Source organism: Corynebacterium hansenii (assembly GCF_030408795.1).
GTDB lineage: Bacteria > Actinomycetota > Actinomycetes > Mycobacteriales > Mycobacteriaceae > Corynebacterium > Corynebacterium hansenii.
Genome location: NZ_CP047211.1, coordinates 1,721,789 through 1,779,459, shown reverse-complemented (window position 1 = coordinate 1,779,459; position 57,671 = coordinate 1,721,789). Strand labels below are relative to the sequence as shown.

At 69.3% G+C, this 57,671-nt stretch carries 43 protein-coding genes, 3 rRNA genes and 2 pseudogenes (1 of these 48 cut by a window edge); 44 read left to right on the top strand and 4 right to left on the bottom strand.

Going from position 1 to position 57,671, the window contains the following annotated elements; translation table 11 throughout:
• Window positions 1–256: 256 nt before the first annotated feature.
• The 37 genes and pseudogenes from infC to CHAN_RS07580 all read left to right on the top strand — a co-directional run bounded on the left by infC (window position 257) and on the right by CHAN_RS07580 (window position 43,925).
• Window positions 257–808 carry a translation initiation factor IF-3 gene (gene infC, locus CHAN_RS07760; protein WP_048744273.1) on the top strand — a complete coding sequence of 184 codons (552 nt, stop codon included), beginning with the start codon at window positions 257–259 and terminating at the stop codon, window positions 806–808.
• A 124-nt stretch (window positions 809–932) separates the two neighbouring features.
• Window positions 933–1,127: a 50S ribosomal protein L35 gene (gene rpmI, locus CHAN_RS07755; protein ID WP_035119589.1), complete on the top strand. Its 195-nt coding sequence runs from the start codon at window positions 933–935 to the stop codon at window positions 1,125–1,127.
• A gap of 87 nt (window positions 1,128–1,214) precedes the next feature.
• Window positions 1,215–1,598 carry a 50S ribosomal protein L20 gene (rplT, locus tag CHAN_RS07750; RefSeq protein ID WP_048744271.1) on the top strand — a complete coding sequence of 128 codons (384 nt, stop codon included), beginning with the start codon at window positions 1,215–1,217 and terminating at the stop codon, window positions 1,596–1,598.
• 27 nt (window positions 1,599–1,625) lie between these two features.
• On the top strand, window positions 1,626–2,447 hold the full coding sequence (locus CHAN_RS07745; protein WP_290288266.1) for a TrmH family RNA methyltransferase: 822 nt from the start codon (window positions 1,626–1,628) through the stop codon (window positions 2,445–2,447).
• Between the two features lie 102 nt (window positions 2,448–2,549).
• Window positions 2,550–3,599, top strand: a complete 1,050-nt coding sequence (gene pheS / locus CHAN_RS07740) for a phenylalanine--tRNA ligase subunit alpha (protein ID WP_048744269.1) — start codon at window positions 2,550–2,552, stop codon at window positions 3,597–3,599.
• Window positions 3,600–3,633: 34 nt separating this feature from the next.
• Entirely contained in the window at window positions 3,634–6,120 is a 2,487-nt protein-coding gene (gene pheT / locus CHAN_RS07735; RefSeq protein WP_290288263.1) for a phenylalanine--tRNA ligase subunit beta, read from the top strand.
• A gap of 353 nt (window positions 6,121–6,473) precedes the next feature.
• On the top strand, window positions 6,474–7,517 hold the full coding sequence (gene argC, locus CHAN_RS07730) for an N-acetyl-gamma-glutamyl-phosphate reductase (RefSeq protein ID WP_290288258.1): 1,044 nt from the start codon (window positions 6,474–6,476) through the stop codon (window positions 7,515–7,517).
• Window positions 7,518–7,549: 32 nt separating this feature from the next.
• Window positions 7,550–8,743: a bifunctional glutamate N-acetyltransferase/amino-acid acetyltransferase ArgJ gene (gene argJ / locus CHAN_RS07725; protein ID WP_290293420.1), complete on the top strand. Its 1,194-nt coding sequence runs from the start codon at window positions 7,550–7,552 to the stop codon at window positions 8,741–8,743.
• A gap of 16 nt (window positions 8,744–8,759) precedes the next feature.
• Window positions 8,760–9,653, top strand: a pseudogene (gene argB, locus CHAN_RS07720) (acetylglutamate kinase); the annotation flags it as partial.
• Window positions 9,654–9,904: 251 nt separating this feature from the next.
• On the top strand, window positions 9,905–11,107 hold the full coding sequence (locus tag CHAN_RS07715; RefSeq protein WP_048744263.1) for an acetylornithine transaminase: 1,203 nt from the start codon (window positions 9,905–9,907) through the stop codon (window positions 11,105–11,107).
• 101 nt (window positions 11,108–11,208) lie between these two features.
• On the top strand, window positions 11,209–12,222 hold the full coding sequence (gene argF, locus CHAN_RS07710; protein ID WP_290288253.1) for an ornithine carbamoyltransferase: 1,014 nt from the start codon (window positions 11,209–11,211) through the stop codon (window positions 12,220–12,222).
• A 9-nt stretch (window positions 12,223–12,231) separates the two neighbouring features.
• Window positions 12,232–12,711, top strand: coding sequence for an arginine repressor (locus CHAN_RS07705; RefSeq protein ID WP_048744260.1), 480 nt, complete (start codon window positions 12,232–12,234; stop codon window positions 12,709–12,711).
• Between the two features lie 41 nt (window positions 12,712–12,752).
• Window positions 12,753–13,952, top strand: a complete 1,200-nt coding sequence (locus tag CHAN_RS07700; RefSeq protein WP_048744258.1) for an argininosuccinate synthase — start codon at window positions 12,753–12,755, stop codon at window positions 13,950–13,952.
• Between the two features lie 150 nt (window positions 13,953–14,102).
• Complete coding sequence (gene argH, locus CHAN_RS07695; RefSeq protein ID WP_290288239.1) at window positions 14,103–15,563, top strand: argininosuccinate lyase; 1,461 nt, start codon at window positions 14,103–14,105, stop codon at window positions 15,561–15,563.
• Window positions 15,564–15,686: 123 nt separating this feature from the next.
• On the top strand, window positions 15,687–16,886 hold the full coding sequence (locus CHAN_RS07690; RefSeq protein ID WP_065421580.1) for a hypothetical protein: 1,200 nt from the start codon (window positions 15,687–15,689) through the stop codon (window positions 16,884–16,886).
• Window positions 16,883–18,484: a VWA domain-containing protein gene (locus tag CHAN_RS07685; RefSeq protein ID WP_290288229.1), complete on the top strand. Its 1,602-nt coding sequence runs from the start codon at window positions 16,883–16,885 to the stop codon at window positions 18,482–18,484. Before CHAN_RS07690 ends, CHAN_RS07685 begins: the two co-directional genes overlap by 4 nt.
• Window positions 18,471–19,496 carry a hypothetical protein gene (locus CHAN_RS07680; RefSeq protein WP_290288226.1) on the top strand — a complete coding sequence of 342 codons (1,026 nt, stop codon included), beginning with the start codon at window positions 18,471–18,473 and terminating at the stop codon, window positions 19,494–19,496. Before CHAN_RS07685 ends, CHAN_RS07680 begins: the two co-directional genes overlap by 14 nt.
• 24 nt (window positions 19,497–19,520) lie before the next feature.
• Window positions 19,521–19,694, top strand: coding sequence for a Trm112 family protein (locus CHAN_RS07675; protein ID WP_046650655.1), 174 nt, complete (start codon window positions 19,521–19,523; stop codon window positions 19,692–19,694).
• 32 nt (window positions 19,695–19,726) lie between these two features.
• Complete coding sequence (locus tag CHAN_RS07670; protein ID WP_290293417.1) at window positions 19,727–20,386, top strand: DNA-3-methyladenine glycosylase; 660 nt, start codon at window positions 19,727–19,729, stop codon at window positions 20,384–20,386.
• A gap of 9 nt (window positions 20,387–20,395) precedes the next feature.
• Window positions 20,396–21,688: a tyrosine--tRNA ligase gene (tyrS, locus tag CHAN_RS07665; protein ID WP_290288219.1), complete on the top strand. Its 1,293-nt coding sequence runs from the start codon at window positions 20,396–20,398 to the stop codon at window positions 21,686–21,688.
• A gap of 554 nt (window positions 21,689–22,242) precedes the next feature.
• A 16S ribosomal RNA gene (locus tag CHAN_RS07660) occupies window positions 22,243–23,763 on the top strand.
• Between the two features lie 354 nt (window positions 23,764–24,117).
• Window positions 24,118–27,206 (top strand): 23S ribosomal RNA (locus tag CHAN_RS07655).
• A gap of 154 nt (window positions 27,207–27,360) precedes the next feature.
• A 5S ribosomal RNA gene (rrf, locus tag CHAN_RS07650) occupies window positions 27,361–27,477 on the top strand.
• The 16S, 23S and 5S rRNA genes sit together here, the layout of an rRNA operon.
• 335 nt (window positions 27,478–27,812) lie before the next feature.
• Window positions 27,813–28,823: an Rv0361 family membrane protein gene (locus CHAN_RS07645; protein ID WP_435384058.1), complete on the top strand. Its 1,011-nt coding sequence runs from the start codon at window positions 27,813–27,815 to the stop codon at window positions 28,821–28,823.
• 72 nt (window positions 28,824–28,895) lie between these two features.
• On the top strand, window positions 28,896–29,837 hold the full coding sequence (locus tag CHAN_RS07640) for an RNase H family protein (RefSeq protein WP_290288213.1): 942 nt from the start codon (window positions 28,896–28,898) through the stop codon (window positions 29,835–29,837).
• 187 nt (window positions 29,838–30,024) lie between these two features.
• Entirely contained in the window at window positions 30,025–31,230 is a 1,206-nt protein-coding gene (locus CHAN_RS07635; RefSeq protein ID WP_290288210.1) for a tetratricopeptide repeat protein, read from the top strand.
• 114 nt (window positions 31,231–31,344) lie between these two features.
• The gene (locus CHAN_RS07630; RefSeq protein ID WP_290288207.1) at window positions 31,345–32,388 is read left to right on the top strand and encodes an HAD-IIA family hydrolase; all 1,044 of its coding nucleotides are present in this window, start codon (window positions 31,345–31,347) and stop codon (window positions 32,386–32,388) included.
• A 318-nt stretch (window positions 32,389–32,706) separates the two neighbouring features.
• Window positions 32,707–33,543, top strand: coding sequence for a TlyA family RNA methyltransferase (locus CHAN_RS07625; protein ID WP_290288204.1), 837 nt, complete (start codon window positions 32,707–32,709; stop codon window positions 33,541–33,543).
• Window positions 33,540–34,493 (top strand): NAD kinase, encoded by a 954-nt coding sequence (locus tag CHAN_RS07620; protein WP_048743063.1) that lies wholly within the window; start codon window positions 33,540–33,542, stop codon window positions 34,491–34,493. The genes CHAN_RS07625 and CHAN_RS07620 overlap by 4 nt, the downstream gene beginning before the upstream one ends.
• 7 nt (window positions 34,494–34,500) lie before the next feature.
• Window positions 34,501–36,252 carry a DNA repair protein RecN gene (gene recN, locus CHAN_RS07615; protein WP_290288198.1) on the top strand — a complete coding sequence of 584 codons (1,752 nt, stop codon included), beginning with the start codon at window positions 34,501–34,503 and terminating at the stop codon, window positions 36,250–36,252.
• A gap of 68 nt (window positions 36,253–36,320) precedes the next feature.
• Window positions 36,321–37,505, top strand: coding sequence for a putative cytokinetic ring protein SteA (steA, locus tag CHAN_RS07610; protein ID WP_290288195.1), 1,185 nt, complete (start codon window positions 36,321–36,323; stop codon window positions 37,503–37,505).
• Window positions 37,506–37,520: 15 nt separating this feature from the next.
• Window positions 37,521–38,432, top strand: a complete 912-nt coding sequence (locus tag CHAN_RS07605) for a copper transporter (protein WP_290288192.1) — start codon at window positions 37,521–37,523, stop codon at window positions 38,430–38,432.
• Between the two features lie 290 nt (window positions 38,433–38,722).
• Window positions 38,723–40,390: a CTP synthase gene (pyrG, locus tag CHAN_RS07600; RefSeq protein WP_290288189.1), complete on the top strand. Its 1,668-nt coding sequence runs from the start codon at window positions 38,723–38,725 to the stop codon at window positions 40,388–40,390.
• Window positions 40,391–40,400: 10 nt separating this feature from the next.
• Window positions 40,401–41,072 (top strand): annotated as a pseudogene (locus CHAN_RS07595) (NUDIX domain-containing protein); the annotation flags it as partial.
• A 94-nt stretch (window positions 41,073–41,166) separates the two neighbouring features.
• A complete protein-coding gene (locus tag CHAN_RS07590; protein ID WP_290288187.1) occupies window positions 41,167–42,132 on the top strand; it encodes a site-specific tyrosine recombinase XerD in 966 nt (321 codons plus the stop codon).
• Window positions 42,133–42,229: 97 nt separating this feature from the next.
• On the top strand, window positions 42,230–43,102 hold the full coding sequence (locus CHAN_RS07585) for a ParA family protein (RefSeq protein ID WP_048743131.1): 873 nt from the start codon (window positions 42,230–42,232) through the stop codon (window positions 43,100–43,102).
• A gap of 10 nt (window positions 43,103–43,112) precedes the next feature.
• On the top strand, window positions 43,113–43,925 hold the full coding sequence (locus tag CHAN_RS07580) for a segregation and condensation protein A (RefSeq protein WP_193388847.1): 813 nt from the start codon (window positions 43,113–43,115) through the stop codon (window positions 43,923–43,925).
• A 96-nt stretch (window positions 43,926–44,021) separates the two neighbouring features.
• Here the strand turns inward: CHAN_RS07580 and CHAN_RS07575 are convergent, their stop codons facing one another.
• Window positions 44,022–45,545 carry an MFS transporter gene (locus tag CHAN_RS07575; protein ID WP_290288178.1) on the bottom strand — a complete coding sequence of 508 codons (1,524 nt, stop codon included), beginning with the start codon at window positions 45,543–45,545 and terminating at the stop codon, window positions 44,022–44,024.
• 379 nt (window positions 45,546–45,924) lie between these two features.
• Between CHAN_RS07575 and CHAN_RS07570 the strand changes: the two genes are divergently transcribed.
• The 5 genes from CHAN_RS07570 to CHAN_RS07550 all read left to right on the top strand — a co-directional run bounded on the left by CHAN_RS07570 (window position 45,925) and on the right by CHAN_RS07550 (window position 52,323).
• Window positions 45,925–47,712 carry an ABC transporter ATP-binding protein gene (locus CHAN_RS07570; protein WP_290288175.1) on the top strand — a complete coding sequence of 596 codons (1,788 nt, stop codon included), beginning with the start codon at window positions 45,925–45,927 and terminating at the stop codon, window positions 47,710–47,712.
• Entirely contained in the window at window positions 47,709–49,454 is a 1,746-nt protein-coding gene (locus tag CHAN_RS07565; RefSeq protein WP_290288169.1) for an ABC transporter ATP-binding protein, read from the top strand. Before CHAN_RS07570 ends, CHAN_RS07565 begins: the two co-directional genes overlap by 4 nt.
• 75 nt (window positions 49,455–49,529) lie before the next feature.
• Complete coding sequence (locus CHAN_RS07560; RefSeq protein ID WP_290288166.1) at window positions 49,530–50,156, top strand: MptD family putative ECF transporter S component; 627 nt, start codon at window positions 49,530–49,532, stop codon at window positions 50,154–50,156.
• Window positions 50,153–50,869, top strand: a complete 717-nt coding sequence (locus CHAN_RS07555; RefSeq protein ID WP_290288163.1) for an energy-coupling factor transporter transmembrane component T family protein — start codon at window positions 50,153–50,155, stop codon at window positions 50,867–50,869. Before CHAN_RS07560 ends, CHAN_RS07555 begins: the two co-directional genes overlap by 4 nt.
• A complete protein-coding gene (locus tag CHAN_RS07550; RefSeq protein WP_290288160.1) occupies window positions 50,866–52,323 on the top strand; it encodes an ATP-binding cassette domain-containing protein in 1,458 nt (485 codons plus the stop codon). The genes CHAN_RS07555 and CHAN_RS07550 overlap by 4 nt, the downstream gene beginning before the upstream one ends.
• 82 nt (window positions 52,324–52,405) lie before the next feature.
• Here the strand turns inward: CHAN_RS07550 and CHAN_RS07545 are convergent, their stop codons facing one another.
• Window positions 52,406–54,043 carry an aspartate:alanine exchanger family transporter gene (locus CHAN_RS07545; protein WP_290288156.1) on the bottom strand — a complete coding sequence of 546 codons (1,638 nt, stop codon included), beginning with the start codon at window positions 54,041–54,043 and terminating at the stop codon, window positions 52,406–52,408.
• Between the two features lie 39 nt (window positions 54,044–54,082).
• On the opposite strand from CHAN_RS07545, the gene scpB reads away from it, so the two are divergent.
• Entirely contained in the window at window positions 54,083–54,640 is a 558-nt protein-coding gene (scpB, locus tag CHAN_RS07540) for an SMC-Scp complex subunit ScpB (RefSeq protein WP_290288153.1), read from the top strand.
• Between the two features lie 211 nt (window positions 54,641–54,851).
• On the top strand, window positions 54,852–55,529 hold the full coding sequence (bioD, locus tag CHAN_RS07535) for an ATP-dependent dethiobiotin synthetase BioD (RefSeq protein WP_290288150.1): 678 nt from the start codon (window positions 54,852–54,854) through the stop codon (window positions 55,527–55,529).
• Here the strand turns inward: bioD and CHAN_RS07530 are convergent.
• The gene (locus tag CHAN_RS07530; RefSeq protein ID WP_290288147.1) at window positions 55,507–57,102 is read right to left on the bottom strand and encodes a peptide MFS transporter; all 1,596 of its coding nucleotides are present in this window, start codon (window positions 57,100–57,102) and stop codon (window positions 55,507–55,509) included. The two genes, bioD and CHAN_RS07530, sit on opposite strands and share 23 nt — an antisense overlap.
• On the bottom strand, window positions 57,095–57,671 hold the final stretch of the coding sequence (locus CHAN_RS07525; RefSeq protein WP_290288143.1) for a peptide MFS transporter. 1,040 nt of this gene lie beyond the right edge of the window; the window shows 577 of its 1,617 coding nt (coding positions 1,041–1,617); its start codon lies off the right edge, out of view — the gene reads right to left on this strand; the stop codon is at window positions 57,095–57,097. The genes CHAN_RS07530 and CHAN_RS07525 overlap by 8 nt, the downstream gene beginning before the upstream one ends.

Genomic DNA, 57,671 nt, shown 5'->3' with positions numbered 1-57,671 from the left:
GGGTGCCCGTGCTAGCGTCATTCACACGACCGCCAAGCGGCGGCGCTTCACCGCGCCTTCGCCTTGGTAGCGAAGAGGAGAGAATCCCACCCTGGGTGCGCCGAAGAATCATGGTTGCGCCGGGGTCGACCCGATGGGGCGAAGAAGGCCTTTGCCGGCCCGCGCGCCCACCCACATCGGAAGGCGTCGTGGCCCGGCAACGGGCCGCCTCGCGTGGCTTCCCTCGTACATTTGCTTCCGGCGGTTCGGCAACGAAATGTACAGGCACTACCTAGGAGGCCACATCAGCGCTGAAGCTCGCATCAACGAGCGAATCCGAGTTCCCGAAGTCCGACTCGTCGGACCCGGTGGTGAGCAGGTCGGCATCGTTCGCACGGATGACGCCCGCAAGCTCGCGTACGAAGCCGATCTCGACCTCGTCGAGGTCGCCCCCAACGCGAAGCCGCCGGTCTGCAAGATCATGGACTACGGAAAGTTCAAGTACGAGCAGGCCCAGAAGGCCCGGGAAGCTCGCAAGAACCAGCAGCAGACTGTGGTCAAGGAACAGAAGTTCCGGCCGAAGATCGACGATCACGACTACGAGACGAAGAAGGCCAACGTGGTCCGCTTCCTCGACAAGGGGTCGAAGGTCAAGGTCACCATCATGTTCCGCGGCCGCGAGCAGTCGCGCCCGGAACTCGGTTTCCGACTCTTGGAGCGCCTCGCCGACGACGTCAAGGAACACGGCATCGTCGAGACCCGCGCCAAGCAGGACGGCCGCAACATGACGATGGTCCTGGGGCCGGTCCGCAAGGGCAACAAGAAGTAGCCGGCCAACGGCCGGGACGACGCGAACCGGGATGCGGCAGGCATCCCGGGCGGTTCGCCGCACCCCGAAACGGGGACCACCGCAGAGTTCCGGACAACGAGATTTCGAAAAGGACGCGAAAAACATGAAGCAGAAGACCCACAAGGGCACCGCCAAGCGCATCAAGGTCACCGGCGCCGGCAAGCTCCGCCGCGAGCAGGCCAACCGCCGCCACCTCCTCGAGGGCAAGCCCTCGACCCGCACCCGCCGCCTGAAGGGCACGACCGACGTCGCCAAGGCCGACGAGAAGCGCATCAAGCGCCTCCTGGGCAAGGCGTAACAGCCTCCCACTGCCCGTGATCCCCGCCGAAGACCGGGGACCGGATAACGAACACAACATCCGTCAGACAAGTAAGGAAGTACCAACGTGGCACGTGTGAAGCGGTCCGTCAACGCCAAGAAGAAGCGTCGCGAAGTCCTGGATTCCGCCAAGGGCTACCGCGGCCAGCGCTCCCGCCTGTACCGCAAGGCGAAGGAGCAGATGCTCCACTCGAAGACCTACGAGTTCCGCGATCGCCGTCACCGCAAGGGCCAGTTCCGCAAGCTGTGGATCCAGCGCATCAACGCCGCCGCCCGCGCCAACGGCATGACCTACAACCGCTTCATCCAGGGCCTGGCCCTGGCGGGCGTCGAGGTCGACCGCAAGAACCTGGCCGAGCTCGCCGTCAACGACGCCGCGACCTTCGCCGCCCTGGTCGAGACCGCCAAGGCCGCCCTGCCCGAGGACGTCAACGCCCCGGCCGCCGAGTAATCGACCGGTTCGCGTACCCTCGTCGGCATGGCTGACGACTTCCGGCGACCCGCGGAGACCTTCACTGCAAGGACTCCGCGGGTCGTTTCGGCTTCCAAGCTCCACAGGGCCGCCGCGCGCCGCAAGGCGGGGCGGTTCCTGGTCGAGGGCTTCAATTCCGTCGACGCGGCGGCGCGGGCGGGCGCGATCGTCGAGGCGTTCGCCACCGACTCGGCGCTCGACAGGCACGGGGGCCTGATCGGGGAGATCGCCGCCGCGGGGCGGCCGGTGTCGATGATCGACGTGTCGGCCGCCGCGGCGCTGGCCGAGACCGTGACCACCGTCGGCCTGTTCGCCGTGTGCGATTCCGCGGCGGTGCTGTCGCCGCTCGAGCTGGCCGTCGCCGCCGGCCGCGACGCCGGAGTGCTCGTCGTCCCCGTCGAATGCGGCGACCCCGGCAATGCCGGCACCATCATCCGCATGGCCGATGCGCTGGGCGCCGGGGGAGTCGTGCTCGCAGGCGACTCCGTCGATCCGCTCGGCGGCAAGGTCGTGCGCTCGTCCGCGGGCTCGGTCTTCAACGTGCCGGTCGCCCGCGAGCGCGACGTCGATGCGGTCCTGCGGTCCCTGGCGGAGGCGGGCTTCACGACGCTCGCGACCACCATGGACGCCGAGGTGACCCTGGGCCGCGATGATTTGCCCGCCGGGCCCGTGGCGTGGCTGTTCGGCAACGAGGCCCATGGGCTGGCGCCGGAGGTGCTTGCCGGCGCGGGCGCCCGCGTGTCCATCCCCATCCGCGGGGGCGCCGAATCGCTCAACTTGGCCACCGCCGCGGCGATGTGCCTGTGGGAGACCGCGCGCGGCAAGTGATCGCGGAACCGCTATGATTGCCCGTTGTCAAGAACGGGGTCGGTGCGCGGCATGCCCGCCGCCGCCCCGTCGTCCCCGCCGACGAAGAAATGGGCATCTGACGTGAGCGACACCCCCACCTCCATCGACCTGTCCGAGGAAGCGCTGAACGCCGCCGCCGACGCGGCGGTCGCCGCGTTCGCCGGAGCCGCCGATCTGGCGCAGCTGGCCGACGCGCGCCGCGCGCATCTCGGCGACGATGCCCCGATCCCGCAGGCCCGCCGCGCCCTGGGGTCGATCCCGAAGGCCGAGCGCAAGGACGCCGGCCGCCGCGTCAATGTGGTGCGCGGGAAGGTGGAGAAGGAGTTCGCGCAGCGCCAGGCCGTGCTCGAGGAGGAGGACGCCGCCCGCCGTCTCGCGGAGGAGCGCATCGACGTCACCGTTGACACGACCCGCGGCCAGCGCGGCGGCATGCACCCCATCACCATCCTGTCGGAGCAGATCGGCGACATCTTCCTGGGCATGGGCTGGGAGATCGCCGAGGGGCCCGAGGTCGAGGCGGAGTACTTCAACTTCGACGCCCTGAACTTCCTTCCGGACCATCCGGCGCGCACGCTGCAGGACACCTTCCACATCGCCCCGGAGGGTTCGCTGCAGGTGCTGCGCACGCACACGTCGCCGGTGCAGGTGCGCACCATGCAGGAGCGCGACCTGCCCATCTACGTCATCTGCCCCGGGCGCACGTTCCGCACCGACGAGCTCGACGCCACCCACACCCCGGTGTTCCACCAGGTCGAGGGACTGGCCATCGACAAGGGCCTGACCATGGGCCACCTGCGCGGCACGCTGGACCACATGGCCAAGGAGCTGTTCGGCCCCGAGACCCGCACCCGCATGCGCGCCAACTACTTCCCGTTCACCGAGCCGTCGGCCGAGGTCGACGTCTGGTTCCCGAACAAGAAGGGCGGCGCCGGCTGGATCGAGTGGGGCGGCTGCGGCATGGTCAACCCCAACGTCCTGCGGGCCTCCGGCATCGACCCGGAGGAGTACTCGGGCTTCGCGTTCGGCATGGGCCTGGAGCGCACCCTGCAGTTCCGCAACGGCCTGTCCGACATGCGCGACATGGTCGAGGGCGATGTCCGCTTCACCCAGCCGTTCGGCATCCGCGGCTAACCGGCAACCCATCACTCGAAGGAGAATCACCTCAATGTTCGTCCCGCAGTCCTGGGTCACCGACGTCGTCGCCGCCGCCAATCCCGGATGGTCCGTCACGCCCGATGAGCTCGACGCCGGTTTCGTCCGCGTCGGCTTCGAAACGGAGGGCCACGAGCCCCTGCCGCCCGTCACCGGCCCGCTGGTGTTCGGCGTCGTCGACTCCATCGAGGAGCTGACGGAATTCAAGAAGCCCATCCGCTACTGCAAGGTCAACGTCGGCGACGCCAACGGCACCGGTGAACCGCAGGGCATCATCTGCGGCGCCACCAATTTCGCCGAGGGCGACACCGTGGTCGTGGCCCTGCCGGGCACCGTCCTGCCGGGCGATTTCGAAATCGGCGCGCGCAAGACCTACGGCCGGATGTCCGAGGGCATGATCTGCTCGGAGTCGGAGCTGGGCCTCACCGCGTCGTCGTCGGGCATCCTCACCCTGCCGGCGGAGTCCGGCGCCCCGGGCGAGGACGCCCGGGCTTTCCTCGGGCTCGACGACGAGATCTTCGAGGTCAACATCACCCCGGACCGCGGTTACGCTCTGTCGCTGCGCGGCCTGGGCCGCGAGATCGCTTCGGCCTTCGACCTGAAGTTCGCCGACCCCGCCGACGTCGAGGAGATCCCCGTCGAGGGTGCGACGATCCCCGTCGATCTGCGCGCGGAAACCGACGCGGTGCGTTTCGGGCTGCGCCGCGTCACCGGCGTCGACCCGGCGGCCGAGACCCCGTGGTTCATCCGCCGCCGCCTGCTGCTGGCGGGCCAGCGCGCCGTGAACCTGCCGACGGACATCACCAACTACGTGATGCTGCTGCTCGGCCAGCCGATGCACGCCTTCGACGGCTCGGCGATCTCGGGCGGGCTCGTGGTCCGCAACGCCGAGGCGGGGGAGACCCTGACCACGCTGGACCACGTCGAGCGCAAGCTCGACCCCGAGGACGTCGTCATCTGCGACGATTCGGGCATCCAGTCGCTGGCCGGCGTCATGGGCGGGGTGACCTCGGAAATCGCCGAGGGCACCACCGACGTGGTCTTCGAGGCCGCGACGTGGTCGCCGCTGCGGGTCTTCCGCACCGGCCGCCGCCACAAGCTGTCGTCCGAGTCGTCGCGCCGGTTCGAGCGCAACGTCGATCCGCGCCTGGTCGAACCTGCGCTGGATCTGGCGTGCCGCCTGCTCGCCGAGTTCGGCGGCGGCTCGGTCGAGCCGGGCCGCACGCTGGTCGGCGACGCCCCTTCCCCGGCCGCGATCGAGTTCCCGGTCAACCGCGCCTCCGATGTCGCCGGCGTGGACTACTCCCGCGAGACGGTCATCGGCCGCCTGGAGGAGGTCGGCTGCTCGGTGGAGGTGTCGGAATGCGGCGGGAAGCTGTCGGTGACCCCGCCGTCGTGGCGCCCGGACCTGACCATGTCCGCCGACCTCGTCGAGGAGGTCCTGCGCCTGGAGGGACTCGAGGACATCCCCGTGGTTCTGCCGGTCGCCCCGGCCGGGCGCGGCCTGACCCCGCGCCAGCAGCTGCGCCGCGGCGTCGGCCACGCGCTGGCCCACAACGGGTACCTGGAGATCCTGCCGACCCCGTTCACCGCCAACGACGTCTTCGACGTGTGGGGCCTGGACGCGGATGATCCGCGCCGCAACACCGTCAAGGTGATCAACCCGCTGGAAAGCGACCGCGCGCAGCTGGGCACCACGCTGCTGCCGGCCATGCTCGACTCGCTGCGCCGCAACGTCTCCCGCGGTCAGGTCGACCTGGCCCTCTACGGCATCGAGCAGGTCAGCCTGGTCCGCGGCGACGGCCGCTCCACCATGCCGTCGACCGCCGGGCTGCCGGATGCGGAGGAGCTCCGCGAACTGCGCGAGTCGCTGCCGGAGCAGCCGCTGCACGTCGCCGCCGTCGCCTGCGGCCAGATCGAGCTGGACACGCCGTGGGGCCCGGGCCGCGCCTACTCCGCCGCCGACGCCATCGAGGCCGCGCGCGTCATCGCCCGCGCCGCCGACGTGGAGCTGGAGATCCGCAACGCCGAGCACCTGCCGTGGCACCCCGGCCGTTGCGCCGAGCTGAGCGTGGACGGCCGCGTCGTCGGCCACGCCGGTGAGCTGCACCCGAAGGTCATCGCCGCGGCGGGCCTGCCGGAGCGCACGTGCGCGCTGGAGATCAACCTCGACGCGCTGCCGCTGGAGGAGCACCTCCCGGCGCCGGTGCTCAGCCCGTTCCCGGCCGTGCACCAGGACCTGGCGCTCGTGGTCTCCGACGACGTGCCCGCCGCCGAGGTCGAGGCCACCGTCCGCGAGGGCGCGGGCGACCTGCTCGAGTCCATCCGCATCTTCGACGTCTACCGGTCGGAGCAGCTGGGCGAGGGCCGCCGGTCGCTGACCTTCTCGCTGCGTTTCCGCGCCACGGACCGCACGCTGACCGAGGACGAGGCCTCCGAGGGGCGCCTGGCCGCGATCGAGCTGGCCAAGCAGCGCCACGACGCCGAGCTGCGCGGCTAGCCCTACCACCGCAACCTCCCGGGACGCACCGGCTAACCCACCCCGAATGCGCAGACCCACCCGCTGTGACGGGTGGGTCTGCGCATTCGGGGTGGGTTTACGTGAAGGGGCGGTGCGCCGTCCGGGTAAACACGAGGGGGCGGTGCGCCGACCGGGTGGACACGAGGGGGCGGTGCTTCCAGTGCCGCGACCGCCAGGGCGGCGAACCGCGGTCCCGGTGGCCGTCGTCAAGCGCGGCGGCCGAAAGTCGCGCGGCGCCGCCCGGGCCGCCGGACCGTCGAACCGCCGGCGCCTCGGCACGCCAATGTGATGAATATCTTGCATTGGAGTGAATAGACGTGTTGAATGGCCGCATGAGCATTTCAGTGGCGATCGCCGGGGCGACGGGCTATGCCGGAGGAGAGATCCTCCGGCTGCTCCTTTCGCACCCCGCTTACCTGTCCGGCGAACTGACCATCGGCGCGTTGACCGGCGCCTCCAACGCCGGCGCCCGCGTGGGCGACATCATGCCCCACCTCGCGCCGCTGGCGGACCGCCGCATCGAGGACACCAACGCCGAGACCCTCGGCGGCCACGACGTCGTCTTCCTCGGCCTTCCGCACGGCCACTCGGCCGCCATCGCGGAGCAGCTGGGCGAGGGCGTCACCATCATCGACTGCGGCGCCGACTTCCGGCTGTCCGATGCCGCCGAGTGGGAGCACTACTACGGCTCCCCGCACGCGGGCACCTGGACCTACGGCATCCCGGAGCTGCCCGGGCAGCGCGAGAAGATCGCGGAGTCCAACCGCATCGCAGTGCCGGGCTGCTTCCCGACGGGCGCGACCATCGCGCTCTACCCGGCCCTGGCCTCCGGGCTGGTCGAGCCCGATTTCGCCGTCGTGTCCATCACCGGCACGTCCGGCGCGGGCAAGAAGGCGGCGGTGCCGATGCTCGGCTCGGAGGTGATGGGCAACCTCAAGGCGTACAACACCGCCGGCCGGCACCGGCACACCGCCGAGTTCCAGCAGAACCTCGGCGCCTTCGCCGAGGACCTCAAGGTCAGCTTCACGCCGGTGCTCGCGCCGACGTCGCGGGGCATCCTGTCCACCGCCACGGCGCCGCTCGCCGACGCCACCGTCACCACGGCCTCCGCGCGGGCCGCCTACGCCGAGGCGTTCGACGGCGAGCCGTTCGTCCAGCTGCTCGCCGAGGGCATCCAGCCGCAGACCAAGTCCGTGATCGGCTCCAATCTGGTGCAGGTGCAGGTCGAGGTCGACGAGCGCGCCGGCCGCCTGCTGATCACCGCCGCGATCGACAACCTGACCAAGGGCACCGGCGGCGCGGCCGTGCAGTGCATGAACCTCATCGTCGGCCAGGCGGAGACCGCCGGCCTGCCGCTGGCGGGGGTCGCGCCGTGACCGCCGGGGAGTTTTCCGTCGCCGATGCGACGGTGGGCGGCACGGTCGAGTTCGGCGCCGACTGCGGCGGGGTCACCGCCCCGCAGGGTTTCCGGGCGTCGGGCGTCACCGCGGGCATCAAGGCCTCCGGCAAGCCGGACATGGCGCTGGTGGTCAACGAGGGCCCGAAGAAGACGGCGGCGGCGGTGTTCACGCGCAACCGCGTCGTCGCGGCGCCGGTGACCGTCACGCGCAAGCACGTCGCCGACGGCTCCATCACCGCGGTGCTGCTCAACTCGGGCAACGCGAACGCCTGCAACGGCCGACCGGGCATCGACGATGCGCTCCGCTCCTGCGAGTCGCTTTCCGACGAGCTCGGCGTCCCCGTGACCGACATCGCCATGTGCTCCACCGGGCTCATCGGCGACCGACTCCCCATGGACGTCGTCCTGGGCGGGATCGCGCCGCTGGTGCGCGAGCTCGATTCGGGCGATGACGCCGGCCGGGCCGCCGCCACGGCGATCATGACCACCGACCTGGTGGAGAAGCAGGCCGTGCGCCGCGCCGACGGTTTCACCGTCGGGGCGATGGGCAAGGGCGTCGGCATGATCAGCCCGTCCATGGCCACCATGCTCGGCGTGCTGACCACCGACGCGGACATCACGCCGGAGATGGCGTACGCCGCGCTGGCCGCGGCCTCGGAGAAGACGTTCAACCGGCTGGACGTCGACGGTTCGACGTCGACGAACGACACCGTGCTGCTGCTCGCCTCCGGCGCATCGGGCCATTCCCCGACGCAGGAGGAACTCGACGCCGCCGTGCTGGCCGTCTGCGATTCCATCGCCGCCCAGATGCAGAGCGACGCCGAAGGCGTGACCAAGCGCGTCGCCATCACCGTGACCGGCACCGGCGGGGAGGAGGACGCGCTGGTCGCCGCGCGCATCATCGGCCGCGACAACCTGTTCAAGTGCGCCATGTTCGGCTCCGACCCGAACTGGGGCCGCGTGCTCGCCGCCGTCGGCGTCGCACCCGTGGCCATGGATCCCTCGCACATCACCGTGTCGTTCAACGGCCACGTGGTCTGCCGCGACACCGGCGGCACCCCCGACGCCCGCGAGGTCGACCTGTCCGGCCCCGACATCCACGTGGAAGTGGACCTGGGCACCGGCGACGAAGGTTCGGCGACGGTGCGCACCACGGACCTCTCGCACGACTACGTGCACATCAACTCCGCGTACTCGACCTAGGAAAGGCCTCCATCCCATGAGCCCGTTCAGCGGCAATCTGACCGAGGACCTCACCCCGGAACACCGCGCCCACGTGCTGGCCGAGGCCCTGCCGTGGCTGCAGCACCACCGCGACAAGGTCGTCGTGATCAAATACGGCGGCAACGCCATGACCGACGAGAGCCTGAAGGCGGCGTTCGCGCAGGACATGGTGTTCCTGCGCACCGTCGGCATCAAGCCCGTCGTCGTCCACGGCGGCGGCCCGCAGATCTCGTCGATGCTGCGCCGGCTGGGCCTCGACGGCGAGTTCCGCGGCGGATTCCGCGTGACCACGCCGGAGGTCATGGAGGTCGTGCGCATGGTGCTCTTCGGCCAGGTGGGCCGCGAGCTCGTGGGCCTGATCAACGCCCATGGCCCGCTCGCGGTGGGCACCTCCGGCGAGGATGCCGGCCTCTTCACCGCCGAGAAGCGCCTCGTCGACGTCGGCGGCGAGCCCACCGACATCGGCCTGGTGGGCGACATCGTGGAAGTCAAGTCGGAATCCTTGTTCGACCTGATCGACGCCGGCCGCATCCCGGTCGTGTCCACCATCGCCCCGGGCGTCGACGGCGAGGTCTACAACGTCAACGCCGACACCGCCGCCGGTGCGCTGGCCGCCGCGCTGGGCGCCGAACGCCTGGTCATCCTGACCAACGTCGAGGGCCTGTACACCAACTGGCCCGACAAGGGCTCGCTGGTGTCGCAGATCTCGGCCAACGACCTCCGCGACGTCATCCCGGGCCTCGACGCCGGCATGATCCCGAAGATGGAGTCCTGCCTGCACGCCGTCGACAACGGCGTCAAGGCGGCGCACGTCATCGACGGCCGCCAGCCGCACTCGGTGCTGCTGGAGCTGCTGACCTCCGGCGGCATCGGCACGATGGTGCGCCCCGGCGACGGCACGCTCGGCGACGACCCCGGCGCCCGCGCGCTGCGTGCGGCGATGGGCGCCCCGGAGGACGCCGAGGCCACCGCGGCCGACGTCGCCGCGCGCACGGCCCGCCCCTCGGGCGCCGCCGCGGACGCCGCGGCCGACATCTCGGACCGCGAGGACTCCGATGCCGCGACCGGCACCGGCCCCCGCACCGCAACCGAACCCAACCCCAACCCCGACCCAAACCCCGACCCCGAAGGAAAAGCGTGATGACCGACTTCACCGGCGCCTGGACCTCCAGGATGATGGACAATTACGGCACGCCGCGCATCGAGCTGGTCAAGGGCGAGGGCCCCTGGCTGACCGACTCCGAGGGCAAGAAGTACCTCGATCTGCTCGCCGGCATCGCCGTCAACGTCCTCGGCCACGGCCATCCGGCCATCGTCGAGGCCGTGTCGGGGCAGATCGCGCAGCTGGGCCACGTGTCCAACATCTTCGCCTCCGAGCGCCCGCTGGCCCTGGCCGAGAAGCTCATCGAGCTGACCGGCTGGGGAGCGGAGGACACCCGCGTGATGTTCTGCAACTCCGGCACCGAGGCCAACGAGGCCGCGTTCAAGCTCGCGCGGCTGACCGGCCGCCGCCGGATCATCGCCACCAACCACGGCTTCCACGGGCGCACCATGGGCGCGCTGGCCATGACCGGCCAGCCCGACAAGCGCGCCCCGTTCGAGCCGATGCCCGCGGGCGTCGAGTTCGTGCCCTACGGCGACATCGAGTTCCTGACCAAGACCATCGAGTCCGACCCGCTGGGCGTGGCCGCGGTGATCATGGAGCCGATCCAGGGCGAGACCGGCGTCGTCGCGCCGCCGGAGGGGTACCTGGAGCGGGTCCGCTCCCTGACCGAGCGTTACGGCGTGATGATGATCGTCGACGAGGTCCAGACCGGCATCGGCCGCACCGGCGCGTGGTTCGCCCACCAGCACTCCAACATCGTCCCCGACGTCATGACCCTGGCCAAGGGCCTCGGCGGCGGCCTCCCGCTCGGCGCCGTGGTCGCCCACGGCGAGGCGGCGAAGCTGTTCACCCCGGGCACCCACGGCACCACCTTCGGCGGCAACCCCGTGTGCACCGCCGCCGCGCTGGCCGTCATCGACGTCCTGGAGTCGGAGGGGCTCATCGACCGCGTCGCGGAGAAGGGCCGGGTCATGGCCCGCAAGCTGGCGTCGCTGGAGCACGTCGACCACGTCCGCGGCCGCGGCTTCATGCTCGGCCTCGTGCTCGACGGCCCGCTGGCCAAGGGCGCGGTCGACGCGGGCTACCGCAACGGCGTGATCCTCAACGCCCCGCAGGCCAACGTCCTGCGCGTCGTCCCGCCGCTGAACCTGACGGACGAGGAGATCGACCGCGCCGTCGAACTCGTCGACCTCTGCCTCGCCGAAGCGCAGGCCGCGCTCGACGAAAACAACGACTAGCACCCGCCCGACAACCGGGGGTTTCTCCCCGGAGGGCACGCGACGAGCGGCGGCGCAGGCCGTCGCCAAGCGAAAGAGAACCCGAAAGGAGCCGTGGAAAAGTGACGATCCGACACTTCCTCGCGGACGACGACCTGACCCGCGGGGAACAGGCCGAGGTCCTGGCGCTGGCCGCCGAACTGAAGGCCGCCCCGTACTCGGCGCGCCCGCTCGAGGGCCCGCAGTCCGTGGCCGTGCTGTTCGACAAGACTTCGACCCGCACGCGCTTTTCCTTCGACGCGGGCATCGCGGCGCTGGGCGGCAACGCCATCGTCGTCGATTCCGGCGCGTCGCAGATGGGCAAGGGCGAGACCTACCAGGACACCGCCGCGGTGCTGTCGCGCTTCGTCTCGGCGATCGTGTGGCGCACCTACGCGCAGGCCGGGCTGGAGGCGATGACCGAAACCGCCACCGTGCCCGTGGTCAACGCGCTGTCCGACGAGTTCCACCCCTGCCAGATCCTCGCGGACCTGCAGACGATCATCGAGAACCTGTGCCCCGAGGAGGGCCAGGCGGGGCTGGCCGGCCGCAAGGCCGTCTACTTCGGCGACGGCGCCAACAACATGGCCAACTCGTACCTCGTCGGCTTTGCGACGGCCGGGCTCGACGTCACCATCTGCGCGCCCGAGGGCTTCCAGCCGGAACCCCGTTTCGTCGAGCGCGCCGAAAAGGTCGCCGCCGGGACCGGCGCGACCGTCGCCGTGACCGCCGACGTCGACGAGGCCATCGCCGGCGCCGAGATCGTGCTCACGGACACCTGGGTGTCCATGGGCCAGGAAGACGACGGCCTGGACCGCCGCACCCCCTTCCTGCCGTACCAGGTCAACGCCGAACTCATGGCGAAGGCCGCCGACGGCGCCATCTTCCTGCACTGCCTGCCGGCGTACCGCGGCAACGAGGTCACCGCCGACGTCATCGACGGCCCCGCCTCGGTCGTCTTCGACGAGGCCGAGAACCGCATGCACGCCCAGAAGGCGCTGCTGACGTGGCTGCTGGAGCGCAGCGCCGAAGGCGACGGCGACGGTGACGGCGCTGCCGGCGCGGGCAACGGCGCCGGCGCGGGCGCGGAAGCGTAGGCGGCGGCCATGACCATCCCCGGTTCCCGCACCGCCCGGCAGGCCCGCATCGCGGACCTGCTGCGGAGGCGGCGGGTCTCCAGCCAGATGGAGCTCGCCGCTCTGCTGGCGGCGGAGGGCATCGACATCGCCCAGGCGACGCTGTCCCGGGACCTCGACGAGATCGGGGCCCGAAAGGTCCGCGACGACGGCGCGGCGCGCTACGTCATCGAGGGCGACTCCGAGGGGATCGCGGCGAGCGGGGGAGCGGTCGCCCGCATGCGGCGCGTCCTCGACGAACTGCTCGTGGCCGCCGACCACTCCGGCACCATCGCCGTGCTGCGCACCCCGCCCGGGGCCGCCCAGTACCTGGCGAGCGTGATCGACCGCGCGGGCCTGCCCGACATCGCCGGCACCATCGCCGGCGACGACACCATTTTCTGCCTGGCGCGGGAGCCCCTCACCGGGGCCGACCTGGCCCGGCGCCTGTCCGGCGAGGCCGGGCAGTAGAATGAACGACAACGAATAACTCAAAGAAGGAGCGAACCCACATGACTGATCGGGTCATTCTCGCCTACTCCGGCGGCCTGGACACCACCGTCGCCATCGAGTGGATGAAGCAGGAGACCGGCGCCGAGGTCGTCGCCGTGTCCATCGACGTGGGACAGGGCGGGGAGGACATGGAGACCATCCGCCAGCGCGCGCTCGACGCCGGCGCGGTCGAGTCCGTCATCGTCGACGCCCGTGACGAGTTCGCCGATGAATACTGCCTGCCGGCGATCAAGGCCAACGCCATGTACATGAAGCAGTACCCGCTGGTCTCGGCGCTGTCGCGCCCGCTGATCGTCAAGCACATGGCGCAGGCCGCCAAGGAGCACGGCGGCACGCACGTCGCCCACGGCTGCACCGGCAAGGGCAACGACCAGGTCCGCTTCGAGGTCGGCTTCTCCAACACCGCCCCGGACCTGAAGATCATCGCCCCCGCCCGCGACTACGCGTGGACCCGCGACAAGGCCATCGCCTTCGCCGAGAAGAACGACATCCCGATCGAGCAGTCGAAGTCGTCGCCGTTCTCCATCGACCAGAACCTGTGGGGCCGCGCCATCGAGACCGGCTACCTCGAGGACCTGTGGAACGCCCCGACCAAGGACGTTTACGCCTACACCGAGGACCCGACCCTCAACTTCAACTCCCCGGATGAGGTCATCATCTCGTTCGAGGACGGCAAGCCGGTCGCCATCGACGGCAAGCAGGTCTCCATGCTGGAGGCCGTCGAGGAGATGAACCGCCGCGCCGGCGCCCAGGGCATCGGCCGCCTGGACATGGTCGAGGACCGCCTGGTGGGCATCAAGTCCCGCGAGATCTACGAGGCCCCCGGCGCCATCGCCCTCATGACCGCCCACGCGGCGATGGAGGACGTCACCGTCGAGCGCGAGCTGGCCCGCTACAAGCGCGGCGTCGAGGCCAAGTGGTCCGAGCTGGTGTACGACGGCCTGTGGTTCTCGCCGCTCAAGCGCGCGCTGGACACCTTCATCGACGAGTCGCAGAAGGGCGTCTCGGGCGACATCCGCATGACCATGCACGCCGGCAACTGCAACGTCAACGGCCGCCGCTCGAACTCGTCGCTGTACGACTTCAACCTGGCCACCTACGACGAGGGCGACACCTTCGACCAGACCCTGGCCCGCGGTTTCGTGGAGCTGCACGGCCTGTCGTCGAAGATGGCCGCCAAGCGCGACTTCAACCTGTAGGTCCCGCGCGGCCACGGTTCCCCGCGCCGCCCGGCACCGTTTCCCGCGGGGCCGGGCGGTCGCGTAAGTCCCCGCGGGAATTGGCCGGCCGCCCCATTTTTCCGCCGCACCCCGGCACCTTTCCCGGCACCAACGAGGAGCACCACCGACATGTCCGAGCAGTCCGCAGCCGTCGAGCAGCACGGCACCAACGAGGGTTCGCTGTGGGGAGGCCGGTTCGCCGGCGGCCCCGCCGACGCCATGGCGGCGTTGAGCAAGTCCACCCACTTCGACTGGGTGCTGGCCCCGTATGACGTGCTGGCCTCGAAGGCCCACGCCAAGGTCCTCAACGCGCGGGGCCTGCTTTCCGACGACGACCTGGCCACCATGCTCGCCGGGCTCGACTCCTTGGGCGCGGACGTCGCTTCGGGAGCGTTCGGGCCGGAGGAGTCGGACGAGGACGTCCACGGCGCCATGGAGCGCGGGCTGATCGACCGCGTGGGGCCGGAGGTCGGCGGCCGGCTGCGCGCGGGCCGTTCCCGCAACGACCAGGTGGCGACGCTGTTCCGCATGTGGGTCCGCGACGCGGTGCGCGACATCGCCGCGGGCGTGCTGGATCTCGTCGACGCGCTGGCCGACCAGTCCGCCGCCCACCCGGACGCGATCATGCCGGGCAAGACCCACTTCCAGGCCGCGCAGCCGGTGCTGCTGGGCCACCAGCTCCTGGCCCACGCCCAGCCCCTGCTGCGCGACGTCGACCGCATCCGGGACCTGGACCGCCGCCTGGCGGTGAGCCCGTACGGCTCCGGCGCGCTGGCGGGGTCCTCGCTGCACCTGGACCCGGAGGCCATCGCCGAGGAGCTCGGCTTCGATTCGGCGGCGGACAACTCCATCGACGCGACCAGCTCCCGCGACTTCGCATCGGAGACCGCGTTCGTGCTGGCGCAGATCGCCGTGGACATGTCGCGGCTGGCCGAGGAGATCATCGCCTGGTGCACCCCGGAGTTCGGCTACGTGACGCTCGCCGACGAGTGGTCGACGGGGTCGTCGATCATGCCGCAGAAGAAGAACCCGGACGTCGCCGAGCTCACCCGCGGCAAGACGGGCCGGCTGATCGGCAACCTGTCGGGGCTCATGGCCACGCTGAAGGCCCAGCCGCTGGCGTACAACCGCGACCTGCAGGAGGACAAGGAGCCGATCGTCGATTCGGTGGCGCAGCTCAACCTGCTGCTGCCGGCGATGACCGGCCTGGTGGCCACCCTCACCTTCCACGAGGACCGCATGCGCGAGCTGGCCCCGGCCGGGTTCACGCTGGCCACCGACCTCGCCGAGTGGATGGTGCGCCAGGGCGTGCCGTTCCGCGTGGCCCACGAGGCCTCGGGCCAGTGCGTCCGCATCGCGGAAAGCCGCGGCGTCGGGCTCCACGAGCTGACCGATGCCGAACTCGCCGGCGTCCACGGGTCGCTCACCCCGGAGGTCCGCGAGGTGCTCACGATCGACGGCGCCGTCGCCTCCCGCGACACCCGCGGGGGCACGTCCGGCGCCCGCGTCGCCGAGCAGCTCGGCCGGGTGCGCGAGGCCTCGGCGGACGGCCGTTCGTGGGCGGACGCCCCGGTGCGCTCCGCCGACTAGCCTCTCTTCCGGGGACCCCGCCCGGCGGCGGCCGTCGGAAAGCGTTGCGGCGGGCCGGAAACGGGGGCCGGGGTGAATAAGGTTCCCCCGGCGAAAAGGTCAACCGGGCCTTATCATTCGTTCATGGCACGTTCCTCAGCTCCCGCCGGGCGGCGCACCGGCGCGGTGATTCTGGCGATAGTCCTGGTTCTTCTCGGCGCTGCGGCGGTCGGCGTCGGCCGGGGTTGGTTCTCTCTCCCCGGGGTTCCCGGGATCGGCGGGATCGGCGGCGGCGACCTCAAACAGGTCCGCGGCATCGTCGGCTCGGAGAAGCAGGGCTTCTTCGCCGACCCCGAGGTGCGGAAGATCTTCGCCCGCAACGGCATCGAGGTCGTCGCGGACACGGCGGGTTCGCGGCGCATAGCGACGGACGCCGATCTGTCCGGTTACGCCTTCGCGTTCCCCTCCTCCGCGCCCGCCGCGCAGAGGGTCGCCGAGGAAAACAAGCACGTCCTGCAGACGACCCCGTTCCATTCGCCCATGGCGGTGGCCACGTTCCGGCCCATCGTCGACGTGCTGGCGGCCGAGGGCATCGCACGCGAGCGGGGCGGGCACTGGTACATCGACATGGAGGCGTACTTCGCCAAGGCTTCCGAGGGCAAGCGGTGGCGCGACCTCGGCGGCGGCGCGTACCCGTCGCCGCGGACCATGCAGATGTCCACGACCGACCCCAGGACGTCCAACTCTGCGGGCATGTACGTGTCCATCCTCTCGTGGGTGGGCAACGGGGGCTCGGTGGTAGCCGACCCGGGACAGGTCGACGCTGCGATTGCCTCCATCGCCCCGGTGATGGCGGGGCAGGGATACGCCGAATCCACATCGGCGGCCCCGTTCGCCGATTACCTCTCCCAGGGGATGGGGGCGAAGCCGATGACGATGGTCTACGAGGCCCAGTTCCTGGAGCAGCAGCTCGCCGGCGGCGACAGGATCGCCGACGACATGGTGCTCGCGTACCCGGAGCCGACCATCCAGTCGAAGCACACGGTCGTCGCCTTCGACGAGGACGGCGCCGAGGTGGCCCGGCTCCTCGCGGAGGATGCCGACCTGCAGCGCCTCGCCGCCGAGCACGGGTTCCGCCCGCTGTCCCGCCAGGTGCTCGACGACGTGCTGGCGGATCGCGGCGTCACCGCGCCGCCGGAGCTGGTGGCGGTGATCGACCCACCGGGATTCGACTTGTTGGAACGCCTGCTGGAGGGCGTCGGGGCGGTCCTCGGCGGCGCCGCCCGGCCCACCGCAGCCGACCAGGACGCGGGGGCCGTCGCCGACGCCCCGGTGGGACGATGATGCGCCGGGGGTTCGCCGCGGCGGTCGTCCTGCTGCTGGCGTTCGTGCTGGCCGCGTGCTCGGGTGGCTCTCCGCTCGAGGGGCTCGGCGGTTCAGGAGGGGTGAAGCGGGACCCGGATCTTGCCGGCGGAACTCTGCGCATCGCCGCGGCGACGGAGCTGGAGGACCTGGCGCCGGCGATGGAGCGGGCCGCGAAGGACCTCGGGTTCGACATCCGGATGGACTTCCCCGGCGGCACGCTGGAGAACTCCGAGAAGCTGGCCGCCGGCGAGTTCGACGGCGAGTACGACGGAACCTGGTTCGCCACGAACCGCTACGTGGACCTGATCGGCGCGGCGGGCAAACTGGCGGGCGCCGACAAGATCGCCACCTCGCCGGTCGCTTTCGGCGTGCGCGCCGACAAGGCCCGCGAACTCGGGTGGACGGATCGCACGCCGACGTGGACGGAGATCGCGGAGGCCGCCGGAAACCGCGACCTGACCTTCGCGATGACCGACCCCGGCACGTCGAACTCGGGGTTCTCCGCGCTCGTCTCCGTGGCCACGGCGCTGTCGGACACCGGAAACGCCCTGACCGGCCAGGACATCGATCGCGTGGCCCCTCAGCTGCGGAAGCTCTTCGGCGGCCAGACGGTGACCTCCGGGTCCTCGGGCTGGTTGGCGGACACCTTCCGCGATGATCCGTCGCGGGCGGACGCGCTGGTGAACTACGAATCCGTGCTGCACGCGCTGGCGGCCGGCGGCCTGGACATCAAGGTCATCGTGCCCGCCGACGGCGTCGTCAGCGCCGACTACCCCCTGTCCGCGTTGGCCGCTCCCGCGGATCCCCTGGCGAAGAGGCGCGTCGAAGCCGTCGTCGAGTGGCTCCACGCCAATCCGGACGCGATGGCGGATTCCTACCGCCGTCCCGCCGAATCCGGCGAGAACAATCCGGCGCTGACCTCGGAGCTGCTCATCGAGTTGCCGTTCCCCGGTTCCCGGGAGGTCACCGACCGGCTCGTCGGCGCGTACCAGAACACGCTCCGGGCGCCGGGCGACACGGCGTTCGTGGTGGACACCTCCGAGTCGATGACGGGGGAGCGCATCGCGTCGCTCAAGGACACCCTGACGTCGCTGGTGGACGGCACCGCGCGGTCGTCGACGGGCCCCGTCGGGCTGCGCGACCGCGAGCGGGTCAGCCTCATGCCGTTCTCCTCGGCGCCGGCGGCGCCGACCACGGTGCGGTTCTCCACGTCCGATCCGGGGCCCGGGGACGAGCTGCGTGCGTCGATCGGCGGGCTGCAGCCCGCGGGTGCGACGGCGCTTTACGACGCCCTGATGGACGCCTATGGGACGATCGAAGTCGGACAAGGGGCGATCCCGTCGATAGTGCTGATGAGCGACGGAGAGAACACGGCCGGCTCGGATTTGTCGAGGTTCCTCGAATTCCATCGGGCGCTGCCGGCGGACCGGCGTTCCATTCCGGTTTTCGTGATTCTCTACGGCGAAGCGAACGCCGCGGAAATGAAGGAGGTCGCCGAAACGACGGGCGGGAAGACGTTCGACGCCCTCGACGGCGATTTGGGAGCGGCATTCAGGGAGATCCGTGGGTACCAGTGACGGCGGGGGCCGCGGGCCCTTCTTCTTCTCGCGCAGGAACATGGTCGGCATGGTGCTGGCGGCGCTCGTCATCGTGCTGCATCTCAGCCTTGGGCTGGGGTTCCTGTGGCCGGTGGCGGCGCTCGCGGCATGGGGCGCCGGCGCCCTGTTGACGCCGCCCGACCGCGGCGATGCGAAGGCGGTGCCGGGGGCCGCCAACGCGGAACTGGGGGAGCGCCAACGGCCCAACGATCCCGTCGAGCTGCGGCGGGCCCTGGACCGTGACGTGAAGCGGTGGGAGCGCGATGACTTGTCCGACGCCGTCACGGATGCGCTCACCGGCGTCTATTCGCACCTGTCCGATGCGCTGGACAAGTGGGATCGCCTGGCCGACAGCGCGCGGCACAGGGTCATCGTGCAGACGATTATCACCGATGACCTGCCCGATGTGATGGACGGTTTCCTCGCCGTGCCGCACGGGGACCGGGTCTTGGCCGAAGGCGACGTGGTGTCGCTGCTCGGCCTGCTCGGATCGCAGGCGGAGCAGGCGGTCGAAGAGGCGCGCGCGGCATCCGATGGGGAACTGCGGGAACTGGAGCAGAAGCGGTTGCGCGTGGAAATGCAATACGGCAAGCTGCCCGACCTGCCCGAGCCTTCCGCGCCGCCAGTGCCGCCACTGCCGCCAGCACCGCCTGCTCCGCCCGTGGCGGCTGCGCCGCCGGAGCCCACTGCTCCGCCTCAGCCGCCCGTGGCTCCCGCACCAGCCGTGCCGCCTGCGCAGGCGCAACCGCCGGTGCCACATGAACCGCCGGTGCCACACGAACCGACCACGGCGGCGAACCAGCAGACGTGGACCGAGCCGGCGTCGTACGACATGCCCATGGTGCAGCGGGCACCGGAAACGCCGGGACCGGCGGACAATCCCTTCGACCCGACCGCGAACCTGCCGCCGATCACCGGTGGCGGCGAGCCGTGGGACGCGCCGCGCAAGAAGCGCTCCAGGCGCTCCAGGGGAGATGCCGACGGCGCGTGACCCGGGACCGTAAGATGGTGCGCCATGAGCCTCGATCCGAAGTTGCTGGACATCCTCGCCTGCCCCCGCGACAAGGGGCCGCTGACGTACCTCGAGGACGAGTCCGTCCTGGTCAACGAGCGCCTGGGCATCGCGTACCCCATCGAGGACGGCATCCCGGTGATGCTCTCCGACGAGGCCTTCGCCTGGCCCCGTTGAGCGAGGGGCGGGACATCGGCGGCGACGCGCCGCTGAATCGGGACGCACTGGCCGTGCACCCCGCCGACGCGGCGCGGACGCTGCTCGGCCGGGTGCTCGCCGTCCCCGGGGAGGGGCTGCTGGCCCGGATCACCGAGGTCGAGGCTTACGGCGGGCCGGCGGATTCCCCCTGGCCGGATCCCGGGGCGCACACGTGGCCGGGCGTCACGCCGCGCAACCGGGTGATGTTCGGTCTGCCCGGGCACCTGTACGTCTACCGCTCGTACGGCATCCACTTCTGCGCGAACATCACCGCCGGCCCCGAGGGCATCGGCGGGGGAGTTCTGCTCCGCGGCGCCACGATCCTCGAGGGGGAGGCCGCCGCGATGAGGCGGCGGCTGCGCGGGAACGCGGGCGTCGCAAAGCATGGTCTGGCCCGGGGCCCCGGCAACCTGGGGCAAGCCCTCGGCATTGACTTGTCGGATTACGGGCTGGATCTATTCGATCCCGCGGCCCGCGTGCGCCTGCTGGGCGACCATGCGGCCGACGACGATGCGGAAATCGCGGACGGTGAAGCGCCTGCGCCAGAGCTCCGCTCGGGGCCGCGCGTGGGACTGCGGGCGGCGTCGGAAAGGCCCTGGCGCTTCTGGATCGCCGGCGAACCGAGCGTGTCCGCCTACCGCAGGCATGCCAGGGCCGACGGCGGGAACTGACCGGCTACCATGGTGCGCGTGAGCGAACAGAACATCATCGACGAACTGGAATGGCGCGGCCTCATCGCGCAGTCAACCGACCTCGACGCGCTGCGCGCCGAAGCGGCTGAAGGGCCGATGACCGTTTACGTGGGCTTCGACCCCACCGGCCCGTCGCTGCATGCGGGGCACCTGGTCCCGCTGGTGATGCTCAAGCGCTTCCAGGATGCCGGGCACCGGCCGATTGCCCTCGCGGGCGGCGCCACCGGCATGATCGGCGACCCCCGCGACGTCGGCGAGCGCTCCATGCTCACCGAGGACCAGATCGCCGGCAACGTCGAGTCGATCAAGGGCCAGCTGCGCAGCTTCATCGACATCATCGAAGACGACGAGCCCGGTCGCGGCCTGCTGGTGAACAACTACGACTGGATCTCGAAGATGAACGTCATCGAGTTCCTCCGCGACCTGGGCAAGAACTTCTCGGTCAACACGATGCTCGACCGCGACACCGTCAAGCGCCGCCTCGAGGCCGACGGCATCTCGTACACCGAGTTCTCCTACATGCTGCTGCAGGCCAACGACTTCGTGCGCCTGCGCCGCGAGTACGGCTGCACCCTGCAGATCGGCGGCAACGACCAGTGGGGCAACATCGTCTCCGGCGTCGACCTCAACCGCCGCCTGGACCAGGCGAAGGTCCACGGCCTGACGGTTCCGCTGGTCACCGACGCCAGCGGCGAGAAGTTCGGCAAGTCCACCGGCGGGGGCAAGCTGTGGCTCGATCCCGAGCAGACCAGCCCGTACGCCTGGTACCAGTTCTTCATCAACGCCGGCGACTCGGTGGTCATCGACTACCTGAAGTGGTTCACGTTCCTGTCGCGCGAGGAGATCGCCGAGTACGAGGTCGCCGTCGCCGAGCGCCCGTTCAAGCGGGAGGCCCAGCGCCGCCTGGCGCAGGAAATGACCACGCTGGTTCACGGCGCCGAGGCGACGAAGTCCGTCGAGCTCGCCGCGCAGGCGCTGTTCGGCCGCGCGGAGCTGGCCGAACTCGACGAGTCGACGCTGGCCGCCGCGGTGTCCGAGACCCAGGTCGCCGAGGTGGGCGCCGGTGATCCGCGGACCGCCGTCGATCTGCTGATCGCCGCCGGCCTGGCCAAGTCGAAGGGCGAGGCCCGCCGCACCATCGACGAGGGCGGCGCGTACGCCAACAACGAGCGCATCCTCGACGGGGAGTGGGTCCCCGCCGAGTCCGACCTGCTGCACGGCAAGTGGTTGGTCCTGCGCCGGGGCAAGAAGAACTTCGCCGGCGTGCGTTTCGAGCGCTGACGCCGCGTTCCGATTTACGGCCCGCCATCCCAGATTGACTGGGATGGCGGGCTTTTCGCTTTACGACGGGCGGCGGATGCGTGCCGGGTCGATGGGAATCGGCTCTGACCAGGACTTTTGGTGTCCGTGACGGTCGTGTGTAGTGTTACCGGGGCAAGCGAGACGCCGGGTCGGTGCCGATGAGGTGCTGGTCGGGTGGGGTTGTTTGCGGGGAGTTCACCTTCTGGTCGGGCCGAGTTTGACTTCGGTTCGGCGGGTGGTTTAAGATTCCTTCTTGCTGCTTGAAGCGCCGGGTTCGGTCCTGGTTGTTTTGGGTGTGCGCGTGTTTTTTGAGAACTCGATAGTGTGCCGATGTACTATTTTTTGTGTTGATTTGGTGAGTGCCAGGAGTTTCTGGTTGCTCTTATTTCAACCTTTTTGGCGTGCCTGCTCCTTCACCCTGTCGGGGTGGGTGCGTTGTTGTTTTTTGGATGATGAATGCCAGGCTGACCATGTTTTTGTGGTTGGTTTGTCGTTTGTTTTTGCCGGTTTCGGGCTTTTCACTTAAAAAGTCTTTTGTGGAGAGTTTGATCCTGGCTCAGGACGAACGCTGGCGGCGTGCTTAACACATGCAAGTCGAACGGTAAGGCCCCAGCTTGCTGGGGTACACGAGTGGCGAACGGGTGAGTAACACGTGGGTGACCTGCCCCGCACTTCGGGATAAGCCTGGGAAACTGGGTCTAATACCGGATAGGACCGCATCGTTGGGATGTGGTGGAAAGTTTTTTCGGTGTGGGATGGGCCCGCGGCCTATCAGCTTGTTGGTGGGGTAATGGCCTACCAAGGCGGCGACGGGTAGCCGGCCTGAGAGGGTGGACGGCCACATTGGGACTGAGACACGGCCCAGACTCCTACGGGAGGCAGCAGTGGGGAATATTGCACAATGGGCGGAAGCCTGATGCAGCGACGCCGCGTGGGGGATGACGGCCTTCGGGTTGTAAACTCCTTTCACCATCGACGAAGGTTTTCTGACGGTAGATGGAGAAGAAGCACCGGCTAACTACGTGCCAGCAGCCGCGGTAATACGTAGGGTGCGAGCGTTGTCCGGAATTACTGGGCGTAAAGAGCTCGTAGGTGGTTTGTCGCGTCGTCTGTGAAATTCCGGGGCTCAACTCCGGGCGTGCAGGCGATACGGGCATAACTTGAGTACTGTAGGGGAGACTGGAATTCCTGGTGTAGCGGTGAAATGCGCAGATATCAGGAGGAACACCGGTGGCGAAGGCGGGTCTCTGGGCAGTAACTGACGCTGAGGAGCGAAAGCATGGGTAGCGAACAGGATTAGATACCCTGGTAGTCCATGCCGTAAACGGTGGGCGCTAGGTGTAGGGGTCTTCCACGACTTCTGTGCCGTAGCTAACGCATTAAGCGCCCCGCCTGGGGAGTACGGCCGCAAGGCTAAAACTCAAAGGAATTGACGGGGGCCCGCACAAGCGGCGGAGCATGTGGATTAATTCGATGCAACGCGAAGAACCTTACCTGGGCTTGACATGTACGGGATCGGGCCAGAGATGGTCTTTCCCTTGTGGCTCGTATACAGGTGGTGCATGGTTGTCGTCAGCTCGTGTCGTGAGATGTTGGGTTAAGTCCCGCAACGAGCGCAACCCTTGTCTTATGTTGCCAGCACGTTATGGTGGGGACTCGTGAGAAACTGCCGGGGTCAACTCGGAGGAAGGTGGGGATGACGTCAAATCATCATGCCCCTTATGTCCAGGGCTTCACACATGCTACAATGGTCGGTACAGTGGGTTGCGATGCCGTGAGGCGGAGCTAATCCCTTAAAGCCGGTCTCAGTTCGGATCGGGGTCTGCAACTCGACCCCGTGAAGTCGGAGTCGCTAGTAATCGCAGATCAGCAACGCTGCGGTGAATACGTTCCCGGGCCTTGTACACACCGCCCGTCACGTCATGAAAGTCGGTAACACCCGAAGCCAGTGGCCCAACCTTTTTTGGGGGGAGCTGTCGAAGGTGGGATCGGCGATTGGGACGAAGTCGTAACAAGGTAGCCGTACCGGAAGGTGCGGCTGGATCACCTCCTTTCTAAGGAGCTTATTTTTTGAAAGTCGGGTTGTTGCCTGGTCACTCCTGTGGGGTGTGGTGGCGGCCCGCGTTTTTTGGGTGGACGCTTGCCGGCCGCATGGTGCGGTCCAACACGAAGAAGTTTGTGCATCGGTGCGCTGTCGGGTGTCTGGGAAGGCACGCTCGCATTACAGGCGGTTTTGGCCGTGTGTGGTGTGGTGGTTTTTCCTGTTGCGGTCATTGCCTGCTTCTCCTGCTTGTGTGGTGGGGGTGGTGTGGTGGTGGTTGGTGTTGTGTGAGAACTGGATAGTGGACGCGAGCATCTTGATTTTTCTGTAGATTTGTTCCAACAGTTTGTTCTGTTTGGTCGTTTTGTGTGTTGTGTTGTAAGGGCACACGGTGGATGCCTTGGCATCAGGAGGCCGATGAAGGACGTGAGAGGCTGCGAAATGCCTCGGGGAGCTGCCAACTGAGCGTTGATCCGAGGGTGTCCGAATGGGGAAACCTGGCCGTCGTTATGGGCGGTCGCCGCCAGATGAATTCATAGTCTGGTTGGTGGTTACGCGGGGAAGTGAAACATCTCAGTACCCGTAGGAAGAGAAAACAATTGTGATTCCGTTAGTAGTGGCGAGCGAACGCGGAGGAGGCTAAACCGCATGCGTGTGATACCTGGCAGGGGTTGCGTGTGTGGTGTTGTGGGGTTTGCGCGTGCATGGTCTGCCAGCTGTGCGCCGATGTTTGTTCGTGGTTAGCGGAAAGTGCGTGGAATCGCCTGCCGTAGACGGTGAGAGCCCGGTACGTGAAAGCCATGGCGCGTTGGTTGCGTTTGTCCCCGAGTAGCAGCGGGCCCGTGAAATCTGCTGTGAATCTGCCGGGACCACCCGGTAAGCCTGAATACCTTCTGTGACCGATAGCGGATAGTACCGTGAGGGAATGGTGAAAAGTACCCCGGGAGGGGAGTGAAATAGTACCTGAAACCGTGTGCTTACAATCCGTCAGAGCCTCCTCGTGGGGTGATGGCGTGCCTTTTGAAGAATGAGCCTGCGAGTCAGCGGCACGTCGCGAGGTTAACCCGTGTGGGGTAGCCGTAGCGAAAGCGAATACTAACTAGTGTGTTTGTAGTGGCGTGTCCTGGACCCGAAGCGGAGTGATCTACCCATGGCCAGTGTGAAGCAGAGGTAAGACTCTGTGGAGGCGCGAACCCACTTAGGTTGAAAACTGAGGGGATGAGTTGTGGGTAGGGGTGAAAGGCCAATCAAACTCCGTGATAGCTGGTTCTCCCCGAAATGCATTTAGGTGCAGCGTCGTGTGTTTCCTCCTGGAGGTAGAGCTACTGGTTGGTTTAGCGGGACTATCATCTTAGCGACATCAGCCAAACTCCGAATGCCGGTGAGGTGAGAGCACGGCAGTGAGACTGCGGGGGATAAGCTTCGTAGTCGAGAGGGAAACAGCCCAGATCGCCGGCTAAGGCCCCTAAGGGTATGCTAAGTGGAAAAGGATGTGGGATCGCGAAGACAACCAGGAGGTTGGCTTAGAAGCAGCCATCCTTGAAAGAGTGCGTAATAGCTCACTGGTCGAGTGGTCCTGCGCCGACAATGTAGTGGGGCTCAAGCATACCGCCGAAGCCGCGGCAATCAGCCTTTTGGTTGGTTGGGTAGGGGAGCGTCGTGTTCGGCTGTGAAGCTGCGGGGTGACCTGTGGTGGAGTGGACGCGAGTGAGAATGCAGGCATGAGTAGCGAATGAGGAGTGGAAAACTCCTCCGCCGGATGACCAAGGGTTCCTGGGCCAGGTTAATCCTCCCAGGGTGAGTCGGGACCTAAGGCGAGGCCGACAGGCGTAGTCGATGGACAACGGGTTGATATTCCCGTACCCGCGCAATCGCGCCCATGGTGAATCAGTGAGACTAACCCTCCTGAAGCGTCTTTTCGCTGCCCTTTGGGTGGTGTCTGGTCGTGGATGCAGGGGACCTGATCTGGTAGTAGCCAAGTGATGGGGTGACGCAGGAAGGTAGCCGTGCCACCGGATGGATGGTGGTGTAAGCGTGTAGCCCGCAGCCCAGGTAAATCCGGGTTGCGCTAAGGGTGAGACGTGATGCGTACCCGTAGTGGGGAAGTCGGTGATCCTATGCTGCCGAGAAAAGCCTCTAGCGATGTGGTTGTGTGGCCCGTACCCCAAACCGACACAGGTGGTCAGGTAGAGAATACTAAGGCGATCGGGTGAACTGTGGTTAAGGAACTCGGCAAAATGCCCCCGTAACTTCGGGAGAAGGGGGGCCTCGTGGTGTCCATGCCTTTTCGGCGGACGGCGCCGTGTGGCCGCAGAGAATAGAGGGAAGCGACTGTTTACTAAAAACACAGGTCCGTGCGAAGACGTGTAAGTCGATGTATACGGACTGACGCCTGCCCGGTGCTGGAAGGTTAAGAGGACCTGTTAGGTTGGCTTTTGGCCGGCCGAAGCGGAGAATTTAAGCCCCAGTAAACGGCGGTGGTAACTATAACCATCCTAAGGTAGCGAAATTCCTTGTCGGGTAAGTTCCGACCTGCACGAATGGCGTAACGACTTCCCTGCTGTCTCAACCACAGACCCGGCGAAATTGCAGTACGAGTAAAGATGCTCGTTACGCGCGGCAGGACGAAAAGACCCCGGGACCTTCACTATAGCTTGGTATTGGTGTTCGGTTCGGTTTGTGTAGGATAGGTGGGAGACTGTGAAACCTCAACGCCAGTTGGGGTGGAGTCGTTGTTGAAATACCACTCTGATCGTATTGGATATCTAACCTCGGCCCGTGATCCGGGTTGGGGACAGTGCCTGGTGGGTAGTTTAACTGGGGCGGTTGCCTCCCAAAGAGTAACGGAGGCGCCCAAAGGTTCCCTCAGCCTGGTTGGCAATCAGGTGTTGAGTGTAAGTGCACAAGGGAGCTTGACTGTGAGACTGACAGGTCGAGCAGGTACGAAAGTAGGGACTAGTGATCCGGCACCGGCTTGTGGAAGCGGTGTCGCTCAACGGATAAAAGGTACCCCGGGGATAACAGGCTGATCTTCCCCAAGAGTCCATATCGACGGGATGGTTTGGCACCTCGATGTCGGCTCGTCGCATCCTGGGGCTGGAGTAGGTCCCAAGGGTTGGGCTGTTCGCCCATTAAAGCGGCACGCGAGCTGGGTTTAGAACGTCGTGAGACAGTTCGGTCTCTATCCGCCGCGCGCGTGGAAACTTGAGGAAGGCTGTCCCTAGTACGAGAGGACCGGGACGGACGTACCTCTGGTGTGCCAGTTGTTCCGCCAGGGGCATTGCTGGTTGGCTACGTACGGAAGGGATAACCGCTGAAAGCATCTAAGCGGGAAGCCTGTTCCGAGATCAGGTTTCATTTGAGGTCCCCCATAGATGATGGGGTTGATAGGCCGGATCTGTACGCACGGTAACGTGTTCAGGTGACCGGTACTAATAGGCCGAACGTCAACACACACCCCACTTCGGGGTATGGCGTGTGACATTTCTACGTAACGAGAAGAACCAGGTTTGGTTCGCGTCCACTATCCAGCGTCTGGGACAGCACCGCCCACCCGCCCCGGTTTTGTTGGGGTGTTGTGGTGGGTTGCGGAGAAGTCCCGTGTATACGTGTCGGTGGTTATAGCGGTGGGGTCACGCCCGGTCCCATTCCGAACCCGGAAGCTAAGCCCACCTGCGCCGATGGTACTGCACCTGGGAGGGTGTGGGAGAGTAGGTCACTGCCGGCCAATAAACATGGTTTGTGTTGGAGCCGTCGTTGGTTCATGCCCCCTGGTGGGGTGTGGGCCGGCGACGGCTCCTTCGCGTTTGGGGGGGTGTGGTGGTTAACCCACCCTGAATGGGCAGGCCCACCTGTTGCAGCGGGTGGGTGTGCGCATTCGGGGTGGGTTAACGAGGGCCGCGGCGAGGGGGGGGGGGCTTAGCGGCCGCGGTGCGGCGGTCGGGGCAGGTCCGGGGTACGGCCGACGTCGCGGCACCCGGGGCATCGATGCTCTCCCTGCTCAGCCGCGGTCCGTGACCCGTTGTAGGCTGTATCCGATCAGCCAAAACTTCGGGAGTGAAAATGAATGATTCCGGTTACCGCCACGGCGGGCCGTACGGGCAGCCCAATGGTTCAGGGCGACCCGGCGAGGATGGGCAGCCCGGTGGGTACGGCGGGCCCGAGGGAAACGGCCGGCACGGCGGGTATGGGCGGCCGGAGCAGCATGGGCACGCCGGCCACTACGGTTCGGGTGCTTCCCGGGAGTTCGATGCTCCGCACGATTACGGTGTTTCCCCGGGCCCCGCGGGCGCGGGCAACCCCTACGGTTATGGCTCTCCGCAGTCTTCGGCTGGTTTCCACAGTCGGGGAGTGCCGGGTGGCCAGGGCATTCCCGATGATTTGAAGAGCCCTTATGCGGCCGCCGACCAGCAAGGACACGGTGGTTACGGTTGGTCTCGGGGCCAGGCGGCGCAGCAACCTCAGCAGACTCAATCCTTCCAGCATCAGCAGTCGGGCACGCATGGCGGCCCCGGTGCATACGGACACCAGGAAGGCAGTGGCTTCGGCAGTCCGTATGGCTCGGGCGGCGGGGGCTCGAGTGGTTCGAAGGGGTCGAGCGGTTCGAAAACTCCGCTCATCGCCGGAGGAATCGGCGTCGTGGCCGTGGTCGCGGTTCTGTGCTTCGCGGCCTGGTCGTTCCTCGGAGGTTCGGAGAACTCGGACAGGGCCGAGGTGGCGGAGAGCGCCAACCGGACGGTCAGCGCGATCGCGGGCTCCAACAAACTCTCGGACTGGAACCGGCTTCTCTGCGATCAATACCGGGCCAAGGAAGACACCATGCTGAAGATCGACGACACCATCGGACCGTTCGGGAAAAACGGCGTGGATCTGTGGAACGCGAACGACTCCTTCGATGAATCGAATGTCACGTTCACCGACGATAGCCGCACCGTCGCCGAGGTCGGCCGGAACGGCGACACCATTCGGATGAGCAAGGAAAACGGGGAGTGGAAGATCTGCGACCCCGAAATCGACTTCACCGTTTACGATGGGTTCGCCGACGTCGCAGACTTGTTCGGGGACTTGTGGTGATGACGGGCACGGCCCACCTTTGAACCCTCCCGCTCCGGGGCGGGCGATGATGCGCCGTTACAATCGGCGTCCATGACTATCATCGCCGCAGCCGACGGTTCGGCCCTCGGAAATCCCGGTCCGGCCGGTTGGTCCTGGTACATCGACGACGACACGTGGGCGGCCGGCGGGTGGAAGAAGAGCACCAACAACCGCGGCGAACTCATGGCCGTGGCGGAATTGCTGGCGGCCACCGCGCACCGGGCGGACGAGGAGCTCCGCATCCTGTGCGACTCGCAGTACGTGATCAATTCGGTGACCAAGTGGATGCCCGGCTGGAAGAAGAAGGGCTGGAAGAAGCGCGACGGAAAGCCGGTGCTCAACGTCGATATCCTGTCGGTGATCGATGAACTGTTGGTGGGCCGCAACGTCCGCTTCGAGTGGGTCAAGGGCCACGCGGGCCACGACATGAACGAGGCCGCCGACGAGCGCGCCCGCGCCGCCGCGACCGCTTTCCAGGACGGTGAGCCGGCCAACGAGGGCCCGGGTTTCCCCGGCGCGACCAAGAGCGCCGAATTGATCATGGCCGCCGCAGCCGGCGGTCCCTCGTCCGCCGCGCCCAACGAGCCGGAGCGGAAGGTGGGTGCGGGGGCGTCGCAAAGGAAGGGTCTCGGCCGGCCCGCCGCGGGCGGCAAGGCGGCGGGGCAGCAGGGGCTTTTCGACGTCGCCGCCGATCCCTTCGAAGAGGCCGTGACGGCGATCCGCACCGCCCAGGGCACTCTGGCGCGCGCGGCCGCGAAGGCCCGCGAGGGCGATGAGGCGCGGCTGGACTTCCTGACCAAGCGTGCGGTCATCGTCCCCCAGGAGTTGGACGCCGCGTTTCCCGCCGACTTCTCGTCGCCGCGCCCGGATGTCACCGTCGTGGGCGCCACCGGCGTCGCGGTGACCCGCGGGCGGGGGTGGACGGCGACGTCCACGTGGGACATGTCGGCGGATCCGGTGCTCGTGGCGCACCATCTTTCCGTCCGGCCGTGAACGGCGGCGACCCGGGCTGCTGGTAGCCTGGGCCGGTGAATGCGGTGATCGGGGCGGTGGCCCCGCGAGCAGATTGCGCCGCTTTTTCCTTTCATATCCGTCTATATCCGACTTTTCCGCGGCCGACCGCCCCGACCGGGCGGTGCGGGCACGCGAGAGCATCGATTTCGTGAGGAGCGTCCAACACATGGCCGAGAACGCAGGTTCGCGTCCCGACGGCGAGCGCCGAGGGGGCCAGGGCGGTCGCCCCGGCGGTTTCCGAGGGGGACGCGCCGGTGGCCGTCCGGCGGGACGTGGCCAGGGAGGCCGCGGCCAGGGCGGTCGCGGTGGCCGCGGCGGCTACGGCGGCCAGGGCGGCCAGGGGGGGCGTCGCTGGGAGAACCGGGACGGCCGCGATGACCGTCGCGACGACCGTCGGGATGACCGCGGCGGCGAGCGCCGGGATGATCGCCGCGGCGATCGCAACGATCGCGGAGGCCAGCGCGGGGATCGCCGCGATTGGCGCCGAGACGACCGACGCGATGACCGCCGCGACGATCGCCGGGGCGGCGGCCCGCGCGACGACCGGCGCGGCGGGGGCCCGCGGGGCGATCGCCGGGATGACCGGCGCGGTGGCCACGGCGGCCCGAAGCGCCATTCCAACCGCGGCGGCCGCTTCCAGGACGACCAGAAGCGCGCGCCGCGCACCGGCCCGCAGCGCCCCGGTTTCCGCGAGGAGCGCATCGTCGCCCGCCAGAATGAGCCGTCGATCCCCGATGACGTCAAGCCCGATGAGCTCGACCCGTCGGTGCGCCAGGACCTGAAGAGCCTGGCCAAGGACAACGCCGACACCGTCGCCCGCCACATGATCATGGCCGCGACGCTGATGGCCGACGACCCGAAGCTCGCGCTGCGCCATGCGCGCGCGGCGAAGGACCGCGCCGGCCGCGTCGGCGTGGTCCGAGAGACCAACGGCGTCGCCGCGTACCACGCCGGGGAGTGGAAGGAGGCGCTGGCCGAGCTGCGCGCCGCCCGCCGCATTTCCGGCGGCGCGGGCCTGCTGGCCGTCATGGCCGACTGCGAGCGCGGCCTGGGCCGCCCGGAAAAGGCCATCGAACTGGGGCGTTCCGACGAGGTCCGCCTGCTCGACGACGAGTCCCGCACCGAGCTGGCCATCGTCATCGCCGGTGCCCGCCGCGACATGGGCGACCTGGATGGCGCGATCATCGAGCTGGAAGCCCAGAACCTCGACCCGACGCGCACCGACTTCGAGGGCGCCCGACTGTTCTACGCCTACGCCGATGCGCTGGTCGAGGCCGGCCGGACCGGCGAAGCCCGCGAGTGGTTCGACCGCTCGGCGGAACTCGACCCCGACGAGCTCCTCGACGCCCGCGAGCGCGCCGAGAACCTGTAGCCGCTCGGACGCCCGCCGCCGCGGACCCGCCGGGCCCTCCTCGGCCCGCCCCTTCATCCTCATCGCACCCCCATCGACTTCCTCGACCCCGCGAAGATTGGACCGACGCTTTCCATGAGCACCGAATTGCTTGCCGGGCGCTACGACGCCGCACTCCTCGACCTCGACGGCACCATCTACGAGGGCGGCCGCGCCGTCCCCGGTGCCCTCGAGGGTTTGACGGAAGCGGGGCTGCCGATGCTGTTCGTCACGAACAACGCCTCGCGCGCCCCGGAAACCGTCGCCGAGCAGCTGCGTTCCCTGGGGTACGACTGCGGCGCCGATGACGTGATGACGTCCGCGCAGGCCGCCATCGAGATGGCCGCGGACATCATCCCGGCCGGCGCGAAGGTGCTCGTCCTCGGTGCCCCGTCGTTCCGCGACCTGGCCGTCGGCGCGGGGTACGAGGTCGTCGATTCCGCCGACGACGAACCCGCCGCGGTGTTCCAGGGCCACAATCCGGGCACCAACTGGGCGATGATGTCCGAGGCCGCGCTGGCCATTGCCCGCGGCGCCACCTACCTGGCGTCGAACCTGGACACGACCCTGCCCACCGAGCGCGGCCTGATGGTCGGCAACGGCTCGATGGTCGCCGCGATCGTGTCGGCCACCGGCGTCGAGCCGCGCAGCGCCGGCAAGCCTCTGCCGCCGATGTTCCACCGCGGCGCCGCGCGACTGGGCTCCGAGCGGCCCGTCGTCATCGGCGACCGGCTGAACACCGACATCGCCGGCGGCAACGCCGCGGGCTACGACACCCTGATGACGGTCACCGGCATCTCCGGCCACCACGAGGCCCTGGCGGCCGTGCCGGAGGAGCGCCCGTCGCTCATCGGCGCCGACATGGGCGCGCTCGTGGCGCCCGCCGAGCATGCCGAACCGCGCCCCCAGGCCGGCTTCACCGCCGAGCGCGACGCCGACGATCCCGGCGTGATCGTCATCGGCGGCGGCGACGAATCCGACCCCCGCCTGTCCGATCCGGCGCAGGCGGCCGTCGCCGCGCTGCTGACCGCCGCCTCCGTGGCATGGTTCGACGCCGACGGCGCTCCGTCCACGGCCCCAGTCACCGGGGTGCGCACCACCTCCGACGCGGCCGCCGGGGCCGTCGCGGCCTGGCGGTGACCGGGGACATGTCCGCTCCCGGCGAATCCCCGAAGCCCGGCCCCGCGACACCCGCGCCCGGGCCCGAGCCCGGCCCCGCGGCGCCCGCGGCGGGAACCAATGCAGGGCCCAAGCCCGGTCCCGCGTCTTCCGCGCCGGGGCCCACGCCCAATGACGCGGCGGCCGCCGCGGCGGCCGGGGCGGTCGATCCGGAGCGGCTCCGTCGCCAAGTGAAGGAAGTCCTCGACGCGCCCGCGCCGACCCCGGCCGACCGGGCCGAACAGATGGAGCGCGCCCACGCCCTGCTGCAGGACGCGCTCGGCGGGGAGGGGGCCGGACGTGGCTAAGGGCCAGACGCCGAAGCGGCGGCTGGACGCGGAGCTGGTGCGCCGCAAGATCGCCCGGTCGCGCGAGCACGCCGTCGAGATGATCAAGGACGGCCGCGTGACGGTCAACGGCATGGCGGCGACCAAGCCGGCCACCGCCGTCACCGGCGACGTGTCCATCCGCGTGGCCGAAGACGCCGACGACGCCAATTGGGCCTCGCGCGGCGCGCACAAGCTCCTCGGCGCGCTCGCGGCCTTCGAACCGGGGGGACTGAGCCTCGAGGGGCGCCGCGTCATCGACGCCGGCGCGTCGACCGGCGGCTTCACCGACGTCTGCCTGCGCCGCGGCGCTGCCGAGGTCATCGCCGTCGACGTCGGTTACGGGCAGCTGATCTGGAGGCTTCGCGACGACGCCCGCGTCACGGTCCTCGACCGCACCAACGTGCGCACCCTGACCCCCGACATGGTCGGCGGCCCGGCGGACGTGATGGTCGGCGACCTGTCGTTCATCTCGCTGCGGCTGACGCTGCCGGCGCTGGTGGACAGCCTGGCCGACGGGGCGGATCTGCTGCCGATGGTCAAGCCGCAGTTCGAGGTGGGCAAGGACCGGCTCGGCTCCGGCGGCGTGGTCCGCAGCCCTCAATTGCGCGCCGAAGTCGTCGGCGACGTCGCCCGCTTCGGCCGGACGCTGGGCCTGTCGGTGCGCGGCGTCGTCGCCAGCCCGCTGCCGGGGCCGTCCGGCAACGTGGAGTATTTCCTGTGGCTGGTCAAGGACGGTGGCGCGACCGACGTCGATGATGGGAAGCTGGACGAGATGATCGACCGCGCCGTGCAGGAGGGGCCGCAATGACGGATGGACAGACCCGGGCCGACTCGCGGGGCGCGAGGGGCGAAGAAGAACGGCAGGTGCTGCTGGTGCCGCACTCGGGCCGCAGCTCCAATCTGGAGATGGCCGCCGAGGCGGCCGAGCTGCTCGACGCGGCGGGCATCGGCGTGCGCGTGCTCGCCGGCGACGACCCCACCAAGCTGCTCCGCCACCCGGTGCTGGGCAGGTACCCGCGGTTCGGGCATTCGCCGCAGGCCGCGGCGGGCTGCGAGCTGGTGCTCGTGCTCGGCGGCGACGGCACGTTCCTGCGCGCCGCGGACATCGCCCACTCGATGGATCTGCCGGTGCTTGGCATCAACATGGGCCACGTCGGATTCCTGGCGGAGTGGGAGCAGGAGTCGATGACCGAGGCGATCCAGCGGGTCATCGACCGCTCCTGGCGCGTCGAGGACCGGATGACCATCACGGCGACGGTCCGCGACAACGACGGCCGGGTCATCGGCACGGGCTGGGCGCTCAATGAGGTGAGCATCGAGAACCTCAACCGCCGCGGCGTCCTCGACGTCGTGCTGGAGGTCGATCAGCGCCCGGTGAGCTCCTACGGCTGCGATGGCGTGCTCATCTCCACGCCGACGGGTTCGACGGCCTACGCGTTTTCGGCGGGTGGCCCGGTGCTGTGGCCGGAGCTCGACGCGATCCTGGTGGTGCCGAACAACGCCCACGCGCTGTTCGACCGCCCGATGGTCGTGTCGCCGCATTCGACGGTGGCGGTGGAGTCGAATCCGCAGACCAGCGCCGCGCAGGCGGTGCTCGACGGTTTCCGGCCGATCCCCATGCCGCCGGGCAGCCGCATCGAGATCACGCGCGGCGATCAGGCGGTGAAGTGGGTGCGCCTGGACTCCGCGCCGTTCACCGACCGGCTGGTGCACAAGTTCCGCCTGCCGGTGACGGGGTGGAGGGGTCCGAGGCGGTGATCCGACGATGCTGACCGAGCTCACCATCCGCGATCTCGGCGTCATTCCCGAATCGACCGTGGAGTTCAGCCCGGGCCTGACGGTGCTCACGGGCGAGACCGGCGCGGGCAAGACCATGGTGGTCACGGGCCTGCGCCTGCTGTCGGGCGGCCGGGCGGACGCCGGCCGCGTGCGCAGCGGGGCGGAGAAGGCCCTGGTCGAGGGCCTGGTGTCCACGGCGGACCTCGCCGGCCCGCTTGCCGACGGCGTCGACGCGATCCTTGAGGAATGCGGCGGCGAGAGGGACGAGAACGGAGAAATCCTGCTCGCCCGCCAGGTCTCCGCCAAGGGGCGTTCGCGTGCCTGGATCGGCGGCCGGGGCACCCCGGCGGCGTCGCTGGCCGACGTCGCGGGTGCGGTGCTGGCCATCCACGGTCAGAACGACCAGCTGCGCCTGTTGGGCGGCGGCGAGCAGATCGCCGCGCTCGACCGTCTCGGCGGCGATCGGGTGGCGCCGCTGCTCGCCGCGTACCGCGATGCGCGCGGCGCATGGCGGGCGGCCGCGAAGGACCTGGAGGAGCGGACGTCGAAGCGCCGCGAGATGGCCATGCGCGCCGATCAGCTGGCGTTCGCGCTCGAGGAGATCGACGCCGTCGACCCCGAGCCGGGCGAGGACGCCGAGTTGTCCGAGACCATCCGCCGCATGCAGGACCTGGATGGCCTGCGCGAGGCCGCCACGGTCGCCTGGGCGGCCATCGACGGTCCGGGTGCCGTGGGCGCCGCCGGGGCGTCCGGCGCCGACGACGAGGGTGCCGCGGACCTGCTCGGCCGGGCCCAGCATGCGCTGGCGGGCTCCGGTGATTCGGAGCTGACCGAGCTGGCGGAGCGGCTGGGGGAGATCACCAGCGGGCTCGCCGACGTGTCGGCTGGCCTGGGGGCGTACCTGGAGGCACTGCCGGAGGAGACCGAATCGCTCGACGGGTTGCTGGCCCGGCAGGCGGAGATCCGGAATCTGACCCGCAAGTACGCCCCGGACATCGACGGCGTGCTGCAGTGGCGCGACAAGGCGCGGCGGAAGCTGGGCACCCTCGACGTCTCCGGCGAGGCGCTGGAGAAGCTCGCCGCCGAGGTCGCGGCGCTGGAGAAGAAGGTCCGCGCGGCGGCGAAGAAGCTGACCAAGGTCCGCACTTCGCTGGCCGCCGAACTCGGCGAACGGGTCACGGCGGAACTCAAGGGCCTGGCCATGCCCATGACCTCGTTGGTCGTCGAAGTGTCCGAGTCCGGTTCCTTCGGCCCGTCGGGCGCCGACGACGTGTCCTTCCTGCTGTCGGCGCACAAGGGGGCGGAGCCCCGCCCGCTGGCCGGCAGCGCGTCGGGCGGCGAACTCTCCCGCGTCATGCTGGCGCTGGAGGTCGTGCTCGCCGAGGGCGACGGCGGCCGCACCCTGGTGTTCGACGAAGTCGACGCCGGCGTGGGTGGCCGGGCGGCGGTGGAGATCGGGCGGCGCCTGGCCAGGTTGGCCGAACGCAACCAGGTCATCGTCGTCACGCACCTGCCGCAGGTCGCCGCCTACGCCGACACCCACCTGCACGTGGCCAAGGACGTCGCCGAGGACGGCGTCGTCTCCGGGGTCGGGGCGCTCGACCACGGGCGCCGCGTCGAGGAACTGGCGCGGATGATGGCGGGCCTCGACGGCACCGAGTCGGGCCGCGCGCACGCCACCGACCTGCTGGAAAAGGCGGAGGCCGACAAGAAGGCGGCGCGGCGGGCCACACGGTAGCCGCGCCCGGTCCGCCCGTCCGGCGCGCCTCCACCGAATGCCAGCGGCCCGGCGGCACACTTGGGCCCATGAGTCTGTTCCCGAAGAAGACCGCCGCCGAGCCCGGCGTCCAGGGCACCGTCCGCGATTGCCTGCGCTCCGACCGAGCGCTGAACAAGCTCGCCGAAGGCGACATCGTCGTCATCGACGCACCCGACATCACCCGCGTCCTCGCCCAGCGGATCATCGACGCCAAGGCGAAGGCGGTCCTCAACACCGGCGCATTCACCACCGGCGCCGTGCCCAACTTCGGCCCGCAGATGCTCCTCGACGCCGACGTGATTCTCGTGGAGAACGTCGAGCTCGCGGAATCGGCGAAGCTCCGGGACGGCAAGGTCCACCGCCTGTACGAGGGCAAGCTCTACCTCGGCGACCGCCGCGTGGCGGCCGGCGACGAGGTCGCGCTGGAGAAGCTCTCGGCCGACTTCGACGAGGCCCGCACGAGCATGGTCGACCGGCTCGAGGCGTTTTCCGGCAACTTCGTCGAGTTCGCCGCGACGGAGGCCCCGCTGTACGTCGATGGCCTGGGCATCCCGGACGTCGAGACGCCGCTGGAAGGCCGGAAAGTGCTCATCGTCAGAGCGGGCGAGGGCCACGAGCGGACGCTGAAGGGGCTCAAGGGCTTCATCGGCGAATTCGACCCGGTGCTCATCGGCGTCGACGCGGGAGCGGACGCCCTGGTCGGGCAGGGATACGAGCCGGATCTGATCATCGGCGATCCCGAGGGCATCGGCGCGGAGACTCTGCGCTGCGGCGCCCGCGTGATCCTGCCGGCCGATCCCGACGGGCACGCCCAGGGGCTGGAGCACATCCAGGATCTGGGCATCGGCGCGATGACCTTCCCCGCGCTGTCGGATTCGGCGACGGATCTGGCGCTCGTGCTGGCGGACCACCACGGTGCGTCGATGATCGTCACCGCCGGTTCCTCGCTGGACCAGGGCGACGTCTACGGCGCCGCGGATCAGCAGGCGCTGCCGTCGGCGCTGCTCAGCCGGCTGAAGGCGGGGGACAAACTGGTCAACGGCGACGTCGTCGCGGATCTGTACCGCGTCGAGGGCGGCGGCCTGCGCTTCATGTGGGCACTGCTGGCGATCATCGTGGCACTCGCCGTGATCTTCGCCATCGCGGGCACGGCGGGCGACGGTTCGGTGGGCGAGAACCTCGTGGACACGTGGAATTCGATTGCCCTGTGGTTCCAGGGCCTGTTCAAGTAGACCGGGGGCTGACGGATGGCGAAGAATCGGTCGGGCGCGTGGAGCGCCGGCATCACGGGCGCGGCGCTGGGCGTCGCGGCCGGGGCGGCGCTGGGCGCGTACGTCCTGGCTCCCGGCGGCGGCATCGAATGGGGCGGCGGGCAGGCGGCCGAGGAACGCGACGCGGCGATCGTCGAGCGCGACGACGCCAACACCCGCGCGGATGCGGCCAACGGCGTCGTGGCGGACCTCGCGGCCCAGGTCGTCGACGGTTCGCTTGCCGACGTCCCGGTGCTGCTCGTGACCGCCCCGGATGCGGAGGCGCGTTCCGTGGATTCCATGGAGGCGCTGCTGCGCGACGCCGGCGCCCCGGAGGTCACGCGGATGGGGCTGACCGCGAAGTTCCAGTCGGCGGAAGGCGCCGATGAATTGAAGGACGTGGTGACCAGCGCGCTGCCGGCGGGCGCCGAACTCGACGAGGAGCGCCGCGACCCCGGCTACCAGGCGGGCCAGGCGATGTCTCCCGCGTTGCTGCTCGGCAACGACGCGGGCGAGCGCGCGAACGTCGCCGACCGCCGCCTGCTGCTGGGGTCGCTGCGAGACGCCGGCTTCATCGACTACGAGGACGGGACCATGCGCCCGACGGCGGCGGTCGTCATCGTCACCGGTTCCGGCGAGGGCGCGCCCGCCGTGGGCTCCCGCATCCTCGCGGACTTCGCCGAGGCGCTGTCCGCCGACGGCACGGTCGTCGTCGCCGGCGAGCCCGCCGCCAAGCGCGCCGGCGGCGTCATCGACGTGCTGGAGAAGTCGGCGACCGCCGGTTCCGTGGCCACCCAGGCGGCGGTCGGCGACCCGGCGGGCCGCGTCGGCGTCATCCGGGCGATCGTGGAGAAGAAGCCCGCGCCCGCCGGCCGGTCCGCGGATGGGGAAGCGGCCCCGGCCGAATAGTCGGTCGGCGGCGTTCGCAACTTCCCGGGGCACGGCAATCGACTCTGCCCGGCGGGCCGTGTTAACGCCGTGTTTCACGTCCGTTTCCCCGCCGTTGAATGTGCCCCGCACGGCTGTGATCGGCGAGAAAAGCGTCGTCAAGCGTGCTTTTTCGCTAGGCGAGCGCCCGCCGCCCGGTTAGCCTGAAATCCCGTGGTCGCCACGAGACGGCCTGCGGCGCCGCCCCGGAAAAGAGCCGGGGAACAACCGGAGGGGCGCGCCGCCCGAGCGAAACGCGGGAGTTGATTGGCATGGCGGAAGGTCGGGGTGGCGGGCACGTCACGAAGTACATCATCGTCACGGGAGGCGTGGCGTCGTCGCTGGGCAAGGGCCTGACGGCCGCGAGCCTCGGACGGCTGCTGACGTCTCGCGGGCTGCGGGTGACCATGCAGAAACTGGACCCGTACCTCAACGTCGACCCGGGCACCATGAACCCGTTCCAGCACGGCGAGGTGTTCGTCACCGAGGACGGCGCCGAAACCGACCTGGACCTGGGGCACTACGAGCGCTTCCTGGACCGCGCCCTCGACGGCGGGGCGAACGTGACCACCGGCAAGGTGTACTCGTCGGTGATCGCGAAGGAACGCCGCGGCGAGTTCCTCGGCGAGACCGTGCAGGTCATCCCGCACATCACCGACGAGATCAAGTCGCGGATCACCGGCATGGACCGGCCCGGCGCCGACGGGCGGCGCCCCGACGTGGTGATCACCGAAATCGGCGGCACCGTCGGCGACATCGAATCGCAGCCCTTCCTCGAGGCCGCCCGCCAGGTGCGCCACGACGTCGGCCGCGAGAACATCCACTACCTGCACGTGTCGCTGGTGCCCTACCTCGGCCCGTCCGGCGAGCTGAAGACCAAGCCGACGCAGCATTCCGTGGCGCAGCTGCGCTCCATCGGCCTGGTGCCCGATTCGGTGGTGCTGCGCTGCGACCGCGACGTGCCCGACGGGCTCAAGCGCAAGATCGCGCTGATGTGCGACGTCGACCTGGAGGGCGTGGTGTCGTGCCCCGACGCGCCCAGCATCTACGACATCCCGCGGGTGCTCCACGACGAGCACCTGGACACGTTCATCGTGCGGCGCCTCGGGCTGCCGTTCCGCGACCTCGACTGGGAGATGTGGGGCGGTCTGCTGGAGCGCGTGCACCGGCCGGAGCGGGAGGTGACCGTCGCGCTGGTGGGCAAGTACGTCGACCTGCCCGACGCCTACCTGTCCATCGCCGAAGCCATCCGCGCCGGCGGGTTCGCCCACGGGGCGCGCGCCACCGTGCGGTGGGTGGCCTCCGACGCGTGCGAGACGCCGGAGGGCGCGGCCGAGCAGCTCGCCGGCGCCGATGCCGTCGTCGTGCCCGGGGGCTTCGGCGTGCGCGGCATCGAGGGCAAGATCGGGGCGATCGCCCATTGCCGCGAAAACCGCATCCCGCTGCTGGGCCTGTGCCTGGGCATGCAGTGCGCGGTGCTGGAGGCGGCGCGGCGCGGCGGCGTGCCCGATGCGTCGTCGACCGAGTTCGACGAGGCGACGCCGTCGCCGGTGATCGCGACGATGGAGGAGCAGAAGGCCGCCGTGTCCGGCGAGGCCGACCTGGGCGGGTCGATGCGCCTGGGCGCGTATCCGGCGGCGCTGGCCGAAGGGTCCGTGGTCGCGGAGACGTACGGCGCGACGGAAGTCTCCGAGCGCCACCGCCACCGCTACGAAGTCAACAACGCCTACCGCGAGGCGATCGAATCCGCCGGCCTGGTCATCTCCGGCACGTCGCCGGATGGCGAGCTGGTGGAATTCGTGGAGTACCCGCGGGACGTCCACCCGTATTTCGTGGCCACGCAGGCGCATCCCGAGTACAAGTCGCGGCCGACCGACCCGCACCCGTTGTTCGCCGGCCTCATCGGCGCGGCGCTGGCGGATCCCGCGGGCCGGGGGTAGGCACGTAGTTATGACATCTTCGAATGCTCCCGCCGGTTCCCACTCCTTCGACGTCGTCGACTCCGAGATCCTCGTCGAAGCGCCGATCATCGCGCTGCGCCGCGACCGGGTGCGCATGCCCGGCGGGCGCATCGCCAACCGCGAGGTCGTGGAGCATTTCGGTGCGGTGGCGGTGGTGGCCCTCGACGACGATGGCCGGATCTGCCTGCTGCGCCAGTGGCGGCAGACGGCCCGGGACCGGCTGATCGAGCTGCCCGCCGGCATCCTCGACGTCGCCGACGAGGATCCGCTGGTCGCCGCCCGCCGCGAACTCGCGGAGGAGGCCGGCGTGTCGGCGCGGCGGTGGTCGGTGCTGACGGACATCTTCACCTCGCCCGGCTTCGCCGAAGAGAGCGTGCGCGTGTACCTGGCCGAGGGGCTTTCCGACGCCGACCGCCCCGAACCCGAGGACGAGGAGGCGGACATGACCGAGTCGTGGGTCGACCTCTCCGACGCCGCGGACATGGTGCTGCGCGGCGAGGTGGTCAACGCCATCGCCGTCGCGGGCATTCTCGCCGCACACGTGACTCTGGCCGAGGGGCGGGGGCGTCGTGAAGCGGACGAGCCATTCGCCATCCGACCCACCCGGCTCGCCGCCCGCCGCGCGGAAGCGTTCGGCCCGGGCGCGGACCTCAAGCGCGTGCCGGACGCGGCGCAGAAGCCAGATGCGGCGCAGGAGCCGGACGGGGCGCAGGAGCGAAACGAAGACGAAGACGATGGATCGGGGGGATCGGCCCTTGGCAACTGATCGGAATGTCGGCGTCCGCACGCCGGCGGATGCCGCGCGGAAGGTGGCCGAGGCGTTTTTCGACCACCTGGCCGTGGAGCGCGGGGCGTCGGCGAACACGCTCGGCGCGTACCGCCGTGATCTGGCGAAGTACCTTGATTTTCTCGGTGGGCTGGGCCGGGATGACCTGCGCGCGGTCACCGAGTCCGACGTCGGGGCGTTCGTGGCGCACCTGTCGCGCGGCGACGCCGACGCCGGGCAGCCGCCCATGGCGGCGTCGTCGGTGTCGCGTGCCCTGTCGGCCGTGCGCGGGCTGCACAAGTTCGCGCTGGGCGAGGGCGACGTCGACGTCGACGTGGCCGCCGCCGTGCCGCCGCCCAAACGGGGCAGCTCGCTGCCGAAGGCGCTTCGGGTCGAGGAGGTCACGGAGCTCATCGACGCGATCCCCGTCGGAGAGGCCGCCGACATCGCCGACGTCCGCGATCGGGCGCTGGTGGAGCTGCTGTACTCGACCGGTGCGCGCGTGTCGGAGGTGACCGGCCTGGACATCGACGACCTCGACCGGGAGGAACGCCTGGTGCTGCTGCGCGGCAAGGGCGGCAAGGAGCGCATCGTGCCCGTCGGCGGGCCGGCGATCGAAGCCGTCGACGCGTGGCTGGTGCGCGGGCGGCCCGGGTGGGCGCGGTCGAATTCGGGGCCGGCGCTGCTGGTCAATTCGCTGGGGCGGAGGATGTCGCGGCAGTCGGCGGCGAACATCCTGGCGTCGGTCGCCGAGCGCGCGGGTCTGGCCGGGCGGGTGTCGCCGCACACGCTGCGGCACAGCTTCGCCACCCACCTCCTGGAGGGAGGGGCCGACGTGCGGTCGGTGCAGGAGCTGCTGGGGCATGCGTCGGTGACGACCACGCAGATCTACACCATGGTCACCGCGGATAATCTGCGCCGGGTTTGGGCGGGTGCTCACCCGCGGGCGCGGTGAGCGCCGGTACAGTGGTCGCGAGAGGGAGTGTCCGCTCCCGGCGCTGATCGGCGCGTCCATGCCGATCGCGCCGCAGGTCAAGGAAGAGGGGTTGACGGTGGCTGAGTCGGGCTTGTTCGACGCGGAGGGCATGCAGGTGGGGCTCACCGGCCGTCCGTTGCGCGAACTGCCGGAGCCGAAGCCGCTGGAGTCCCATGGCCCGGCGACGATCCTGGCCATGTGCAACCAGAAGGGCGGCGTGGGCAAGACGACGTCGACCATCAACATGGGTGCGGCGCTGGCCGAGTTCGGCCGCAAGGTGCTGCTCGTCGACCTCGACCCGCAGGGCGCGCTGTCCGCCGGACTGGGCATCCCGCACGAGGACCTGGATCTGACGGTCTACAACCTGATCATCGATTCGGACACCGACGTCCGCGACGCCATCCACCACACGACGGTGCCGGGGTTGGACCTGGTGCCCGCGAACATCGACCTGTCGGCGGCGGAGATCCAGCTGGTCAACGAGGTCGGCCGCGAGCAAGCCCTGGCTCGCGCGCTGCGGCCCGTGCGCCGCGACTACGACTTCATCATCGTCGACTGCCAGCCATCGCTGGGGCTGCTGACGGTCAACGCGCTGACCATCGCGCAGGGCGTGATCATCCCGATGGAGTGCGAGTACTTCTCGCTGCGCGGCCTGGCGCTGCTGACGGACACCGTGGGCAAGGTCCGCGATCGCCTGAACTTCGACCTCGAGGTCCTGGGCATCCTGGTGACCATGTTCGACCGCCGCACCCTCCACGCGCGCGAAGTGATGGAGCGGCTCGTCGAGGTATTCGGCGACAAGGTCTTCGACACCGTGATCACCCGCACCGTCCGCTTCCCGGAGACCTCCGTCGCCGGCGAGCCGATCACCGCCTGGGCCCCGACGTCGCAGGGCGCCGACCAGTACCGCGATCTGGCGCGCGAGGTCATCGAGCGCACCGGCGGGTAGGGGGCGGCCAGTGCTTTCCGACGAGCCCGTGCAGGAGGAAATCACCGGTTTCCGGGTGGCGCTGGCCAACTTCACGGGGCCGTTCGACCTTCTGCTGCAGCTGATCGGGAGCAAGAAGATGGACGTCACCGAGGTGGCGTTGGCGGCGGTGACCGATGAGTTCATCGCCTACACTCGCAGCCTCGATGCGGTGGGCGACCTCGACGAGATCACCGAGTTCCTCGTCGTCGCCGCAACCCTGCTGGACCTGAAGACCGCGCGCCTGCTGCCCCGCGGCGACGTCGACGACGAAGAGGATCTGGCGCTGCTCGAGGCCCGCGACCTGCTCTTCGCCCGTCTGCTGCAGTACCGGGCCTACAGCCGCGTCGCCGATCTTTTCGCCGACTGGGCCCGCGTCGCCCCGCACCGGTACCCGCGTGCCACGGGCCCCGATCCCGGGTTCGAGGGGCTGCTGCCCCCGGTCGAGCTGGGGATGGATGCGCAAGAATTCGCGGAGTTCGCGGCCGTCGTCATGCGCCCGAAGCCACCGGAGGAAGTGGGCATCGGACACATTCACCAGGTGGCCGTGTCGGTGCCGGAGCAGGCGGGGCGCATCCTCGACGCGCTGCGGCTGGCCGGCGAGGGCACGTGGCTGACGTTCACGCAGCTGACGTCGGAATGCCGCGTATCCATGGAGGTCGTCGGGCGTTTTCTGGCGCTGCTGGAGCTCTACCGCGCCAAGGCGATAGAGGCCGAGCAGGAGGAGGCGCTGGCGGAGATCACCGTCGCCTGGACGGGCCTCGACGTCGACCCGGCCGTCGTGGCGGCGGCGAACTGGGAGTAGGGCGGCTTTTGGCCGATGCCGGCCGGGAACCCGCGGTGGGAATCCATCACCCCTTTGACAGAACCCAGCGGGCCTGGCTGACGCCCCCCGGCACCGTCATCTCCGGGCATGAACCGGTTCCGCATCGTCCGCGTCGGCCGGGGCACCATCCCCGATCCGATCGCGGTTGCGGATGGCGGCGAAGCAGATGACGGCGCACATCGCGGAGAACCCGGCGGCCATGAGAAGGACGACCGAGAGACCGCCGGTGAACATGTCGATGGCGTCCTGCAACTGGGCGCCGTCGAGCACCTTCGCCAGGGTGTCGAGGCGTCCCTCGGATGCGGCCTCGCGAACCTGTTCGGGCGCCCAATCGAGCTTGTCGACGTGGGAGGAAAGGACCGCGCCGAAGATGGCGACGCCGACGGCGGTGCCGAGCGGGAACGCCGTGTTGGTGGCGCCCGTGGCGGCACCGGAACGGTCGGCCGGGGCAACCGCGAGCGCGAGGTTCATCATGTGCGGCATGGCCACGCCGGCGCCGATTCCGATCACCAGCAGCGGGAAGATCGAGGTCTTCCAGGTGAGGCTCGGGTCCATGATCAGGCCCAGCCACAGCAGTCCGACGCCCGTGATGACCATGGCCGCACCCGTCACGAGATTGAGCTTGCCGGTCTTCTCCAGGGCGGAGGACGGAGCGGCCACCACGACCATCGGCAGGGCGAGGGCGAGCAAGACGAGGCCCACTTGAATGGCGGTGCGGCCCTGCACGCCGGAAAGCCAGAACACCAGGTAGGGTAGAACGCCGAAGGTCACGAGCCGCGCGGTGAACGAGAGGATCATCGCCGCGGTGAATGAGGGCACCTTGAACAGCCGCAGATCAAGCAGCGCGTCGTCGCCGAGGCGCACCTGGAGGATGACGAAGGCCGCGAGCAGCGCGACCGCGGCAATGGCCGCGATGATGACCGTGGCGGACGCCCAGCCGTCCTTCGGGCCGGACACGAGCGCGTAGTTCAGGGCGAACAGCCCCATGGCGACGAGAACGGTGGACGACCACGAGACTTTCGCGGAGTTGCGGGGCGTGTCGGGGGAGTGCCGGCCGATGAGCACCATGGCGACGATGGCGATGAGGCTCACGGGCAGGTTGATGGCGAAGATCCAGCGCCAACCGCCACCGCCGACGACGAGGCCTCCGAACAGGGGGCCCAGGGCTGCGGCGCCGGCACCGGCGGCCATGAATGCGCCCACGGCGCGGGCGCGGCCGGCCTCGTCGCCCACGTGGGCGTCGGCGATGATCGGCATGCAGGTGGCGAAGACCATGGTGGCGCCGATCGCCTGGACGACGCGACCGAAGATCAGCCAGTCGGTGGTGGGCGCGGCGGCGCAAAGCAACGAAGCGACGCCGAAGATGACGTGCCCTGCGATGAAGAGGCGGTGACGGGGCATGTGATCGGACAATGCCCCGACCCCCAGCAGGAGCGCGGCGAAGACGAGGACGTAGCCGTTGACGATCCACTGCGCATCCGAGAGGTTGGCCGATAGGTCTCCGGTGATGTCGGGCAGCGCAATGGTGACGACGGTCATGTCCAGCGTCATTATGGCGGCCGATAGTGCCACTACGGCCGTGATCCATCTGGAGTGCATGAACTTCCTTTCCGGGATTGTCGTATTCGTGGGGAACGCAATGAAAATTGAAACGCGGAGTGGGGCGGAGTTGGCCCCTGGGAATTGTTGGTTGGCTTTCCGGATGGTGGGCGCTTTCGCGAATCCGGGCGTTGTGCGACCTATGGAGGCGAAGGTAGCCTCACCTTACTATGCGGGCAATGGGTGTTTCCTCCGAAGGGGATGAGGTGCGGCAAGTCTGCCTCGGCCATGCCGGTGGCGCTGCCGCCGATCATTGGGGGCGTCGGGCGGTCGAAGCTTGCGTGGCGTCATCGCGCACGGTGCGGCACCAATCCGTCGGCGGAAGAAACGTCGACGACATGACTCGAAACGATGAACGACAGATGAAGGGGGTTCTTCCATGAGCACGCCTGAAGCGGCGACGGCCGAGCGGGTGCAGGAGGAGCAGAGAACCGGGCAGAGGGAAGACGCGGCATCGGCGGGTGCGGTCACCCTGCGCACCATCGAACCGGTCATGCCGTGGATCGTGGTGGCGGTGGTGCTGCAGGTCCTCGGCTCGGTGCTGTCCGCGGTGCAGTTCCTCGCGCTGGCGGAGCTCGCGGTCAGGCTGGTGAGCGGCGGTGCGGACTGGGATGCCTCGAAGGGGCCGCTTTTCCTGTTCCTCATCGCGTTGGGGTCGTCGATCGCGCTCGGCGCGGTCGCCCTGCTGATTTCCCACATCGCGGACGTCGACCTTCAGGCGCGTCTGCGCCTCGGGTTGGCGGCGAAGCTGGCGCGGCTGCCCCTCGGCTGGTTCGACGAGCGATCATCGGGCCGCGTCCGCCAGTTGATCCAAAATGACGTGGACTCGCTGCATCAGCTCGTCGCGCACACCATCGTCGAGCTCGTCGCCGGCGTGTGCACTCCCTTGGCGAGCCTGGTGGTGTGTTTCATCCTGGACTGGCGCCTGGGCCTGGTGGCGGTGGTTCCCGCGGTGCTGTACGCCGTCGTCTACGCCGCACTGGCGCCCCGGTCGAACGCCCAGGTGATGGACAGGATCCATGAAGGGCTCGCCGGGGTGTCGGAGACCATCGTCGAATACGTCAACGGCATCGCCGTTTTGAAGATCTTCGGCAAGGCGGGCCAGGGGTCGCGCCGGTTCACCGAAGAACCCGAGAGCTTCCTCCGCGAGTTCGCCGACATGATCCGCCCGCAGATGCGCGCCCATTCGGTCGCGGTGGTCTTCTTGTCCGCGGCGACGGCCGGCGTCATCGAGGTCGCCTTCGGCCTGTGGTTCGTCCATGCCGGGTGGAGCCGGCCCTCCGATCTGCTGGTCGTGACCATCATCGCGATGCTGTTGCCCGCGGCCATGCAGACGGTGGCGGCGAGCAACCGTGCGCTCGAGCAGGCGATGGACGCGGCCCGCCGCATCTGCGAGATACTCGACGCCGACGAGCTGCCGGTCGCCGACGCCCCGGTCCGGCCGGACGGCAATGCGGTGGAGTTCGCGGATGTCACGTTCGCCTACGATCCCGGCAACCCGGCCGTCGTCGGGGTGAGTGCCACCATCCCCGCCGGCGGCGTCACCGCGCTGGTGGGCCCATCCGGTTCCGGCAAATCCACCGTGGCCGCGCTGGCCGCGCGTTTCCGCGACCCCGACTCCGGCACCGTGCGCATCGGCGGAGTGGACGTGCGCGACATTGATCCGGAAGTGATGCGCCGGACCGTGGGGACGGTGTTCCAGGATCCGCAGCTGCTGTCGATCAGCATCGCGGACAACATCCGCCTCGCCGTCCCCGACGCGACCGACGACCAGGTCCGCGATGCCGCCCGTGCCGCCAACATCCACGACCGCATCGAGGAGCTGCCGCGCGGCTACGACTCGGTGGTCGGGCAGGACGCGCGTCTTTCCGGCGGCGAGGCGCAGCGTGTGGCGATCGCCCGCACCCTGCTCGCCGATACCCCGGTGCTGGTGCTCGACGAGGCGACGTCGGCGACCGACCCCGAATCGGAGGCCGCCGTGCAGGAGGGGCTGAACCGGCTCACCGCCGGGCGCGCCGTCCTGGTCATCGCCCATCGGCTGACGACCGTCAAGGATGCGGACCGCATTCTGGTCATGGACGGCGGGCGGCTGGTCGAGCAGGGCACCCACGATGAACTTCTCGCCGAAGACGGGCTCTACGCCCGCATGTGGAAGGACATGGAATGATACGCGCACTTATTGCCCTGTCCGGGGGCGCGGACCGGACCCTCCTCATCCGTTCGGTGATCTTGGGGCTGCTGTCCGGCATCGCCCAGGGCGTCACCGTCCTGTGCATCATCCCGGTGCTCACCGCGGTGTTCCGCGGCGACTGGTCGGACGCGGTGCGGGCTCTGATCGTCCTCGCCGTCGTGTGGCTGATCCATGCGGTGCTCGTCGGCGTGGCCACCTGGTCCGGGGTCGCCGGATCCCTCGGGATCATCCGGTCGATGCACCGGGGTCTCGGCGGCCGTCTGGTGCACCTGCCGCTGAGCTGGTTCAGTCCCGAGACGCAGGGCCGCGCCTCGCACACCGCCGTGCGCGGGACCATGTTCGTGGCGACGGCGGCGATGGACGTCCTGGTGCCGTTGGTGGGCCATATCGCCATGCCGGCGACCATTGCGATCCTCACCCTGTTCATCGACTGGCGGATCGGCCTCGCGATGATCGTCGCCGCTCCCGTCCTGTGGTTGACGTCGGGGTTGGCGTCGAAGTGGGAATCCGCCGGTGAAGAGCGCGTGCGCAGGGTGCGCACCGATACCGACCTGCGGTTGCTGGAATTCGCCGGTCGCCAGGAGGTGCTGCGCGCCGCGGGCATCGCCGACGACTATCCGCCGCTGACGCGGGCCGTCGAAAAGCAGCGGGCCGCCGGCCGCAGCGCCCTGTGGCTGTCCCTGGGAGGGATGGTGCTTCAGGGGTTCGTCATCCAGACGGTGCTGGGCTGCGTCGCGGCGCTGGCGGTGTGGACCGCCGCGGGCGGTTCCGATCCCGTTCGCGCGGTGGTTCTCGTCGGCCTGGTCACCCTGTCGGCCGGTCCGTTGCGGATCGTGTCGTCGCTGCAGACCGCGCTGCACCAGTCCGAGGCCGAGATCGACGACGTGCGCGAGCTGTTGGAGACCCCGACCATGCCGGAGCCGGCTCAGCCGACGCCGTTCCCGCCGACCGCCGACATCGAGTTCGACGACGTCACCTTCGGCTACGGGACCGGCGACGACGCCCCCCTCGTCCTCGACGGCGTCAGCGCCCGCATCGGGGACCGCTCCTCCACGGCACTGGTGGGGGCATCGGGTTCGGGCAAGACGACGCTCATGCGGCTCATCGCGCGCCTGTGGGACGTCGACGGGGGAGCGGTGCGCATCGGCGGGGTCGATGTGCGCGATATGGCGACCGAAGATCTTTACGAGCACGTTTCCATGATTTTCCAGGACGTGTACCTGTTCGACGACACGCTGTGGGCGAACATCGCGCTGGGGAGGGAGGACGCCTCCCGCGACGAGATCCTCGATGCCGCCCGCCGCGCGCACGTCACCGAGATCGCCGACCGGTTGCCCGATGGCTGGCGGACGCGCGTCGGGGAGGGCGGTCAGCTGCTCTCCGGCGGTGAGCGTCAGCGCGTGTCCATTGCCCGCGCGCTTCTGCGGCGGGCGCCGGTGGTGCTGTGCGACGAACCGAGCAGCGCCCTGGACCCGTCGACCCGCCGTGCCGTCACCGCTGCCCTGGACGATCTGTCCCGTGATGCGACCGTCGTCGTGATCGCCCACCAGCTGGAGACGATCCGCGGCGCCGACCGCATTCTTCTGCTTGCCGACGGCCGCATCGCCGCGTCGGGCACCCACGATGAATTGGCGGCGTCGGATGAGCGCTACCGGCGGTTTTGGTCGCTGCGCGAGGATGCCGGCCACTGGAACATCGGCGTGGAAAGGCAAGGCTAGGCATAGTGATAGTCAAGTAGTTAACATTCCAAGGAACCACCTATGCGAAAAGAAGCAACGGACTCAAGGAGTGCAATGCCAACGAAAAACGACGTCAATCGGGAATCGGCGAAGGGAGCGGTGAAGGGAGCGTCTACGGGCAGCGAACTCGTCGCCGTCGGCGTATTCACGGTGATCATCGCGGTCATCAATTTCCTGTGCAACATCATCGGCGTATTCGGGCCGCAGATCCAGCCGTTCGGCGCCGTGCTCGCCGTCATCATCATCGGCATCCCCTTCGCCCTGTTCATCCGGCGAATCAATCACTTCGGCCCGGTGACCGTCATGGCCACGCTGTTGGCGCTGATCTTCACCCTCTTCGGCCATCACCTCGTGTCGGTGCTGTTCGCGCTGGTCTTCGGTTTGATCGCCGATCTGATCATCCGCAGCGGCAATTACTCCGATCCGAAACGCACCATCGTGGGGTACGCGTTCTTCGGCATCTACCCGATGGGCAATGTCCTGCCGCTGCTGTTCATGCGCGACGACATCCTCGCCCGCTACACGCAGGGCGCCAACGCCGAGTGGGCGCGGGCCTTCGGCGAATTCCTGTCGACTCCGATGGTGCTCGCGCTGACGGCGATCTGCTTCGTGGCCGCCCTGTTCGGCGGATGGCTGGGGCAGCGGGCGCTGCGCTCCTACTTCTCCCGCGCGGGTCTGTGAGAGCCACGCCGATCGAGAAGCTCGATCCGAGGGTGGCCCTGATCGGCCTCGTCGTCGTCGACGCCGCGCTGCTGACCGTCGGAACCGAGCTGATGGAAATCACCGGTGCCGTGGTGGCGGTGATCTGCCTGGTCGCCGCCCTGCGGCCGGTCGCGGCCATCGCCATGGGCCTGGCCGAAATGCTGGTGCTGGCCCTCGGCCATGTGGTCCTGCCCGCCGCGGAGGGCACGACCGCGGAGGTCCTGACGGTGCTGCTGTTCGCCATGAGCTTCACGTACCGCTTCGCCGTCGTCAGCGTCATCGCCTGGGCGGTCATCGGCGGCGTCACCACCGGTGGCCTGCAGGCGTTCCTGGGTTGGGCCCGAGTGCCGCGCATCCTCGCCGTGCCCTCGGCGGTGGCCGTCCGTTTCCTCCCCGTCGTCGTCGACGACGCGAGGACGATCCGCGACAATCTGGTGCTTCGGGGAGTCGTCTCTTCCGGGGCGTCGCTGCTGTTGCATCCCATCATCGCGGTGCGTCACGCGGTGCTGCCGCTGGTGGCCACGTCCCTGCGCACGGGTGACGAGCTTTCCGCCTCCGCCCTGCTGCGCGGCCTGGGGTCCCGGCGGAAGCCGACATCGGTGGTGGAGTTGCGCGTGGGGTTCCCCGACGTCGTGGCGATGGTGATCGTCGCGGTCGTCGTGGCGTTGGCGGTGAAGGAGAAAATCGGATGATCGAGGTGAAAGATCTCAGCATCACCGTCGAAGCGCCGGGTGAGACCGGCGGGGCGCAGGGTTCGGCCGTCGGGCAAACCCCGGAAGCGGTCACCGCAACGTTGCTGGAGTCGATCGACATCCGGGTGCGACCCGGTGAGATGGTGCTCGTCACCGGTGGTTCCGGCTCGGGCAAGTCATCTCTGGTCAATGCGCTCAACGGTTTCATCCCGCACATTCGCCCCGCGCGCATCGGCGGCGACGTGAAGGTCGACGGACTGGAGCCGGCCGAGGTCGAATTGGCCGAAGCGGGACGGGTGGCGGCCACGGTGTTCCAGAACCCCCGCACCCAGTTCTTCGCCACCGACGTCCTTTCGGAGATCGCCTTCGGCGCTTCCAACCAGGGTGTGCCGCGGGAGGAGATTCTGCGGCGCATCGACGCCGCGGCGGATCTTCTCGACCTCGCCCACCTGCTCGACCGGCGGATGGGGGAACTGTCCGGAGGGGAGCGCCAGCGGGTCGCTCTGGCGTCTGCCGTGGTTTCGCGCCCCAGCCTGTTCCTGCTCGACGAGCCGACCGCCAATCTCGACGACGCCTCCACCCAGGCGGTCGCCGAGGCCCTGGCCCGCCTGAAGGGTGCCGGTGCGACGATCCTCGTTGCCGAGCACCGTCTGCATTACCTTCGTGGCCTGGTCGATCGCGTGGTCCAGCTGCGCAACGGGCGGGTGGTGGCCGACTGTCCCGCGGCCGAGTTCTGGGAAATGGGCGAAGGCGAGCGCCGTGACGCGGGGTTGCGCAGCCTCGTGGCACCCGCTTCGGATCCGTTGCCGGCGCCTCCCGCCCCGGCGGATGCGGGCGGACTGGAGCTGCGCGGTTTGTCGGCGGTGCGCGATGGCCGGCGGCTGTGGACGATCGACGAGGCGACTGCCCCACGCGGTGCGATCACCTGCGTCACCGGCCCGAATGGCGTGGGAAAGTCGACGCTCGTGCAGGTGCTGGTGGGATTGTGCCGCGCCGAGGGTTCCGTCGTCTTGGACGGGAAGGCGTTGTCGCGCCGCGAACGGCGCCGCCGCTGTTCGGCGGTGATGCAAGACGTCAACCGCCAGCTTTTCGGGGTTTCGGTCACCGAGGAGCTTTCCCTGGGCCGCGCGAAACCGTCTGCCGAGGAGTCCGAGGCGGTTCTCGCCGAACTCGGGCTCGGGGGCATGGGGGAACGGCACCCGTTGAGCCTTTCCGGCGGGCAGCGGCAGCGCCTCGCCGTGGCGACGGCCGTGCTCGGCGGGGAAGAAGGGCGCGGGGCCGATGTGATCATCTTCGATGAGCCGACCTCGGGCCTGGATTTGCGGGCGATGGAGAGCATGGCCGGCGTGATCCGGCGTTGCGCGGACCGCGGCGCGGTGGTCGTCCTGGTCACCCATGATCGGGAATTGGTGGACATGGTCGGGGACTTCGAGTTCCCCCTCACCGCGGGTTAGGCCTCGCCGCGCGTTCGGCCGCGGCGGGAACGTCCGCGGCCGAACGCGCGGCATCATGATCGTCGCCGCGGCATCATGACCGTCACAGCAGCATCATGATCAGCACCTGCGCCGCGACGATCTTGCCCACCATCGCCACCGGATACACCGTCGTGTACCCGCGGGCGGCCAGGTCGGTGCCCGAGGCGGTGTTCAGGTACGCGATGACCGCCGGGTTGGTGGTGATGCCCGCGGCGACGCCGATGGATTCGTCGAACGTGAGCTTGCGCCACGCCATGAGCAGGGCCACGGTCGCGATCGCGCTGACCAGCGTCACCACCAGGCCCAGCCCGATGTACAGCAGGCTCGTCGGGTCGGTCAGCGCGGAGCGGAAGCCGGCGCCGGCGGTGGTGCCGACGCCCGCCATGAACAGCGCCATGCCGAAGCCCTCGAGGGTCTTCGTCGCGTGGTACGGCAGCTGCCACCGCACCGGCCCGGTCCGGCCGAGCGCGCCGAAGACGAGGCCGGCGATGATCGGGCCGCCGCCGAAGCCGAGCGACAGGGTGCCGCCGCCGGGCATGGGGATGGGGATGGCGCCGAGCAGCAGGCCCAGTGCGAGGCCGAGCGCAAGTGGCAGCAGATCGGGCGTGGCGAGCGACTTTTCGGAGTCGCCGAGGAACGTCCGGATGGCCTCGATGCGCTGTTTCGGCGCGACCACGCGGACGCGGTCGGACAGCTGCAGGCGGTCGTCGTTGGCCGGCACGACGTCGGCGTCGCCGCGGCGCAGGCGCGCGATGGTGAAGCCGTGGTCCTCCAGGATGCGCAACTCGCCGATGGTGCGCCCGGCGACATCCGGGTTCGACACGGCCATGCGGGTGTACTGCAGATCCGACTCGTGCGGGTCCATCTCGATGCGTTCGCCGAGCTTTGCGACGGCCTTGTCCAGCTCCTCGGCCGTCCCGTTGACCATGATGGAGCAGCCTTCGGCCAGGACGTCGTCGGATTCCGCCAGGCGCTGGTTGGATGGTTCGCCGTCGGCGCCGACGTCCGCCACGCGGGTGGTGATGATCTTCGCGCCGGTGAACTCCGGCACCTGGGCCACGGTCAGCTCCCGGCCGGGGCCGATGCAGATGCCGGCGTAGTGGAGCTTCTCCGTCAGCACGCCCTCGGCCTTGGCGTCGGCGATGTGGTCCACGCGCAGCAGACGCGCGCCGACGGCGGCGACGATGATGATGCCCAGGACGCCGCCCGGATACGCCAGCGAGTAGCCGACGACGGCCGACGACGCGGCCGCCGGGTCCGCGCCCGGCGGCAGCAGGTCGGGCACTGCGGCGAGGATGGCGGCCATGCCGGGCGTCGACGATATGGCGCCGACGAACATGCCGGCGCCGGGGATCGGGTCGGCACCGGAGAATTTCACCAGCGCGAACGCCAGCGCCGTCAACCCGACCAGCAGGAACGCGACGATGACGTTGAGCGCCAGACCCCGGCTGCGCAGGGTCCGGAAAAACGCCGGCCCCGCGGACAACCCGATGCAGTAGACGAACAGCGCCAGCCCGAATTGATACAGCAGGGGCGGCATCTGGATGTCGGGGTTGGCCGTCGACAAGCCGATGGCCACGAAGAGGATCGCCGCCGACCCGAGGCTCAGTCCCGCTACGCGGATGCGCCCCAGCGCGAATCCGACGGTGAGGATGACGGCCAGGGCGAGCAGTCCATTGGAAGCTAGGAATGCGAGCACGACCACCAGAGTAGACCCATCGCCGGATACACTGCCGCCATGAACCTGCCCCAGATCGACCCCTTGCGCGCCGCCGTGGAAAGTGTCCTGCTCGTGGTGGATTCGCCGGTGGCGCCGATGGACCTCGCCCGCGCCCTCGACGTCGAGCCCGCCGCGATCCGGGAGGTTCTGGGGCAGATGCGCGACGAATTCGAGGCCCGCGGCTCCGGCTTCGATCTGCGCGAGGTCGAGGGCGGGTGGCGCCTGTACACGCGGGCGGCGTACTCCGACGCGGTGGAGGCGTTCCTGCTGGACGGCACCCAGACCCGGCTGTCGCGCGCGGCGATGGAGACCCTGGCCGTGGTCGCCTATCGGCAGCCGGCGACCCGCGCCCAGGTCGCGGCGGTGCGTGGCGTCAACGTCGACGGCGTCATGCGCACCCTGCTGGCGCGCGGGTTGGTCGCCGAAGCGGGGGAGGACCCGTCGACGGGCGCCCACCTGTACGTGACCACGAACCTGCTGCTGGAGCAGCTGGGCATCGAATCGCTTGATCAACTGCCGGATCTCGCGCCGTTGCTGCCGGACGTCGACCTCATCGACGAACCGGATCTGCCCTAGCACGGTCGCCCGAATCGGGCGCCGTAAACGCCGGAAAAGTGTGATCTTCGTCCTCCAACCAGCCCCGGATTAAGGAGAAACGGGCGCGGCGGATATTGTCGACGGTGCAACAAACGGATCGAACAGGTCCGATGAACGAGCGCGACGGGCGCGCCGGATCCGACGCGTGGCACGCGAACGGCACACGAGCGGGAAAGGACGACTCTTCCTCATGTACTTCAGGGGCATCCACATAATCACCGGCACCGGCCGGAGCGTCGGCAAGACGACGGCCACCGCCGCCCTCGCCGCGCAAGCGATGGCCGCCGGGGAGGAGCCCGTCGTGGTGAAGCTCGCCCAGATCGGCGAGCCGGAGGGGCAGGGCTCCATCGCGACGATCCAGCGCCTGACCGGCTGCACGGACGTCCACGAATTCGCGCGCTACCCCGATGTGCTGCCGCCGGCCTTCGCCGCCCGCCGCATCGGCGCCCCGGAGCTCGATCTGGAGGAGACCGCCGACAAGCTCCGCGATCTCGCCGCCGACGGCCACCCCGTTTTCGTCGAGGGCACCGGCGGCGTGCTGGCGCGCATCTCCAACTGGGCGGTGCCGGAGCTTGCGCAGGAGCTCGGCGCGAAGGTCACCATTGTGGCGTCCACGGCGCCGGGCACGCTCAACGCCGTCGAGCTGACCGCCGAGGCGTGCCGCGCCCGCGGCCTGGAGATCACCGGCATCATCGGCCGTTCCCTCCCGGAGCAGCCGGACGTCGCCGCGGAGTGCGTGGTCGAGCAGATGCCGATCCTCACCGGCCTGCCCGTCCTCGCGTGGCTGCCGGAGGACGCCGCGGACCTGGACCGCGAGGAGTTCCTCGGCCGCGCCGCCGGCTGGTTCAGCGGCGCATCGGCGGAGTAGCCGCCGGGGCAATTCCGGCCGTGTCCGCATCGCCGGCCGCGGCCGGATCTTCGCCGTCGGCCATGCCCGCCGAGACCTTCACGACCTCTTCCGTGCCCTCGCGCGGCAGCCGCCGGTTGATCCACGGCACCAACGCGCCCACCGCGGCGGCGACGGCGATGGCGGACAGACCCAGTACCAGGAAGTAGGCGCGCTCGGCGGATGCGTCCGCCGGGTCGTAATTGGTGGACAGCACGCCGGCGAGCGCGGTGCCTACGGCCATGGTCATGAAGAACAGCGCCGAAAACCTCGTGCGGTACTTCGCGGGAGCCATCGCCGTGGCCGCGGACATGCCGACAGGCCCGATGTGCAGCTCACCGAATGTGATGATGCCGTAGGCCGCGATCAGCGCGAGCAGCGGCACCGTGCCGGGGGCATGCCCGGTGAACGGCAGCAGGCACAGGACGCCCGCGCCGGCAAGCGCCGTGCCGCCGGTGATTTGCGCGGCCGGTCCGGGCATGCGGTCGCCGAGCCGCAGCCGCAATGCGGCCATCGGCGCCGACAGGGCGAGGATGAAGATCGGGTTCAGCGACTGGGCCCACGCCGCCGGGGCCTCCCAGCCGCCGATGGCGCGGTCGACCCGCACGTCGGCGTAAACGGCCAGCGCGCCAAAAGTTTGGTTCAGGATCGCCCAGAACGCCGCCGACACGACGAACAGCGGTACGAACGCCAGCACGCGGGCCCTCTCGTCGGCGCCGAGCCCGCGGTCGAGCAGCATCTGCCCGAACAGCGCGGTGGTGGCCAGCAGCGTCGCCGCGAGCATGACCGTGGCCAGGTGCGCCGGCGGCAGCACGCCGGTCACGGTCAGCGCCGCAACTGCGAGGACGGCCGCCGCGACCCCGCCGGCGATGCGGGCGAGTCGGGCTCGGGCGATGGGCAGGGAGGGCTTTTCGACGGCCACGCGGGCGTCGTCAAGCCATGAGGCCGACAGGCGCCGGCGCACCAGCGAATAGTGGACCAGCCCGGCGGTCATGAGCACCGCCGCCGCGCCGAAGCCGATGTGGTACCCGTGCCGGACCGACAGCCAGCCCGTGAGCATGGGGCCGAGCAGCGCGCCGACGTTGATGCCCAGGTAGAACAGCTGGAAGTCGGAGTCGGCGCGGCGGTCGCCGTCGGCGCGGACGCGGCCGAGCATGGTGATCGCCGACGTCTTCAGCGCGCCCGAGCCCGCCGCGACGAGGACCAGCCCCGCCGCGACGCCCGCCCCTCCCGGCAGCAGCGCCAGCGTCAGGTGGCCGGCCACGAGCGTCCACGCGCCGGCGAGCAGGGTGCGTTCGGCGCCGAGGACGCGGTCGGCGATCCAGCCGCCCGCGATGGTGCACAGGTAGACGAGGCTGCCGTAGGCGCCCATCAACGCGGTGGCGGTGGTCGTGGACAGCCCGACTCCGCCGTCGGTGGCCGAGGCGTAGAGGTAATAGACCATGATCGCCTGCATGCCGTAGAAGCTGAACCGCTCCCACGTCTCCACGCCGACGAGGGCGGGCAGGGCGATGCGCGGACGGCCGGGGGCGGTGGAGGTCGTGCGGTCACGCATGGAGATTCTCCTTGGCGGTGGCGGTGGCGGTGGCGGTGGCGGTCGCGGTGGCGTCGGCGGTGACGGTCGCGGCGGCGCCCTCCTCGCCGGCCGCGATCTTCCGGCGGATCCACGGCAGCAGCAGCGCAACGGCGGCGGCGACGGCCATGACGCCGAGCCCCACCGACAGGAAGTAGGCCCGTTCCGCGCCGGAGTCGGCGGGGTCGTAGTTGGTCGACAGCACGCCGGACAGGGCGGTGCCCACGGCCATGGTCAGGAAGTACAGCGCCGAAAAGCGCGTCCGGTAGCTGGCGGGCGCCAGCACCGTCGAGGCGGCCATGCCCACGGGGCTGACCTGCAGTTCGCCGAGGGTGATGGTCAGGTACACGGCGACGATGACCAGCAGCGGCACCGTGCCGTCGGCGCGCCCCGCGAAGGGCACGACCACGAGCATCGCAGCGCCGGTGATGGCCGTGCCCGCGATCATCTGGATGGGGATGTCGGGGGCGCGCCGGCCCATCCGCAGGCGCAGGGCGGCCAGCGGCAGGATCAGCAGCAGCGTGAACACGGGGTTGAGGGACTGCGCCCAC

What these genes read in the sequence shown, in the direction of transcription:
- CHAN_RS07570 (WP_290288175.1), top strand. Translation starts at nt 45,925, where the DNA reads ATGAGCACGCCTGAAGCGGCGACGGCCGAGCGGGTGCAGGAGGAGCAG.
- CHAN_RS07620 (WP_048743063.1), top strand. Translation starts at nt 33,540, where the DNA reads ATGACGGATGGACAGACCCGGGCCGACTCGCGGGGCGCGAGGGGCGAA.
- CHAN_RS07745 (WP_290288266.1), top strand. Translation starts at nt 1,626, where the DNA reads ATGGCTGACGACTTCCGGCGACCCGCGGAGACCTTCACTGCAAGGACT.
- steA (WP_290288195.1), top strand. Translation starts at nt 36,321, where the DNA reads ATGAGTCTGTTCCCGAAGAAGACCGCCGCCGAGCCCGGCGTCCAGGGC.
- CHAN_RS07685 (WP_290288229.1), top strand. Translation starts at nt 16,883, where the DNA reads ATGATGCGCCGGGGGTTCGCCGCGGCGGTCGTCCTGCTGCTGGCGTTC.
- CHAN_RS07530 (WP_290288147.1), bottom strand. Translation starts at nt 57,102, where the DNA reads ATGCGTGACCGCACGACCTCCACCGCCCCCGGCCGTCCGCGCATCGCC.
- scpB (WP_290288153.1), top strand. Translation starts at nt 54,083, where the DNA reads ATGAACCTGCCCCAGATCGACCCCTTGCGCGCCGCCGTGGAAAGTGTC.
- CHAN_RS07675 (WP_046650655.1), top strand. Translation starts at nt 19,521, where the DNA reads ATGAGCCTCGATCCGAAGTTGCTGGACATCCTCGCCTGCCCCCGCGAC.
- tyrS (WP_290288219.1), top strand. Translation starts at nt 20,396, where the DNA reads ATGGTGCGCGTGAGCGAACAGAACATCATCGACGAACTGGAATGGCGC.
- argH (WP_290288239.1), top strand. Translation starts at nt 14,103, where the DNA reads ATGTCCGAGCAGTCCGCAGCCGTCGAGCAGCACGGCACCAACGAGGGT.
- pyrG (WP_290288189.1), top strand. Translation starts at nt 38,723, where the DNA reads ATGGCGGAAGGTCGGGGTGGCGGGCACGTCACGAAGTACATCATCGTC.
- CHAN_RS07715 (WP_048744263.1), top strand. Translation starts at nt 9,905, where the DNA reads ATGACCGACTTCACCGGCGCCTGGACCTCCAGGATGATGGACAATTAC.
- CHAN_RS07565 (WP_290288169.1), top strand. Translation starts at nt 47,709, where the DNA reads ATGATACGCGCACTTATTGCCCTGTCCGGGGGCGCGGACCGGACCCTC.
- CHAN_RS07605 (WP_290288192.1), top strand. Translation starts at nt 37,521, where the DNA reads ATGGCGAAGAATCGGTCGGGCGCGTGGAGCGCCGGCATCACGGGCGCG.
- infC (WP_048744273.1), top strand. Translation starts at nt 257, where the DNA reads ATGTACAGGCACTACCTAGGAGGCCACATCAGCGCTGAAGCTCGCATC.
- CHAN_RS07705 (WP_048744260.1), top strand. Translation starts at nt 12,232, where the DNA reads ATGACCATCCCCGGTTCCCGCACCGCCCGGCAGGCCCGCATCGCGGAC.
- bioD (WP_290288150.1), top strand. Translation starts at nt 54,852, where the DNA reads ATGTACTTCAGGGGCATCCACATAATCACCGGCACCGGCCGGAGCGTC.
- CHAN_RS07560 (WP_290288166.1), top strand. Translation starts at nt 49,530, where the DNA reads ATGCCAACGAAAAACGACGTCAATCGGGAATCGGCGAAGGGAGCGGTG.
- recN (WP_290288198.1), top strand. Translation starts at nt 34,501, where the DNA reads ATGCTGACCGAGCTCACCATCCGCGATCTCGGCGTCATTCCCGAATCG.
- argC (WP_290288258.1), top strand. Translation starts at nt 6,474, where the DNA reads ATGAGCATTTCAGTGGCGATCGCCGGGGCGACGGGCTATGCCGGAGGA.
- rpmI (WP_035119589.1), top strand. Translation starts at nt 933, where the DNA reads ATGAAGCAGAAGACCCACAAGGGCACCGCCAAGCGCATCAAGGTCACC.
- CHAN_RS07640 (WP_290288213.1), top strand. Translation starts at nt 28,896, where the DNA reads ATGACTATCATCGCCGCAGCCGACGGTTCGGCCCTCGGAAATCCCGGT.
- pheT (WP_290288263.1), top strand. Translation starts at nt 3,634, where the DNA reads ATGTTCGTCCCGCAGTCCTGGGTCACCGACGTCGTCGCCGCCGCCAAT.
- CHAN_RS07690 (WP_065421580.1), top strand. Translation starts at nt 15,687, where the DNA reads ATGGCACGTTCCTCAGCTCCCGCCGGGCGGCGCACCGGCGCGGTGATT.
- CHAN_RS07575 (WP_290288178.1), bottom strand. Translation starts at nt 45,545, where the DNA reads ATGCACTCCAGATGGATCACGGCCGTAGTGGCACTATCGGCCGCCATA.
- CHAN_RS07635 (WP_290288210.1), top strand. Translation starts at nt 30,025, where the DNA reads ATGGCCGAGAACGCAGGTTCGCGTCCCGACGGCGAGCGCCGAGGGGGC.
- CHAN_RS07700 (WP_048744258.1), top strand. Translation starts at nt 12,753, where the DNA reads ATGACTGATCGGGTCATTCTCGCCTACTCCGGCGGCCTGGACACCACC.
- CHAN_RS07645 (WP_435384058.1), top strand. Translation starts at nt 27,813, where the DNA reads ATGAATGATTCCGGTTACCGCCACGGCGGGCCGTACGGGCAGCCCAAT.
- CHAN_RS07550 (WP_290288160.1), top strand. Translation starts at nt 50,866, where the DNA reads ATGATCGAGGTGAAAGATCTCAGCATCACCGTCGAAGCGCCGGGTGAG.
- CHAN_RS07630 (WP_290288207.1), top strand. Translation starts at nt 31,345, where the DNA reads ATGAGCACCGAATTGCTTGCCGGGCGCTACGACGCCGCACTCCTCGAC.